Origin of the sequence: Delftia sp. Lp-1 (assembly GCF_020523835.1) — a bacterium.
GTDB classification, from domain to species: Bacteria; Pseudomonadota; Gammaproteobacteria; order Burkholderiales; family Burkholderiaceae_C; genus Comamonas; species Comamonas acidovorans.
Genome location: NZ_JAJALJ010000001.1, coordinates 394,346 through 450,214, shown reverse-complemented (window position 1 = coordinate 450,214; position 55,869 = coordinate 394,346). Strand labels below are relative to the sequence as shown.

Genomic DNA, 55,869 nt, shown 5'->3' with positions numbered 1-55,869 from the left:
TTCCTGCGTCAATGGGCCACCACGCCCGTCCATGCGCAGATGTGCGAGGAATGGCGCATGCTGGCCCGGTACCGCAAGGCCTGGGCTGCGGCGCCCTACCCACCCGTCTTCGTGACCGTGGATGCGCTGCTGCGCTGCCGCGTGCCGCACGAAGACGCGCAACAGGACCACATCCTGCTGATACGCCGCGGCCATGCCCCGGGCCTGGGCCTGTGGGCGCTGCCGGGCGGCTTCCTGGAGCCGCGCGACACGCTGTGGCAGTCCTGCCTGCGCGAGTTGCGCGAGGAGACCTGCTCCACGCTCAGCGAGGCCGACCTGCAGGCGGCCCTGCAGTCCGTGCAGGTCTTCGACCATCCCGACCGCAGCCTGCGCGGGCGCACCATCACCCATGTGCATTACCTGGACCTGGGCGTGCTGCCCTCGCTGCCGCCCGTGCAGGGCGGCGACGATGCGGCACTGGCGCGCTGGGTGGCCGTCTGCGACCTGCCCGCCATGGAAAGCGCGTTCTTCGAGGACCATTTCCAGATCCTGCGCCAGTTCCTGCCCCTTCCGGTGCAACAGCCCCTGGCGGACACGGGCGCGAAAATCGGCTAAAACCGGAGATTGCGGCGCCATCTTGCGCCGCAATACCGTTTTTCCGGGCTTCCCGTGTTCCCCCGCGATTGAATGACTACCACCCTACAAATCCGACCCGCCACCCCCGATGACGCCGAACTTATCGTCCGCTTCGTGCGCGAACTCGCCGTCTATGAAAAAGCCGAGCATGAAGTCCTGGCCACGCCAGAGCATGTGAAGCGCACCCTGTTTGCCGACAACCCCGCCGTCTTCGGCCTGATCTGCCTGCATGGCGACCAGCCCGTGGGCTTTGCGGTCTACTTCTTCAATTACTCGACCTGGCAGGGCCGCCACGGCCTGTACCTCGAAGACCTCTACGTCACGCCCGAGGCGCGCGGCCTGGGCGCGGGCACGGCGCTGCTGCGCCGCCTGGCGCAGATCGCCGTCGAGAAGGACTGCGGCCGCTTCGAGTGGAGCGTGCTCGACTGGAATCTGCCCTCCATCGAGTTCTACGACCGCCTGGGCGCCCTGCCCCAGACCGAGTGGATCCGCTACCGCGTGACCGGCGACACCCTGCTGGAGATGGCGCGCGAGCCGGCCTGAGGCCGGCCCCCTTTGTCTGCCTACTCGGGCTCCACGCCCTGGCGCACGGCCTGCTCGACCACCTCGCGCGTCAGCGTGGGCACGAAGGTCTCGATGAAGGCATAGGCATAGCCGCGCAGCCAGGCGCCCTTGCGCAGGCCCAGCCGCGTGGTGTTGACCTCGAACAGGTGGCCGGCGTCCAGGGTACGCAGGCCCTGGTCGCGCTCGGCATCCAGCGCCACCGAGGCGACGATGCCCACGCCCATGTCCAGCTCCACATAGGTCTTGATCACGTCGGCGTCCATGGCCGTGAGCACCACGTCGGGCTCCAGGCCCTCGCGCGCAAAGGCCTCGTCGATGTGGGCGCGGCCCGTATAGCCCTGCTCGTAGGTGATGATAGGAAAGCGCGAAAGCGCCTCCAGCGTCAGCGCCTGCTGCGACTGCAGCAGCGGGTGGCCGGGCGGCACGACCACGCCGTGCGTCCAGCGGTAGCAGGGCAGCGCGACCAGGCCTTCATAGCCGGCCAGCGCCTCGGTGGCCACGCCGATGTCGGCCTCGCCGCTGCGCAGCATCTGCGCCACCTGCTCGGGCGAGCCCTGGTGCAGGTGCAGGCGCACCTGCGGATAGCGCTGGCGGAAGTCACGCACCACATGGGGCAGCGCATAGCGGGCCTGGGAGTGGGTTGCGGCAATCGACAGCCGGCCCTGCTCGCTGGCGCTGAAGTCGGCGCCCACGCGGCGCAGGTTGTCGGCCTCCAGCATCAGGCGCTCGACGATGGGCAGCAGCGCCTCGCCGGGCGGCGTCAGCCCGGTCAGCCGCTTGCCTGCGCGGATGAAGATCTCCACGCCCAGTTCTTCCTCCAGTTCGCGGATCTGACGGCTCACGCCGGGCTGGGAGGTGTGCAGCGTGTGGGCCACCTCGGTCAGGCTGTAGCCGCGGCGCACGGTTTCGCGCACATAGCGCAGTTGCTGGAAGTTCATGGGCAAGGCTCCGCCCGGGGCCGGTGCGGCCCGGGCCTGTGGAAGGCAAAAGCAGGAAGGAAAGAGAGAGGGGACGGTGAGAGGCTTTCAGGCCGAACAGGCCACGGCCGGCTCGTCCGGGGCATCGGCCGCTGCCTCGCGGGGCAGCTCCAGCAGCTCGATCAGATTGCCTGCGGGGTCTCGCGCATAGCAGCGCCGGCCCTCGCTCACGGGCGCCACCTCCAGCGCCAGGCCGCCGTGCACCAGCAACTGCTGGCGCAGCGCATCCACGTCGCTGACCGTCAGCGCCAGGTGCACCAGGTTGCCCGCCGCGCGCTCGGTGCCGCCGGACTGCCCCTTGTAGGGCACCAGATCGATGCGCTGACCGCCGGCCAGAAAGCTCAGGCCCGGACGCCCGGCAACGGACAAGGCAGACAGGCCCAGCACTTCGCCATAAAAGCGCTCCATGGCCGCCTGGGCGCGCGCCGGGAAGGACAGCTGGACATGGTGGACGCCACAGACGATGGCCACGCCCGGCTTCATGGCAGTGCGGCCGGCAAGAGGGGAAGGCCAGGCGGGGCGTGTGGTGTGGGTCATCGAAGCGTCTCGGAAAAGAATCAGCAGCCCGAATGCTGCTGCAGGCCATTGTCGAGACAAGTCGAAAAAACCAAAAATAATAAAAATTCAGTCTGTTATTTCCAAATCATCTCAAGAGATCGAACGCCGGTGGTCGGCACGGCGCGCCAGCCATTCGCCGCCGAACTGCAGCACCGACACCAGGGCCACCAGGATGACGATGACCTCGAACATCACGCGCGTCTCATAGCGCTCGTAGCCGTAGCGGATGGCCAGGTCGCCCAGGCCGCCCGCCCCCACGGCGCCCGCCATGGCCGAGGCATTGACCATGGCGATCACGCTCACGGTCATGCCGCCGATCAGGCCCGGCAGCGCCTCGGGCAGCAGCACCTGGCGCACGATCTGCGGGCGGCGCAGGCCCATGGCGCGCGCCGCCTCCACCAGGCCGCCGTCCACTTCGCCCAGGCTGACCTGGGCGATGCGCGCAAAGAACGGAATCAGGTTGGCCGACAGCGGCACCACCGCCGCCCAGGTGCCCAGCGTGGTGCCCACGATGGCGCGCGTCACCGGCAGCAAGGCCACCAACAGGATGATGAAGGGAATGGCCCGGCCGATGTTCACCGCCGCCGACAGCCCCCGGTACAGGCGCGGCCTGGCGTAGAGCCCGCCCGGCGCCGTGGTGTGCAGCACGATGGCCAGCGCCAGCCCGGCAACGATGGCGATCAGCGAGGACGCACCCGCCATCAGCAGGGTTTCCAGAAAGGCCTGCAGGTATTTATCGAGCGGGGGCAGGGACATGGCCAAGCAGTTGCAGTGAATCGGCGCCCAGCGCCTGTTGAAGGGAAGACAGCGCGGCCGGCGAGAGCGGGGAGAGCGACGACGGCAGATCCTGCACCGGCACGCCCACCAGCAGGCGGCCCTGCGAACGCCCGCGCATGCAGTCCAGCCCGCCCTGCAGCAAGCGGGCACGCGGGCCCAGCACCTGGAGCTGCGCCAGCGGCAGGCCCTGCTGGCTGCCGCCGTCGGCCCATCCGATGGCCAGCACGGCGACGGCCTCCGGGCCATCGGCCGCTGCCACCAGTTCCAGGTCCGCCGCCAAGGCCTGCCGCAGCGGCCGCAACAGCGCACGCGCTGCCTCCGAGCGCGGTGCCGCAAACAGCTTCCAGACCTCGCCGATCTCCTGCAGCCGGCCCTGGTCCAGCACCAGCACGCGGTCGCAGACCTCGCGGATCACGGCCATGTCGTGCGTGATGAGCACGATGGTCAGCCGCAGCTTGCGGTTGATCTCGCGCAGCAGCTCCAGGATGGACTGCGTGGTCTCGGGGTCCAGGGCAGAGGTGGCCTCGTCGCACAGCAGGATTTCGGGCTCGTGCACCAGCGCGCGCGCAATGCCCACGCGCTGCTTTTGCCCGCCCGAGAGCTGGGCCGGATAGGCGCCGCTCTTGTCCGCCAGCCCCACCAGGGCCAGCAGCTCGTCCACCCGCGCGCGCACGAGCGCGGGCCGCCAGCCCGCGGCCTGCAGCGGCAGGGCCACGTTCTCGTACACCGTGCGCGAGGACAGGAGGTTGAAGTGCTGGAAGATCATGCCGATGCGCCGGCGCAGCGCCACCAGCGCGTCCTCGTCCAGCGTGGCGACATCGGTGCCGTCCACCAGCACGCGGCCGCTGCTGGGCCGCTCCAGCGCATTGATGGTGCGCAGCAGCGTGGATTTGCCGGCACCGCTGCGGCCGATGATGCCGAACACCTCGGCACGCGCCACCTCGAAGCTCAGCGCCTGCAGTGCGTGCACAGGCTCGCCCGCGCTCCTTCCCGTGCCCGTGCCCGGGTAGTGCTTGCGCACGCCCTCGAAGACGATGTGCGGCCGCTGCAGCGCATCAATTGCATGGGGCTCGCCGGCCGCCGCCTGTTCCACCTTCATTGCCTTACACGCCTCAGAAGGCCGGCAGCACCGAGCCCTGGTACCTGCTCACGATGAACTGGCGCACGGGCTCGGACTGGTAGGCGCGCAGCAGGGCCGCGACCCAGGGTGCAGCGCGGTCGCGCTCGTGCACGGCAATGATGTTCACGTAGGGATTGCGCGCGCGCCTTTCGACGGCAATGCCATCGCGCGTGGCGATGAGCCCCGCCTGGTAGGCAAAGCTGTTGACGATGGCCGAGGCATCGAGATCGTCCAGCGAGCGCGCCAGCACCACCGAAGCGGCCTCCACCAGCTGCACCTTCTTCTGGTAGCTGGCGATGTCGGCCAGGCCCGCCGTGCCCTTGAAGGGGTCGAAGCCCTCGCGCAGCTTCAGGATGCCCTGGTCCTGCAGCACCACCAGCGCGCGCGTCTGGTTGCTGGGATCGTTGGGAATGCCCAGGCGTGCGCCAGCGGGCAGGTCGGCCAGGCGTTTGTGCTTTTTCGAATAGAAGGCGATGGGCGAGATGTAGGTGTCGCCGGCCGCCACCAGCCTGTAGCCGCGCTGCTGGTTCTGGTCGCGCAGGAACGGCACATGCTGGAAGGAGTTGGCCTCGATGTCGCCGTTGTTCAGCGCCTCGTTGGGGCTGGCCGCGCCGCTGATGACCACGGGCTTGACCTGCAGCCCCTGCTCGCGTGCCACGCGGGTCACCACCTCCCAGATTTCCTCGTCCACGCCGCCGCGCACGCCCACGCGCAGCGGGCCGGCCTGCGCGGCCCGGATGGCGCCTGACATCGCCGCCACCGAGGCCCCCGCCGCCAGTCCCCGCAGAAATACTCGCTTGTCCATCGCACAGTCCTTTCAAGAATCAACAGGCACCGATCAACAGGAATCGATCAATAGGCACCGGGGTGCAACTCACGGCCGGCCGCGCGGGCCTGGGCCTGCAGGCGGGCGAAATGCTCGGGATAGAAGCGCTGGGCCACATCCAGGTGGGAGCGCACGCGGCCCTTGAGCGCGTTCTCGCCCACATGGCTGAACAGCGGGTTGTCCGGGTCGCTCTGCGGCCCCGTGGCCAGCACGGCCAGCTCGGGCGGCAGGGTCAGCAGCGGCACCTGGCCCAGGTCCAGGCGCGGCGCCAGGAAGTAGGCGATGGAGTAGCGCTGCACGCCCGCGCGCGGCACCAGCACGCGATGCACGTTGGCGCGCAGATAGCCGTTGGTGGCCAGCTCCAGCATCTCGCCGATGTTGATGACGAAGGCCCCGTCGCGCGGCGGCACATCGACCCAGCCGGCCGGCGTCTCCACCTGCAGCCCGCCCACCTCGTCCTGCAGCAGCAGGGTCAGCAGGCCGCCGTCCTTGTGCGCGCCCACGCCCTGGCCTGCTGCGCCCAGCTCGCTGCCCGGGTAGTGGATGATCTTGATGCGGTGCGCAGGCAGGCCGCTGACCAGGGCGTCCAGCGCGCCCTCGGGCAGCTGCAGCGCGGCCACGAAGTGGCGCAGCAGCTCCAGCGCCACGCCATGCGCTGCCGCCTGCCAGGCCAGCACCTCCTCGCGGAACCCGGGCAAGGCCTGCGGCCACTGGTTGGGGCCTTGCAGCCCCTTCCAGTCCGGCACGCCGGGGCCTGCGGGAATCGCGGGCGACTCCTCGCCCAGGTCGATCTGCTCGCGCTGGTCGGGCCGCTGGCGCGTGATCTCCATGCCCACGGCCGTATAGCCCCGGAAGTGCCGCGTGTTGGCAATGGCCAGCGCCTGCTTGTCCGCCAGCGGCTGCGCAAAGAATTCGCGCGCGCGCCGCTGTATGCCCTGCCATGCGTCCCGGCCTATGCCATGCCCTTCCAGGTAGAAGAAGCCGGTGTCGCGCGCCGTGCGCGCCAGCTGGCGCAGCGCCTGGGCCTGCGTGGCCGGGTCGCGCAGGGCCTGCAGGTCGATGACGGGCAGGGCCGGGGTTGCCGCTGTGGCGGCGGGCGCGTCGAGAGTGGATGCTGTCAAGGTGCTCATGCTGTGCTGCCAGGAAAGTGGGAAGGAAGGGGCGCTCAGGCCGCCAGGCGCTGATCGCGGTCTTGCTCGCGGTTTTGTTCGCGGTCTTGTTCGCGTTCTGCAGCCAACACCGCATGGTCCAGCGCCTGTTCCAGATCGGCCAGCAGGTCCTGCGGATGCTCTATGCCGATGGACAGGCGCACCAGCCCGGGCGCAATGCCCACGCGCGCCAGTTCCTCGTCGCTGAGCAGGCTGTGCGTGGTCTCGGCAGGAATGGCGGCCAGCGACTTGCTGTCGCCGATGTTGACCAGGCGCAGGAACAGGCGCAGCGCGTCATAGAAGGCGCGCGCCGCCGGCCGGCCGCCGCGCAGCTCGAAGCCCAGCAGCGCCGGCACATGCCCGCCGCGCAGCTGGCGCAGGGCCAGCGCGTGGTCGGCGTGGCCGCTCTGGCTGGCGTGGTGTATGCGCTCCACCAGCGGATGAGCCTGCAGGAAATCGATCACGGCCAGCGTGTTGCGGCTGGCGCGCTCCTGGCGCAGGCCCAGCGTCTCCAGGCCCTGCAGCAGCAGGAAGGCGCTGTGCGGCGCCAGCGCCGCGCCGCAGTTGCGCAGCAGCACGGCACGGGCCCGCGCGATGAAGGCGCGGTCGGGAAATTTCTCGGTGAAGACAAAGCCCTGGTAGGCCGGCTCGGGCGCGCTGAACTGCGGGTAGCGCCCCGCGTGCACCACCCAGTCGAAGCGGCCGCTGTCCACGATCAGCCCGCCCAGCACATTGCCGTGTCCGCCGATGGCCTTGGTGGCCGAATGCACGACGATGTCGGCGCCCCAGTCGAAGGGCCGTAGCAGCAGCGGCGAAGCCACGGTGTTGTCCACCACCAGGGCCACGCCCGCCGCATGGCTGATGTCGGCCAGCTGGCGCAGGTCGGCAATGCCGCCCGATGGATTGCCCACGGACTCCACGAACACGGCCTTGGTGCGCGGCCCTATCGCCCGGCGCAACGCCTGGAAATCATCCTTGGCCACGGCCGTGCTCTGCACGCCGCGCGAGGCCAGCACATGGGCGATGAAGTTGTGCGTGCCACCATACAGCTGCGAGGCCACGACCACATGGTCGCCCGCACTGGCCAGCGTGGCCAGCGCCACGTCGATGGCGGCCATGCCCGAGGCCAGGGCCAGCGCGGCCACGCCGCCTTCGAGAGCCGCAATGCGCTGCTCCAGCACCGCCAGCGTGGGGTTGGCCGTGCGCGAGTACACATCGCCCTCCTCCACCAGGCCGAACAGGTTGGCGCCGTGCTGGGCACTGTCGAACACGAAAGAGGTGCTCTGGTAGATGGGCACGGCCGCGCTGCGCTGCTGCTCGCGCCCCCGGTAGCCGGCGTGCAGGGCCTGGGTGTCCTGCTGCCACAGCGCATCGCTGGCTGCGTCGTGCGGGGCGGACTCGGTGCCGGTCGCTGAGGTCATGCATGGACTCCGTATGAGTGGTCGATGCAGCCCATTATTCGAAGCCCGCGCCCTGCGCACTACGAAGAAAAACGCGTTCGCTTATTCGGTTTGCGCATGTCGCCGGGCCGCGCCCTTCCTAGTTGCCACGCACATATGGATGCGCGTTTTGCGTCGTTGGAAACACGGCACTCAGCGGACAGCATCGGCAGTCCCGAAACTGCTTTGGAGGGAGTTCCATGACCCGCAAGACCCAGACCGAGATCGACAGGACCCAGGACAGCCGCTGCGCCCATGGCGCCGATTGCGGTGCTTTCGGGGCGCTCGATGCTCCCGAGGCGACCGAGCCCTCGCTCTCGCGCCGCACCCTGATCCGCGCCGGCGCCGCAGCCGGCGCGCTGGGATCGGCCGCCTGGTTCAGCGGCCGCGCCGGGGCGCAGCCGCGCCAGAAGATCACCTTTGCCTGGAGCCAGGCCAGCTTCTGCCATTCGCCCATTCCCGTGGCGCTGGAGCGCGGCTTTTTCGAGCGCAACGGCCTGGATGTGGAACTGCTGAACTGGGGCGGCTCGGCCGACCAGTTGCTGGAGGCGCTGGCCACGGGCAAGGCCGATGCGGGCGCGGGCCTGATCCACCGCTGGATCAAGCCGCTGGAGGCGGGGCTGGATGTCAAGCTCATCGGCAGCGTGCACGGCGGCTGCCTGCGCCTGGTGGGCCTGAAGTCGGCCGGCGTCACGCTGGACCCCAGCACGCTCAAGGGCAAGACCATCGGCGTGGCCGATCTCAACAGCCCGGCCAAGCAGTTCTATTCCATCCACCTGGCCAAGCGCGGCCTGGATGTGGACAAGGACATCGAATGGCGCGTCTACCCGGCCGACCTGCTGGATGTGGCCGCCAAGAAGGGCGAGATCCAGGCCATTGCCGACGGCGACCCCAATCTCTACCTGATCGAGAAACGCAACCCCGGCACCTTCCTCGAACTGGGCAACAGCGCCAAGAACGAGTACGCCGAAAGCATTTGCTGCGTGATCGGCGCAGGCGCAAAGTTCGCCCGGGCCAACAAGCCCGCAGCGGCCAGCGTGGTGCGCGCGCTGACCCAGGCCTCGGACTACATCGCCGAGAACCCCAACGAAACGGCGAAGATCTTTGCCAAGTACTCGCCCAAGGTGCCCGTCGAAGACCTGCAGCGCCTGCTGGCCGAGCTGACCTTCAAGCACCATCCGCACGGCAAGCCGCTGCGCGACGAGGTCCAGGCCTTTGCGGCCGACTTCCGCACGGCCGGCGTGCTCAAGAAGCAGACCGACCCTGGCCGCTTTGCCAGCCACATCACGCTGGACGTGCTGGCATGAGCACCGCAAGACCACGCTGGCGCCTGGGCGCCACGGATACCGCACCCGGCCTGGAACGGGAACAGGCGCAGGGCACGCGCAAGGCAGGCCCCTGGCGCACCGGCCTGCTGGCCGCCGCCGCCTGGGCCGGCCTGGGCATGCTGACCCTGCTGTGGCCCAACAAGGAGATCGGCTTCAGCGAATGGGCATTCACGCAGGAATTCGGCATTGCCGCCCTGATCGTGGCCCTTTTGCTGCTGGCATCGGCTGCGCTGCCTGTGCGACGAGTACGGCGCGTACGGCGCATCGACCGCTGGCTGCGCCCGGCCGGTGCCTGGCTGGTGGCCGCGCCGCTGCTGCTGGCGCTGTGGGAGACGCTGACGGCCAAGCTCGGCGCGCTGCCGCCGCCGTTCTTCGCACCGCCGCAAAGCCTGATCGACGTGGTCCATGAGGACTGGCAGCGCCTGGGCCTGTCCACGCTGTATTCGCTGCGGCTGCTGCTCAACGGCATCGTGTTCGGCGCGGTGATCGGGTTTCTCACGGGCGTGTGGATAGGCTGGTCGCGCATCGCGGGCTACTGGGTGCATCCGCTGCTGCGCTTCCTGGGGCCGGTGCCGGCCTCGGCCCTGCTGCCGCTGGCCTTTTTCTTCGCGCCGTCGAGCTACTCGGCAGCCGTGTTCCTGGTGGCGCTGGCCACGTTCTTTCCGGTGGCCGTGCTGACCTGGTCCGGTGTGGCATCGGTCAGCAAGAGCTACTACGACGTGGCGCGCACGCTGGGCGCATCGCCCTGGTTCCTGGTGCTGCGCGTGGCCATCCCGGCCGCCCTGCCCCAGGTCTTCGTGGGCCTGTTCATGGGGCTGGGCGCCTCGTTCTCGGTGCTGATCACGGCCGAGATGATGGGCGTGAAGGCCGGCCTGGGCTGGTATCTGCAGTGGGCCCAGGGCTGGGCAGCCTACGCCAACATGTACACGGCGCTGCTGGTCATGGCCGTGCTGTGCTCGGGCCTGATCACGCTGCTGTTCACCGTGCGCGACCGCACGCTGTCGTGGCAGAAGGGAACCGTCAAATGGTGATTGCCGCAGAACACGCCGCCAACGCCGCAGCCACGCCCGCCATCGCAGGGGCGGCCCTAGCCGGCGCGGCCATCGATGTGCAGGCCGTCAGCCACTGGTTCGGCCAGGGACAGGGCGCGCTGCAGGTGCTCGACGAGGTCAGCCTGCAGGTGCGGCCTGGCGAGTTCGTGGCCCTGCTGGGTCCCAGCGGCTGCGGCAAGTCCACGCTGCTGCGCCTGGTGGCCGGGCTGGACGCGCCCACGGCAGGCGCCGTGGCGCAGGACGGCACGGCCATCACCGAGCCCGATCCCTCGCGCATCGTCGTCTTCCAGGACCCCACGCTGTTTCCCTGGCGCACGGTGCGCGGCAACGTGGCCCTGGGCCTGCAGGCACGCGGCCTGCTGGACAGCCAGGCCCACCGCATCGACGAGGCCCTGCGCCTGGTGGGGCTGGAGGATTTCGCGGACAGCCATCCCCACCAGCTGTCGGGCGGCATGGCCCAGCGCGCGGCCCTGGCGCGCGCCCTGGTCAACGACCCGCGCCTGCTGATCCTGGACGAGCCGCTGGGCAAGCTCGACTCGCTGACGCGGCTGGCCATGCAAAGCGAAATCCTCAAGATCTGGCAGCGCGCAGGCTTTTCCGTGCTTCTGGTCACCCACGATGTGGAAGAGGCCCTCTTCCTGGCCCACCGCGTGCTGGTCTTCAGCCAGCGGCCTGCCCGCATCGTGGCCGAGATCGATGTGGACCTGCCCTACCCGCGCCAGCGCGGCCACGCCCGCCTGTCCGAGCTGCGCCACGAGGCCCTGCGCCACCTGGGCCTGGACCAGACCTGGTAGCGCCCGCCTCCGATGCAACGCAGCGACTCCCCCGACTGGCTCAACCCCTTGATCGGCGCCATGCAACAGGCCCAGGTCGGCCTGCTGCAGCTGCTGCACGGCCTGGGCCTGGCCGGCACGGTGGACGGCCAGCCTGCCTGGCCCTGGGCCCTGCGCCTGTCCGGCGAAAACCTGCTGATCGACCTGGGCCAGGCCCGGGGCCTGCTGTGGTCGCTGGCGGCCGTGGCCACCGCCATCGTTTTGCTGGTGCTGGCCCTGGCGCTGGCACTGGTTCTGCGCCGCATCCGCCTGCCGGCCCTGGTGCTGACCGCGCTGGCCGCGCTCGCCCTGCTGCTGGCCCCCTGGCCGCGTGCCGACCTGATCCTGGTGCCTGCGCATGCCACCAGCTTCCATGCCTCGCCCACGGGCTTCAGCGTGGAGAGCATTGCGCGCGGCAGCGCGGTCTATGCCCAGCACTGCACGGCCTGCCACGGTGCCGATGGCCGGGGCCACGGCCCGCTGGCCGCCAGCCAGCCGGTCTGGCCTCCCAATTTCACCAGCCCGCTGCTGTGGCGCCGCGCCGATGGGGAATTGCTCTGGGCCATTCTTCATGACCGCCGCCCCGTGGAGTCTGGCGACGGCGCACGGGCACACGGCCAGGCCGACCGGCTGTCCAGCGACGACGCCTGGGCCTTGATCGACTTCATGAAGGCCCGCGCCGCAGGCCAGATGCTGCAGATCGCCGGCAACTGGCCCTATCCCGTGGGCCTTCCCGACATGGCCGTGCAGTGCGCAGGCCAGCCCGCACGCCGCCTGAGCACTTGGCAAAGCCGCCAGCAGCGGCTGAGGGTGGTGGCTGGCAGCGGCCCGGTGCAGGAAGACCCGCGCCTGGTCAGCCTGCAGCTGTCGCCCGATGGCGGCAACCGCGCCGCCAGCGCCCTGGACTGCACCGTCAACGACCCGCGCGCCTGGCAGGCCATGGCCCTGCTCAGCGGCTCGGAGCAGCTGCAGGGCATGCAATGGCTGGGCGACCGCAGCGGCTGGCTGCGCGCGCTATCGCGTCCGGGCACCCAGGGCTGGTCGGAGGACGACCTGGTCTGCCGCACGGACACGCCCGCGAGGATGACGATCGAGGCGACGACGGCCGCTGCGGCAACCGCCGGCCCGTCCGATGGCTCATCCGACGGCTCATCCGACGGCCTCGGGGCCCTGATCGCTCGCATGGATGCCGAGCCCGTGCGGTTCATCAAGGGTGGGTTTGTGCACTGAGGGATCAGGCATCCGCCGCCATGAGGCTGGCATAGGCGCCCTGGCGCGCGAGCAACTCCCGGTGGGTGCCCTGCTCCACGATGCGGCCGTCCTCCAGCAGGGCCACGCGGTCGGCGCGGGCCAGCATGGCGGGCCGGTGGGCGATGAGCAGCACGGTACGGTGCTCGCGCAAGGCGTCCAGCGCACGCAGCAGGGCTTGCTCGCTTTCGCTGTCGAGATGGGAGGAAGCCTCGTCCAGCACCAGGACGGGAGCACCGGTCAGCAGCGCGCGCGCCAGGGCGATGCGCTGGCGCTGGCCACCCGACAGGCGCATGCCTTGTTCGCCACAGCGCGTGGCATGGCCTTGCGGCAGCCCGCTGATGAAGCCATGGGCCTGCGCCAGCATGGCGGCCTGCTGTACCTCGTCATCGCTGGCGTCAGGCCGGCCCAGGCGGATGTTGTCGGCGATGGAGATGTCGAACAAATGCACTTCCTGGCGGACCACGGCAAGTTGCTGCCGCAGCACGGCCAGCGGCAATTCACGGATGTCCATGCCGCCCATGCGCAGGCTGCCGGCGTCGGGCTCGCCCAGGCGTTGCAACAGCTGCACGCAGCTGCTTTTGCCGGCGCCGGACGCGCCGGCCAGGGCCACCATTTCGCCAGGCCGCAGGGACAGGTCCAGTCCGCGCAGCACGGGTACGCCGCCACGCTGCCAATGCACACCGCAGAAGTCCAGCGACGCCGTGGCCGGCGCCTCACGGGTTCCGCTGTCCGCAATGCGCCGGGGCTGGCGCAGCAGTTGCAGGATGCGGTCGGCACCAGCCTTCACATCGCCCAGCCTGCGCGCGGCCTGCGCCACTTCGGCCAGCGGCGCCAGCGCCATGCCGGCCAGTACCACCACGGCCGGCAGCCAAGCGGCATCGATGTGCCCCTGGTCCAACAGCCAGGCGGCCACGGCAGCCATGACCAGGGTCGACACGGCCGGCAACGGGTCCGCGGTGGCCAATTGGCCCGCAGCAAGCGACGCATGCCTGCGCACCTGCGGGGACAGCGCCGCAGCCTTGGCACGCATGCGTGCCAGCCAGCGCGGGCCGGCCTCCAGCAGCGCCAGTTCACGCAGCCCGCGCAGGCCTTCCACCACATCGGCATTGAGTTCGCCCTGGGCCGCTGCCAGCGCCCTGGCCTGCCGCTGCGCCTTGCCGGCCAGCCACCAGGACACCAGCACCGGCAAGGCAACAAAGGGCAGCCAGGCCAGGGCGAGCAGCGGATGCAGCCAGGCCAGCAGGCCCAGCGCGGCCAGCGGTACGCACAGGGCGCCGGACAGCTCGCCCAGCATGTGGGCGTAGAAATGCTCCATCAGCTCGGCATCGGCCGTGGCCGTGGCGGCGATGTCGCCGCTGCGCTGCGGGCCGGCCGCATTGCCTGCGCCCCGCTCCAGCCCGTCGTAGATGCCCAACTGCAGTGTTTCTATCAACGCAAACGCCAGCGCATGGGAGGCATGGGTCTGCCACCATTGGCTGAGCGCGGCCACCAGCGCCGTCAAGGCCAATGCGCCCAGTGCCGGTTGCAGCGCAGTCCACGGCGCGCCCATGGCGGCCTGTCCGGCAATCCAGGCAGCCAGCACCCAGGCGCCGACCACGGTAGCCTGCGCCAGTGCGGCGGCCAGCAACGCCGCTGCCAGCAGGCGCTTGTGCGACGCCACCGGCGCCAGCAGGCCGGCCCAGCTGCGGGGTTCATCGCGGATCATGCGGCCTCCTCCGTCGTCCTCTTGGCCTGCGACGCCGCCCAGAGCCGTGCATAGCGGCCGCCGCGGCGCAGCAGATCATCGTGCGTGCCCTGTTCGGCCACCCGGCCGTTTTCCAATACCACGATGCGGTCCGCCTCGCGCGCCGTCTCCAGGCGGTGCGCGGCCATGACGAGAGTGCGGCGGCCCCGCAATGGCCGCAACACCTGCAGCAAGGCCTGCTCCGTGCGTGGATCTGCGCTGGATGTGGGCTCGTCCAGCAGCAGCACGGGCGCACGCCTGAGCAAGGCACGCGCCAGGGCCAGCCGCTGGCGCTGCCCGCCCGACAGGTGCGCGCCGAATTCGCCCACCTCGGTCTGCAGGCCCTGGGGCAGGCTGTCCACCAGATCGGCCAGTTGCACATCACGCAGGACAGCCTCGATGTCGCGGAGGCAGGCCTGGGGGCTGGCCATGCGCAGGTTGTCCTCCAGGCTGCCGCTGAACAGCAGCGTGTCCTGGGCGACCAGGGCGACCCTGGAGCGCAACTGCGCCAGGCTCAGCTCCCGCAGGTCCCGGCCGCCCAGGCAGACCATGCCGCGCCGGGGATCGGCGGCGCGCCACAGCAGCGACAGCAGCGTGGACTTGCCGACGCCCGAAGGCCCCACCAGCGCCACCCATTCACCATCGGCGATATCCAGGTCCAGCCCGCGCAGCACCTCGGGCCGCCCCGGTTCCTGCCCCTGGTCATGGGCAAAGCACACCCCGCTCAGCGAGATGCGGCCGTCTGCAGGAGCAGGTCCTGGCCGCTGCGGCTCAGGCACGGGCAGGGGCGCATGCAGCAGCGCGTCGATGGCATGCAGGCCGTCGCGCGCGGCCCAGGCCGCATGAAAGGCTTTCTCCAGCCGCTCCAGCGGTCTGAAGGCCTCACGCGACAGCAGCAGCACGGCCAGCAGCGATGCCGCATCCAGCCGGCCCTGGCCCAGTTGCCAGCTGCCCCACCCCAGGACACTGGCCATGCCGGCCAGGCCAACGAAACGCGTCAGGCCGGTGCGCAGCAAGGTGGCGCGCAGCGTGTGCATGGACTCGGCACGCAGGCGGGCGGCCTGTTCGGCCAGACGCATGCGCCAGCGCGCCGAGGCGCCAAAGGCCCATAGCGTCTCCATGCCGCGCAGGCTGTCCAGCAGCTGCGCCCCAAAGGCAGCCAGGGCCGCCATGACGCCGCTGGCCCCTGGCATATGCCGGCGCAGCCACAGCCGGTCCAGCAGCGGCTGGCCCAGCACGAACACGGCCAGCAGCAGCGCGCAGCCCGCGTCCACCCAGGCCAGGGAGCCCAGCGCCAGCGCGCAGCCGAGCACGGCTCCCCGCAGGCTGGGAACGTGGCGGCTCGCATGGACCTGCACGGCATCGACAGCCGCAACCAGCGTGGCCTGCAGCTCACCCGTGGGGCGGGCCGCAGCCCAGGCCGGCCCCAGGCGCATCAACCGGGCCAGCAGGCGTTCGCGCAGCACGGCGCGCGTGCGCATGCCCACCTGCTGCGCCCACCACTCTTCCAGCCACACCAGGACACCGCGCAGCACCAGGGCCGCCAGACCGACCGCCAGCCAGGGATGCAGCGACGCCCCCTCCATGGCCTGGGCCAGCAGTCGAGCAAGGCACAGCGCGTGAACCACCAGCATGGCCTGGGCCAGCAGCCCGCAGGCCACCGTGGCCGCCAGCTGCGCGCGCGAGCGCGACACCATCCAACGTTCCAGCGAGGTGCTCATGACGGCTCCTGCCCACGGCCGCCCAGCGCGTGCCTCACGGCGACCAGACGCCGGCCGTTGACCGTTTCCACGACAGCCTGCACGCGGTAGACCTCGTGCAGCAGGGCACTGTCCACCACCTCGACAGGGCTGCCGGCACGCACCACGCGGCCCTGGTCCAGCACCATGATCCGGTCTGCCCAGCCCATGGCCAGGTTGATGTCGTGCAGCACGGCCAGCACCACCAGTTGCCGCTCGTGTGCGATCTCGGTCACCACGTCCAGCACGCGGTGCTGGTGGTAGAGGTCCAGGGCGCTGGTCGGCTCGTCGAGCAGCAGTAGGCGCGGACGGCGCACCAGGGCCTGGGCCAGACCCACCATCTGGCGCTGGCCACCCGACAGCGCAGCCAGCGGCCGGTCGGCCAGGGCCGTCAGCTCCAGGCGCTGCAGCACCTGCTCCACGGCGGTCTCGGCCTCATGCGTGCCGGCCAACGGCCAGCCACGGGCCGCCTGTGCGGGCTCGCCGGCCATGGCCGCGCTGAGCACGGACTCGAACACCGCCAGTCGCGAGCGCTCGGGCAGGCTTTGCGGTACATAGACCACCTGGCGCGCGCGTTGCCCCGGCGGCTGGGAAGACAGCAGCACCGTGCCCAGGCGCACCTCGCCGCGCATGCGCTGCAAGCCTGCAATGCCGCGCAGCAGCGTGGATTTGCCTGCGCCATTGGGCCCCACCAGCGCATTGACCGAACCCGCAGCCAAGGGCCCCAGAGTGGCGCCGCGCAGCACGGGTGCTGCGCCATAGCCCATGTGCACATCGCTGACATGCAGCGCGTCGCGGAATGGCATGCTCAGCGCTCCTGCCGGCCCGTGCGGGCAACGATGGCCATGAAAAAGGGAATGCCCACCAGCGAGGTCACGATGCCCACGGGCACCAACACGCCCTCGATCAGCGTCTTGCTGGCCACCGAGGCAATGGACAGGATCAGTGCCCCCGCCAGCGCCGAGGCCGGCAGCAGCACGCGGTGGTCGTCGCCCACCAGCATGCGCGCGATGTGCGGTGCGATCAGCCCCACGAATCCTATGGTGCCCACGAAGGAGACGGCCACGCCCGACAGCAGGCTGATGCGCAGCAGCGCCCAGCCTCTCAGCGCCGTGACCGGCACGCCCAGGCTGCGCGCGCGGTCCTCGCCCAGCGTGAGCGCGGTCAGCGACCAGCTCTGGCTCCAGGACCAGGGCAGGCACAGCGCCAGCACGGCGGCCATGACGGCAATCCGGTCCCAGGAGGCGCGTGCCAGGCTGCCCAGGGTCCAGAAGACCAGCTGCTGCAAGGTGTTCTGGTCGGCCACGAACTGCAGCAGTGCCACCAGGGCGTTGAAGCTGAACACCAGGGCGATGCCGAACAGCACCAGGCTTTGCACGCCAAATCCGCGCCACATGGCCAGCCCGTACAGCAGGCCCACCGACAGCAGCGCGAAGAGGAAGGCGTTGAGAGACACCACGTACTGCGCCGGCACGCCCGGCACGCCCAGTCCCAGCACGATGGCCAGGGCCGCGCCAAAGGCGGCGGCCGCCGACACGCCCAGCGTGAACGGGCTGGCCAGCGCATTGGCCAGCACGGTCTGCATCTCCGCGCCAGCCAGCGCCAGCGCCGCACCCACCAGCACGGCCATCAGTGCATAGGGCAGGCGCACGTTCCAGACGATGACGGCCTCCACGCGCGACACGCTGCCCGGATCGCCGAGCACCTGCCACAGCCGTGCCAGCCCCATGCCCGACGGGCCGGTGGCCACGTCCAGTGCCAGGCTGGCCAGCAGCGCCAGGGCCAGCAGCGCCAGCACCAGCCCGTGGCGGGCATGGCGGCGGCGGTAGCGCTGCGCGGCACCGGCCGCCGCAGCGCCCGTCTCTGCCGCCACGGCACTGGCCTCCATGGCCGCGCTCATCGGCCGGCCCCGGAAGGCAGGTCGGTCAGCAGCACGCCGGTCATCGGAATCGGCATGAAGCGCTCGTACAGCTCACGCCGCGTGCGCAGCGGGTCGATGTCGGCAAAGAGTTCGGGATGCAGCCACTTGGCCAGCGCCTCGACGGCAATCACATGCTCCGGCGAATCGTAGAAGATGTGCCACAGGCCGTGCACGCGCCCCTTTCGGACGGCGGACAGCTCGCGCGTTTGGGCACGCTGCGCCACCGTCGCCAGGCTGGCCTGCGCCTGGGCAGGCGTGGCCTGGTAGCCCAGCGTCACGCCGCCCTGGCCACTGGCGAAGACGCCCGTAGCCACATAGACGGCAGGATCGCGCGACAGCACATATTCGAGGTTCAGCGTACCGATGGGACCGGGAATGCGGCCGGCGCCGATGTTGTCGCCACCGGCCAGCTCCACCATTTCCCCGAAATTGCCCTTGCCCGGCGAGCCGCAGCAGTCGCGCAGACCGGCCAGCATGTCGATGAAGATGGCGGGCCGCTGGAATCCGTCCTTCTGGCGCGCCGCCGCGACTCGCTGGCGCACGCGCTCGATGCGCTGCTCGTAGAAGGCGATGAAGTCCTCGGCGCGCTGCTGGCGGCCCAGCACCTGGCCCATCAGGCGCAGGCTGGGCACGGTATGGGTCAGCGGATGCTGGCTGAAATCCACAAAGACCACGGGCACGCCCGCCGCCTGCAGCTGGCGCACGGCCTCGCTGTCGGGCGCGGGCCCGTGACCGCCCGAGACGGCCATGAAGGCCACGTCGGGACGCACGGCCAAGGCCTGTTCCACGTTGAAACTTTCGGGCGTGGCGCCGCCGACCAGCGGCAGTTTCTCAATGGCAGGAAAGGCCTTGGAGAAAGCCGCATAGCCCTGGGTATCGAGCAGGCGGAAATCCCCCTGCCAACCCGCCACGCGCTCCACCGCCTGCCGGCCTTCCAGCAGGGCCATGGTGTAGACCATGCGCCCCTCGCCCAACAGCACGCGCTGCACGCGGTCCGGCACCTGCACGCTGCGCCCCGCCATGTCCGTCACGGTCAAGGCCTGGGCCAGCCCACTCCAAAGCGCCAGCGCCGCCACCGCAGCGCGCAACCCGCGCCGCATTCCTGTCCGTATTTGCATCTGTTTTCTTCTCTCAGTCGTTGCCGGCATACCCAATGCAACCGGCGCGCCCCAAAGCCTGGGACAGCAAGCAAGGCCCTGAGTCGGCCGCAACGCCCCGCAGCGAGGCTGCCGTCCCCCTCAGGTGGACGCCGCAAAGCGGCTCAGGGGGTCAAAACCGGCCGCGCAAGCTCACCTGCACATTGCGCGGCTCGCCATAGACATTGCCGAAGTTGGCCGGCCCGAATCCGCCGCTGCCCAGGCGCGTGTAGTAGCTGCGGTCGAACAGGTTGCTGACGTTCAGCGCCGCACTCCACTGCGGGCTGATGCGGTAGCCCACGCGCAGGCTGGCCGTGGCGTAGCCACCCTGGGTGGCTCGAACAAGGGGCTTGCCGCCCTCGCTGTAGGTGACGCTTTGGACGTTGATGCCGCCGCCCACATCCCAGGCGTTGAGCGCGCCCGGCAGCCGGTATGTGGTCCACAGCCGCAGCAGATGCCGGGGACTGAAGGTCCTGAAGGACTGGCCCTGATAGCTGGGATCGCGCTTGTATTCGCTGGTGTTGTAGGTGTAGCCGGCCATGGCCTGCCAGCCCGGGGCGATCTGTCCCGCCAGCTCGGCGTCGAAGCCCTGGCTCTGCACCTTGCCCTGCGCGGCGTAGCAGCAGCTGTCCACGATGACGGGCGACACGGCCACGGCGCGGTTGCTCTCCACGATGCGGAAGGCCGCCAGCGCCACCTGCAGCCGGCCATCGTTGAGCGAGCCCTTGATGCCGGCCTCGTAGTTGGCGCCGACCACGGGCGGCAGTCCGCCGCCATCCTCGCCCCGGTAGTTGCTCTGCACGCGGAAGATGTCGGCATAGCTGGTGTAGAGCGACCAGCGGGAGTCCAGATCGAAGACCAGGCCCGCGTAGGGCGTGAAGCGGCCGTCCTGTCGGTAGTCCGCCGTCTGCGCGCCCGTGCGCTGGTTGACGGAGTCGGTGCGCCACCAGCTCCAGCGCCCCCCCAGCAGCAGGGTCAGCGGATCGGCCAGCTTCAGCCGCGCGGCGCCATAGATGCCGTACTGGCGCGTGCGCGATCGCGAGTCCGATGTCCACTGCACGGCGCCCGGATCGGCGTAGGCGGCCGGGTCGAAGTCGAACACATTGACGGGAATGCCGCCAAAGCCCGGGAGGCTGCCGCCTTGCGAGCGCGCGTCGCGGTCGTACCAGTTGGCGCCCAGCACCACCTCGTGGCGCCGGCCCCAGGCCTGCCAGGCCCCGCTGAGCATGGCGTCCAGCGACAGTTGTTCGTTGTCGTAGTCATTGGCGCCACCCATCAGGCGGGGACCCAGGCCCGTGGCGCGGTCCACCGCGCCCGAGACATAGGCGTACTTGAGCGCGCTGGACTCGCGGTCGGAGACCGCCGCCAGCTTGAACTGCCAGTCGGCATTGATGGAATGGCTGAGGTCTGCGAAGACCTGGGTGGCCTCGAAGTCCCAGTGCGTCCAGGGCGTGCTCAGGAAGGTGCTGCGTGCCAGCCCCAGGTCGCCGCCGTCGGCGTAGCGCGGCACGCCCATCATGGGCGGCACCCAGTCGCGCGTCTGGTGGCCGGCGCCCAAGGAGACGGTGGTGGCCGATCCCAGGTCGGCCTCGACGATGCCGTACAGCGAATCGCGCCGGCTGCTGGCATAGCGCACATGGGAATCGCGCTGGTCGTGCGCGGCCGCCAGGCGGGCACGCACCGACCCATCGGCGTTCAGCGGGGTGCTGTAGTCGATCTCGGCACGGGCCGCATTCCAGGAGCCCAGGCCCAGCGAGCCCGTGAAGCGCCGGTCGCCCGTGGGGCGCTTGCGCACCAGATTGATCACGCCGCCGGGCTGGCCCGCGCCATTGAACAGGCCCGCAGCGCCGCGCAGCGTCTCCACATGGTCGAACATCACCATGTCAGGCTGGCTCCAGGAAGCGCCGCCTGTCTGCACGGGAAGGCCGTCGTACTGGAAGTACTCGATGGGATAGCCGCGCGCATAGAAGGCCGGAATGACGCCCGTGCCCGACAGGTCCACAGTCACGCCGGGGGTCTGCGCCATGATCTCGTCCAGCGTGTGCAGGTTCTGGTCCTCGATCTGCCGTCGCGTGATGACGGAGACCGAATGCGGCGTCTCCCTGAGCGTGGCAGGCAGCTTGGTTCCCACCGAGACGCCCGGGGCCGCGTAGCCACCCGTCAGCTCGGTGGGCCGGTCCTTGACCGCCTGGCCCGTGACCTGCACCTCGGGCAGCCTTTCCTCGGCCGCCCGGGCCAGGGCGCACTGGCCCAGGACGCAGACGGCCAGCGCGATCGATGTGATGGAAAAACGGGGCGGGCCGGCATCCCGGTCCGCAGAATCTGGCAGCGACATTCAACCCTCTCGAAGCAAATGAAAATCAATTGCATTCGACTGTAGGCAAGAGGAAGGCTCGCCGCTTTCGCTGGCCGGAGTTTGGCTTTCGCCCGCCGGAGATGGCTCAGCGCAGCAACTCGCTGGGCGCGATGCCGAAGCGCTTGCGAAAGGCCGTCGAGAAATGCGCAATGCTGTAGCCCACCTCCAGCGCCACCTGCGTGACCGAGCAGCCGCCCGAAGTCAGCAGGCCGTAGGCCTGCTCCAGCCTGTGCTGCTGCAGGTGCTCGAACACGCTCATGCCGAACAGCTGGCGAAAGCCGGCCGTGAGCTTGCGCTCGTTGATGCCGGCCTCACGCGCCAGCTCGGCCAGCGACAGGGGACTGCGAGCGTGCGCCGTGGCCACCTCGCGCGCATGCCAAAGCCGCTCCACATCGGCGCGTGACAGCTCGGCGCCAGCCCCCTGCGCGCCCGCCGCCGGCAGACACTGCTGGAGCACGGCAGCCGACAGTTCCAGGCTCTTGGCATTGAGGAACAGATCACGCATGGGCCCCTGATAGGGGCAGACCAGAATCTGTGTGGCCAGCGCACGCGCCGTGGCCGACAGCCCCTGGCGCAATACCAGCAGATCGTTGTCGTTGAAGCAGTGGTGGCCGCTGCGCGCGATGAGATCGAGCCCGAAGCCCTGGCGCTCCGCCGCCTCGGCGTCAAAGCCTATGCGCACATAGCGCTGAAGGCTGTGGGATTCATAGCGGTCCAGTCCCTCATGCAGGCCCGTGGCCAGCACCAGGTAGACCCCGGCATCGGACACCTCCATCAGACGTCCGTTGACCCCGGCCTGCACCTTGCTGTTGAGGGCCACGATGATCTGCAGGCCCTGGAACACCGGCGCGCGGACCTCCACAGGCTCCTGCGTCATGCGGCAGCCGGCCGCCAGGCACAGCTGGTTGTCGAATCTGGAATTCCACTGGAACACGTTGCGAATCTATGAATGAGAATTATTCTCAAATCATACGTTCAACAGCCAAGACCTTGTACCGCCTCGTCAATCCTCCAACGGCGGCCACTGGCGCGCGGTGTGCACCAGGGCCAGCACCCAGACCGTCGTGCCATCGATCTCATAGACAAGGCGATAGCTTTCATGGGGGATCAGCTCGCGCGTGCCGGCAATCCTGCCCGTTTTGCCCATCTTGGGATACGCGGCCAACCGGGCCGCTGCGTCGCTGAAAAGCAGGTCCATGCGCAAGGCTGCGCGAGGATTGTCAGCTGCGATGTAGTCCCAGATATCGGCGCGATCCTGCTGCGCCTGCGGCGTCCAGATGACTTTCACGCACGGTCTGCCGCAACCTGACGGCGCCGGGCAGCGAACTCGGCCTCGACTTCCTCATTCGAGCGGCCAAGTCCAGCGCGCATGGAGGCGCGTCCCGCCTCGACCTTGCGCTGCAGATAGCCGTCATATTCACGGGCCTTGCGGCGCTGCTCAATGTAGTCGCGCATCAACTCCCGCATGACCTGGGATGCGGGCCGGTCCTCGCCTGCGGCTTCGGCCATGAAGTCTTCGCGCAGCTCGGCTTCCAGTTTCATGGTGAAAACGGCTTCCTTGGGCATGATTGACTCCTGTGAAGATACCAACAAAGTATATACATCGTCAGTACCAAACACTCCAGAGACTCAACCGCTCCGCCCCATTCGCAACTTGCACTTGCCAATGCATCAAGCAAATCAGGACTAGTTGCAAGCAAGGCCTCTTTCTATATTCGCGCCTCGACGGCGCCCGGCTTCCATGGGCCGCAGCTGCGCACGACACTACTGCGGGGACCCCACCCCTGCCTGACTGACCCACAACAAGGAGAGACTGCGATGACCGATCTCACCATCAACGGCAAGACCGTTTCCATGGACCTGGACCCCGAGACGCCCATTCTGTGGGCCCTGCGCGACACGCTGGAGATGACCGGCACCAAGTTCGGCTGCGGCGCGGCGCTGTGCGGCGCCTGCACGGTGCACATGAATGGCCAGGCCATACGTTCCTGCGTGACGCCGATCTCGGCGGCCGCGGGCCAGAAGATCACCACCATCGAGGCCATGACCTCGGGCTCCGACCGCGTGGGCACCGCCGTGCGCGATGCCTGGGTGCGCCATGACGTGGCCCAGTGCGGCTACTGCCAGAGCGGGCAGATCATGAGCGCCACGGCCTTCCTCAAGTCGCTGCCCAAGGGCAAGAAGCCCAGCGGCGAGGAGATAGACGCGGCCATGGCCGGCAACATCTGCCGCTGTGGAACCTATGCACGCATCCGCACGGCCGTGGCCGATGCCGCGCGCACCCTGGGCTGAACGGAGAACGCCGCATGCTGACCACCTTCAACCCCGCCGAACTGCCGCGCGCCCTGCAGCACATCCTGGACCGTGACGAGGCCGCTGCTGCCATCGCCGACGCGCCCACCCTTGCACAGATCCCCCGCCGCAGCTTCCTCAAGATCGCCGGTGCCGGTTCGCTGGCCCTGGGCGTGTTTCCCGCCATGGCGCAGGCGCCGGGCAAGAGCGAGGCCGCCGGCCTCAAGCCCACCGAGCAGCCCGCCTCCTTCGTGGAGATCTCGCCCAGCGGCGAAGTCACCGTGGCCATCAACCGCCTGGAATTCGGCCAGGGCGTGCACACCGCCCTGCCCCTGGTGCTGGCCGAGGAGCTGGACGCCGACTGGAACAAGGTCCGCGCCCGCCTGGGCGGCAACGATGCGGCCTATGCCGATCCGCGCTACGGCATCCAGATGACGGGCGGCTCCACCGCCCTCAAGCACAGCTACACCCAGTACCGCGAGCTGGGCGCCCGTGCGCGCGCCATGCTGGTGGCCGCCGCCGCCGCGCAGTGGAAGGTGGACGCCGCCACGCTGCGCACGCGCGAGGGCTTCGTGCTCGGCCCCAGCGGCAAGAAGCTGTCGTATGGCGAGCTGGCCCAGGCCGCCATGGCCCAGCCCGTGCCGGCCACCGTCGTGCTGAAGAATCCCAAGGACTTCCGCCTGATCGGCAAGCCCACGGGCCGCATCGACGCCCGGGCCAAGAGCAGCGGCCAGCAGAGCTTCGGCATCGACATGCACCTGCCGGGCCAGCTGACGGCGGTGATTGCACACCCGCCCGTGTTCAAGGCACAGCTGGCCTCGCTGGACGACGCTGCGGCGCGTGCCGTGCCCGGCGTCAAGGCCGTGCTGCGCGTGCCCGTGGACGGTGGCGGCGAAGGCGTGGCCGTGATCGCCACCGGCTACTGGCCAGCGCGCAAGGGCCGCGAGGCGCTCAAGGCGCAATGGAACACCGACGCCGTGGAGAAGGTGGACAGCGAACGCCAGCTGGCCCAGTACCGCGAACTGGCCGCGCAGCCCGGCGCGCGCCACTTCGACGCCGACATCTCGGCGCTGGACAAGGCGCCGCGCCATATCGAGGCCGAGTTCAGCTTCCCCTACCTGGCCCATGCGCCCATGGAGCCGCTCAACTGCACGGTGCAGATGGGCGAGACCGGCGAGGCGGGTGCCGATCTCTACCTGGGCACGCAGTTCGCGGGCGTGGACGGCATGGCCGCCGCGCGTGTGCTGGGCCTCAAGCCCGAGCAGGTGCGCGTGCACGTGCAGATGGCCGGCGGCGGCTTTGGCCGCCGGGGCGTGGGCACCAGCGACTATGTGGTCGAGGCCTGCCAGGTGGCGCTGGCCGCGCGCCGCGCCGGCCTGAACGCCCCCGTGCGCATGGTCTGGAGCCGCGAGGACGACATCAAGGGCGGCTACTACCGCCCCATGCACCTGCACCGCGCGAAGATCGGCTTCGATGAACGCGGCAAGGTGCTGGGCTGGGACCATGCCATCGTGGGCCAGTCCATCACGGCGGGCACCATGTTCGAGGGCGGCATGATCAAGAACGGCATCGACGCCACGGCCGTGGAGGGCATGCGCGAGCCCTATCCGCTGCCCATGCGCCTGACCGTGCACCACCCCAAGGTCAACGTGCCCGTGCTGTGGTGGCGCAGCGTGGGATCGACCCACACGGCCTTCGTCATGGAAACGCTGATCGACGAGATCGCGCGCAGCAGCCGCCAGGACCCCGTGGCCTACCGCATGCAGATGTTCGGCGACAAGCACCCGCGCCATCGCCTGGCCCTGCAGCTGGCCGTGGACAAGAGCGGCTACGGCAAGCGCCAGCTGCGCGCGGGCCGCGCCTGGGGCGTGGCCGTGCACGAGTCCTTCGACACTGTGGTGGCCTATGTGGTGGAGGCCTCGGTCAAGGACGGCCGCCCGGTGCTGCACAAGGCCACGGCCGGCGTGCACTGCAACCTGGCCGTGAACCCGCGCACCATCGAGGCGCAGGTGCAGGGCGCGGCGCTGATGGGCCTGTCCATGTGCCTGCCCGGCGCGGCGATCACGCTCAAGGACGGTGTGGTGGAGCAAAGCAACTTCGGCGACTTCGCCGTGCCGCGCATCACCGACATGCCCGAGATCGCCGTCCACGTCGTGCCCAGCGCCGAGCCGCCCACGGGCATGGGCGAGCCCGGCCTGCCGCCGCTGGCACCGGCCTTCGCCAACGCCGTGGCGCAGCTCACGGGCAAGCCCGTGCGCAAGCTGCCGTTCGATCTGGCGTGATCGATCTGGCCTGAACGGCCGGACCTGATCCCGGTCAGCCGCCGGAAAGGGCGGCGGCACCTGCGGCCGCCGCCCTTTCCAGTTCTTCCATGGTCAGCAGATAGTCCGGGCAGTCCTGCAGCCGCTGCACGGCCAGGTCGATGAAGGCACGCACGCGCCGGGGCAGCGCGTCGCGGCTGCCGTAGTAGACATGCAGGCCGATGTGCTCGCTGACATGCGCCAGCAGCACGGGCACCAGGCGCCCCGCGCGGATGTGCGCCGCCGCGCAGATGTTGGACAGCTGGCCCAGCACCTGGCCGGCCAGCACGGCATGCAGCTCCAGCTCGGCATCGTTGGTGGACAGGGCCGGCTGCAGGTAGCGGTGCGTGAGCTCGCCATCGACCGGCAGGCACCAGGGCATCACCGTGTCCGTGGCCGCATGGCGGAACATGCTGCAGCGGTGCGCGGCCAGCTCGTCCAGCGACCGGGGCACGCCATGGCGCTGCAGGTACTGCGGCGCCGCGCAGACGATGAGCTGCACGGGAAACAACCGCCGCCCGATCACGCTTTCATCGGGCGAGGCGCCGATGCGAAACCCCGCATCGACCCGGTCCAGCACCCAGTTGCCTATGCCGTCGTCCAGCCGCACATCGGGGACGATGCCCGGGTGCAGGCGGCAGAACTCATCGAGCAGCGGCATCAGCACGGGCGCAAAGCAGGACTTGGGGCCCACGATGCGCAACGGCCCCGCAATGCCCTCGCGGCTGTCGCGTGCCAGGTTCAGTGCGCGGTCCAGCGCGGCCAGCGCCGGCTGGGTGTCCTGCAGGAAACGCTGGCCCTCCTCGGTCAGGGCCAGGCTGCGCGTGGTCCGGTGCAGCAGGCGCACGCCCAGGTGCTGCTCCAGATGGGCCACCGCCTGGCTGGCGGCCTGGGGGCTCACGCCCTGGGACAGCGCCGCCTGGCGCAGGCTGCCCAGCTCGACCGCCTTGGCAAAGGTGGCGATGGCACGCAGTTCATTGATGGGCATGGTGCGGAAATCCGGTATTCGTGGGCTGACAGTGCCGCAGTATCCCGCCTTTGCGCATGCCCTGCCCGCGGCTTGCGGGGCAAGCTAGCGCCCCTGGCGCGCCAGCCACACGCCGGCTGCCGTCAAGGCCATGCCCGCCAGCGCCAGGCCGCCCAGCGTCTCGCCGAACATGGCCCAGGCGATCAGGGCCGTGGCCGGCGGCGTCAGGTAGAACAGGCTGGCCACGTGCACGGCGCCGCCGCGGCGTATCAGCAGGTTGAGCAGGCTGACCGCGCCCACGGACAGCACCAGCACCAGCCAGCCCAGCGCGAACAGGAACTCGCCGCTCCAGCGCACCTGCATGGTTTCGGTGGCCAGGGCCAGCGCCCCCGTCGCCACCAGGCAGGGCAGGTACTGGATGACCGAGCCCGTGCGCAGATCAAACGATGGGCAAAACCGCTTCTGGTACAGCGTGCCGGCCGTGATGCCGGCCAGCGCCACCACGGCCGGCACCAGCATGGCCAGCAGGGCATGGACCGGCACCGAGGCGATCTTGCCCGCCACCACCAGGGCCACGCCCGTGAAGCCCAGCGCCAGCCCGGCCCACTGCCGGGGCCGCACGGACTCGCCCAGCAAGGTGCCGGCCACCAGCGCCGTGATCAGCGGCTGCAGCCCCACCACCAGGGCCGTCACGCCCGAAGGCAGGCCGTGGGCGATGGCCGTGAACACGCCGGCCAGGTACACGCCATGCACGAACAGCCCTGACACGCCAATGTGCAGCCACTGGCGTGCCGACCGCGGCCAGGGCGCGCGCAGCACCAGGGCCACCGCCGCCATCAGCACCAGGACGATGGCATAGCGCAGCGTCAGAAAGGTCAGCGGCTCCACATAGGGCAGGCCGAACTTGGCGCCGATGAAGCCCGTGCTCCACAGCAGCACGAACAGCCAGGGAAGCAAGGCGGCCGCCATGGCGGGCGGCGAGGTTTCTTGGGTCATGGAGCGGATGCGCAAGACGATAGGGGCCGCGCCAGTGTGTCATGCCCCGTGCGCCAGGGGCTGCGCGTGGCAAACCACCGCACCAGGCAGTCGCGCAGCGCCGTCATGGCCGCGCTGCTGAACGCCGCCGAGGGCCGCACGAAGTAGATGCCCGAGGCGCCATCCAGGCGCCATTGCGGCAGCACCCGCACCAGCCGGCCTGCGGCCATGTGCTCGCTCATCAGCCAGTCGCCACCGGCCAGAATGCCCACGCCCATGACGGCGGCCGTGAGCAGGGCCTCGCTGTCATTGCTGACCATGGGGCCGCGCACCAGCACGGTGTGCCGGGCCTGGCCCTGAGGTACATCGCCCGATGCGCCACCGTGCACCAGCTCCCATTGCGGAAACGACTGCAGCCCCGTGAAGCCCAGGCAGCGGTGCGCCGCCAGGTCCTCGGGGTGCACCGGCGTGCCGTGGGCCTGCAGATAGGCGGGCGCGGCGCCCAGAATGCGCTGGTGCCCGCCCAGCCGCAGCGCCACGAGACGGCTGTCCGCCAGCCGGCCTATGCGCACTGCCGCGTCGAAGCGCTCGCCCACGATGTCCACGAAGCGGTCCGCATACTCCACCTCCAGCACGATCTGCGGATGGGCCAGCGCAAACTCCGCCAGCAGCGGGCTGAGCCAGCGCCGCCCCATGGCGGCCGGCAGCGATAGCCGCAGCCGGCCCCGCGCCTGCGAGGCGCCCTGGGCGGCCTCCTTCTGGGCATCGGCGATCAGGCCGGCCGCCTGGCGCACCTTGTCCACCAGGCGCAGGCCCTCGTCGGTCAGGTGCAGATGGCGTGTGCTGCGCTCCACCAGCCGCACGCCCAGCCGGGTCTCCAGCGCGTTCAGGCGTTTGGACAGCACGGACGGATGGCGCAGCAAGGCCCGCCCCGCCGCAGCGAAGGAGCCTTGTTCATGCAGCGCCACCAGGGCCGCCAGTTCATCGGCGTGCTGGCTGTCCAGAAGGTTCATGGGGTCAGGATGATCGCACCTTGGGAGCGTCCCTGCTCCAGATCGCCATGCGCCTGCGCCACCTCCTCCAGCGCATACCGGCGCCAGACGCCGGGCACGATGATGCCGGCCGCCACGGCGGCCAGCACGTCCCGTGCGCGCTCCTGGTACTCGGCCGCCGTGGCCGTGTGCGCGGCCAGGGAGGGGCGCGTGAGGAACAGCGAGCCCTTGGCATTGAGCGTGGCCACCGAGATGGGATCGGGCAGGCCGGAGGTCGCGCCGAAGGACACCAGCAGGCCGCGCGGGCGCAGGCAGTCCAGCGAGGCGCCCAGCGTCGTGCGGCCGATGGGGTCGTAGACCACATCGGCCTTCAGGCCCCGGGTGGCCTGCAGCACCTGGCCCGGCAGCGTGGCCGCATCGAACACGAAGACCTCGTCGCAGCCGGCCGCCCGCGCGCGCTCCACGCTGGCTGCCTTGGACACCACGCCGATCACCAGGGCGCCCAGGTGCCTGGCCCAGGCGCACATCAACTGGCCCAGCGCACCGGCGGCGCCATAGATCACGATGCGGCTGCCGGGGCCCACGGCATGGGTGGTCTTGAGCAGGTACTGCGCCGTGATGCCCTTGAACAACACGGCCGCCGCCGCGTCGTAAGGCAGCGCATCGGGCAGCTTCACCAGGCGCTCGGCCGGATACAGGCGGGCGCTGGCATAGGCGCCCAACGGCCCCGTGGCGTAGCCCACGCGCTCGCCCACGGCCACATTCGTCACGCCCTCGCCCACGGCGGCCACCCGCCCCGCGCCCTCCAGCCCCAGGCCCGAGGGAAAGGCGATGGCGACAGCGCCCTTGCGCTGGCTCACATCCAGCGGGTTCACGCCGATGGCCGTCTGCTCCAGCCAGACCTGGCCGGGGCCGGGCGCCTGCACCTCGACCGGCTCCAGGCGCATGGCGTCGGGGGTGCCTGCGGCGTCCATGCGGACCTTGATCAATGGGTTCATCTCGCTGCTCCGTGAAATGGGTGCAGCGTAGAAGAAGCGATTGGAGGCAGCAATAGGCCGGCGTGCAGTTCACTGCTGCATGGGGTGCAGCAATGACCACGAACCAGCGCGTACGCAGCCCACGCTCCCCGTCAGAAGTCGTGCCGGATGCCCAGCTCGAAGGCCGTGGAGGCGCGCCCGCCAAAGTAATTGGCCGCTGCCGGATTGCCGCTGACAGCCGCACCCCCGGCAATGGCGAAGGCCGCCCCATTGCGGTTGGACATGCGGGCCGCATGCGCGTACAGCGCCGTGCGCCGCGACAGCGAGTGCACATAGCCCAGCGCCCACAGGTCGGCATCGCTGGCGCTTTGCGCCGCCGTCGCGCCCTTCTGGTCGGCCTTGACATAGCTGAGCTTGACCACGCCGCTGCCCACGGGAACGCTCATGCCCACCAGGGTGTTGACCGTGCGGTCCTCGCCATGGACCCAGCGGCGCTGGGCCAGGCTGGCCTTGAGCCAGCCGAAGTCGTAGGAGACACCGTAGCTCTGGTCCTTGAAATGGATGCCGCTCAGGGTGTTGCGCGTGGTGAACTGCGCGCCCGCCACGTTCCAGCCCGCGCCCGCCCAGCCCAGCCGAAAGCCGTTGCCGCGCGTCTGGCCTGCCGCCGTGGCGCCCTTCTCGCCCAAGGTGGCGATCAGGCTGCCGGACACGCCCTGCAGCCCGCCCAGGCCGGCCGGCAGGAAATACTCCACCGCATTGCTCACGCGCAGCGTGGGATTGGCAGCCTGCGACTCCGGCGCCGTGCCGAAGGCCTGGCCCAGCGCGCGGGAAGCCGTGAACGAGCGAAAGCCATTGGCGCTGCCGATGCCCAGCGTGGCAAACGGATCGAAGCCGCTCCACACCAGGTGCGTGGGCACCCAGTCCCGCCCCAGCCGCAGCTCGCCCCATTGCCGCGAGGCCAGGCTGACCGTGGAGCGCCGGTCCCAGAACGGGCCGCTGGCGCCCATGGCGCCGGTGTCGGCCAGCAGGCTGCCGTCCAGGTAGAAGCCCGCGCTCAGGCCGTCGCCCAGGTCCTCCTGCCCCCGCAATACCAGTTTGCTGGTGGAGTTGGCGCCGCTGGCCTGCGAGGTGACCGTTCCCAGGCCCTGGTTGCGCACCTGCCTGACGCTCACATCGACGGTGCCCGAGATCGATACCGAGGACTGCGCGCCCGCATGCGCGGCGGCCAGCCCCAGCGAGGCAGCCAGGGCCTGGCGTATGAAAACCTGCATGTTGTCTCCTTGTGGTTTTTTGCTTTGCTTTGCTCTTTGCTCTTTGTTTTTCTCGGGCGTGTGCCGGGGTCTGCCCGGCTACTCGGGCTTGAAGCCCGCGCCTTTGAGCAGCGCGGCGCTCTGCGCCACATCGGCGGCGATGAAGCGCTTGAACTGCTCGGTGCTTTCCGAAACCGTGTCGATGCCCAGGCTCGCGAAGGCGCCGGACCTGGCCAGCTCGGCCACCGCCGCGTTGGAGGCCTGGTTCAGCCGCTGCACCCGGTCGGCAGGCGTGTCCCTGGGCGCCCACAGTCCGTACCAGGACGTATAGGCGAACCGCGGCAGGCCGCTTTCCTGCATGGTGGGTACCTCGGGCGCCAGCGGGCTGCGCTTGCCGGAGGTGATGGCAATCGGCCGCACCTTGCCGGCCTTGGCCAGGGGCAGCACGGAGACCATGGAGTCGAGCAGCAGGTCCACATGGCCGCCGCCCACATCCACCAGCGCGGGCTGCGTGCCCTTGTAGGGCACGTACTCGAGGCGCATGCGGCCCTGCTGGGCCAGCAGCAGCGTGGCCAGGTGGCTGGGTGCGCCCACGGCGGGAATGGCCGCCGTCCACGTGCTCTTGGCGCCTGCGGCCAGCACCTCGCCCAGCTTGCTGTGGGGCAGCTGCGGCGAGATCACCAGCATCAGCGGCGCCTCGCCCACGCGCGCCACGGGGACAAAGTCTGTCTGCGGGTCATAGGGCGGATGGGCCAGCACCTGCTTGGCCAGCACATGCGTGGCGGCCGAGAACAGCAGGGTGTAGCCATCGGGGGCGGCCGCCAGCACCGCACGGCCCCCCACCACGCCGCTGCCGCCCACGCGGTTCTCGACGATGACCGTCGTGCCCAACTGCTTGCGCAACTGCTCGGCGAACAGGCGCGCCGCGCTGTCCACGCCACCGCCCGCCACGAAGGGGACGATGACCTTGACCATCTTGCCCGGCTCGGGAAAGGCGGCGGGCGCACTGGACGAGGCCATGCTGGCGATGGGCAAGGCAGCCAGCGCACCCAGTAAGGCGCCCAGCACCGGCCCCTTCAGCCGTGTCAGAGTTTTCATGCTTTGTCTCCTGTTTCTTTTGAAAATGGGCCGGCCGTTGCGTGGCTCAGCCCGGGTCATGATTCGGCGCATGCCGCCTGTGCCTGCGCACCAGCACGCTCAGCGTGTCGTCCAGGGCCTGGGCATCCAGCCCCCGCGTGATGAAGACGATGCGCGTGCGCCGGTCGGCACCCGGCCAGCGGGGCAGCGTCTGCGGCGGGGCGAACAGGTGCTGCACGCCATGGATGACCAGGGGCTGGTCCGGGTGCTCCTGCAGGTGCACGATGCCTTTGACGCGCAGCAGGTCATCGCCGCGCATGGCCGTGACCCAGTCCATCCATTCGCCGAACGCCTGCGCGGGCAGGGGCTCGTCGCGCTGCAGCACAAAGGACGAGATGCCGTCGCGGTGCGCGCCTGCCGGCGCTGTCACCGGCGCTGTCACCGGAGCCATCAAAGGCTGGGCCATGGCCCGGTAGCCGGGTGCCTGGAGCATGCCCGCAGCGGCGTCCTCCTGCCCCGTCGCGCCTTCCGACATCAGCCGCTGCAGCAGCGCCACATGGTGGGCGGGGTCCATGCCTTGCGGCGCCTCGCCGTTGATGGCCTGCACCTGGGCCAGCAGTTGCGCAGCGGGCTGTGCGCCGCCCAGCAAATCTGTCTTGGTCAGCAGCAACAGGTCAGCCACAGCCAGCTGCCGCACGGCTTCGGGATAGCCTGCCAGCGTGGCGCTGCCCAGCACGGCATCGACCGTGCAGGCCACGCCGGCCAGCGCATAGCGCGCCCGCACGGCGGGCTCGCCCAGGAAGGAGCGCAGTATCGGCCCCGGGTCCGCGAGGCCGCTGGTTTCGATCAGCACGCGGCGCGGCGCGCCCTGTTCGCGCAGGGCCAGGCGCTCCAGCGCCTCCACCAGATCGCCGCGCACGCTGCAGCACAGGCAGCCATTGGCCAGCAGCACCGTGTCCTCGCAGGCCAGGCTGGTCAGGTCCTGGTCGATGCCGACCGCACCGAACTCGTTGACGATGACGGCCGTCCCGTGCAGGTCCGGCAGCGCCAGCAGCCGGTTGAGCAGCGTGGTCTTGCCGCTGCCCAGAAAGCCCGTGAGCACGGTGACCGGAATGCGCTGGCCCGCCGCTTCGGGCAGGGCCAGCAGGCTGGAGAAATGCCCGCTCATGACGCCACCCCACCATGCACCTCGGCGAACGAGCGCAGCGTGCGCTCCAGCCGCGCCAGCGCCCACTGCGCCACGGCCTGCGGCACCTCGTCCGAGCCCAGCGCATCGAGCAGGCCGCGCAGCGGCTGCGCGCCCTGCCCGGCTGCGGGCCGGGCACGGAACCAGGCCGCCACCTCGGGCTGCTCGCAGCGCTCGCCCCCGTCCTGCAGGTAGTCCACGATGTCCAGCTCGAAGTCCTCCAGCCGCAGGCTGATGCCGCCCGCCCCGCAGGCGCAGGCGCCGCCCAGCGCGACATGGCGCAGCGCCAGGGCGCACCACAGGTCCCAGAGCCGGCCGGCCTGCAGGGCGTGGTCGGACGCCATGGCCGTGCTCACTGCCCGTCCCAGGCCACGGCTGAGGTTGCCGTTGCGGCCGACGGAGACCGGCCGCTGCGCAGCGCCTGCGTGCCCTCGTGGTCCACCTGTCCCTGGCCATCCAGCGCCACGCGGTAGACCTCGCGGGCCACCTGGGCGCTCACATAGCCTTCGCGCACGTCCTCGGCCACCTTGTCCAGTTCGCGCGCCAGCGGGTCGCCAAAGCCCCCGCCGCCGCCCGACAGCATGCGGTAGGCATCGCCGCGTTCCAGGCGCACGTTGAAGATCTTGGCGTTGGCATGGTCGGTCTTCCAATCGCCCTTGTGGCGCACGGCCAGGCCGTTGCCCATGGCGTCGCCGCCGCCCTCCAGGCCCCAGGGCTTGCAGTGCACGCGGTCGATGCGCGTGGTGACGGTGAAGGGCGACAGCGCCTGCACCACCATCTCCGCGCCCAGGCCGCCCCGGTACTGGCCCGCACCGGCCGAGTCCTGGCGGATCTCGTACTTCTCCACCAGCACCGGGTACTTGGCCTCGAGCTGCTCGGTGGGGCTGTTGTGGGTGTCGCCGTCATTGATGCAGACGGTGACGGACACGCCGTCCTCACGGCTCTTGGCGCCCCAGCCGCCGCCCAGCGGGCCGATGCCGACGATGAACAACCGCCCGTCCTCGGGCGAGATGCCATGGATGTTGGGAAACACCAGGTCCGCATGGTGGCCCGCGATGGAGCGGTCGGGAATCGCCGGCGCCAGGGCCTTGAAGATGGTGTCGATCACCGTCATGGGGAAGGTCATCCACACGCGCATGGGATAGGGCCTCTCGGCGCTGATCACCGTGCCCATGGGCATGATCACCTTGAGCGGCCGAAAGCTCCCGTCGTTGACCGGGTAGTCGGTCGGCGTGGTGAGGCATTTGTAGGCCACCTGCGCGCAGGCGATGCCCGTGGTGAAGCCCGAGTTGTAGAAGCCGCGCACCTGCTTGGAGACGTCCGACAGGTCCACCGTCATCTCGTCGCCCTGCACCGTGACCTTGACGCGGATGGGAATGCGCTTGCCGATGTCCAGCCCGTCGTCGTCCATGAAGGACTCGGCCTCGTACACGCCATCGGGAATCGACAGCGTGTTCTTGCGCGCCACGGCCTCGCTGGAATCCATGATCTGCGCGATGGCGCCGTTGACCGCATCCACGCCATAGCGCTGCAGCAGTTCCACATAGCGGCGCTCGCCCGTGGTGATGGCCGTGATCTGCGCGCGCAGATCGCCCAGGGCCCGCTCGGCCAGGCGCACGTTCATCGCGATGATGTCGATCAGGTCCTGGTTGACCTCGCCCTGGCGCTGGTACTTCATGATGGGGATCTGTATCCCCTCGCTGAAGATGTCCGTGGTGACGTTGCCCAGCGTGCCGCCCACGTCCAGCCAGTGGGCCATGCAGCAGGTGAAGCCTTCGAGCCGGCCCTCATGGAACACCGGCATGGTGAACGTGAAGTGGTTCAGGTGGCTGCCGGTGGTGTAGGCATCGTTGGTGACCAGGATGTCGCCCGGCAGGATGTTCTCGTAGCCGAAGTGGCGGATCTTGGCCTTGACCGTCTCCGACATGCCGCGGATGAACATGGGCAGGCCCAGGCCGATGGACACCGTGTCGCCCTCGCGCGTGAACAGGCCGACCGTGAAGTCCAGCGCCTCGTAGATGATGAGGTTGTAGGCCGTGCGCGTCAGGTTGGTCTTCATCTCCTCCGTGACGGCGTACAGGCCGTTGCGGATGATCTCGACGGTGACCGGATCGACGGGCCTGGAGTCAGTGGGGTGGTTCATGTGCGGTCGCTCCCGATGTCGATTTGCAGATTGCCCAGTTCGTCCACGCGCAGCCGGTCGCCGGGCTGCACGACGGTGGTGGATGCGTGTTCCTCGATCAGCGCGGGCCCCGCGATCTCGTTGCCCGCCAGCAGGCGCTCGCGCAGATGCACCGGCGTGTCCACCCAGCCGCTGGAGCGGAAATAGACGGGCTTGACCGTGCGCACGGAGGCACGGCTGGGCTCGGCGCTGCCGCGTTCCACGCTGTGCCTGGGCGGTTTCTTCATCGTGCCCAGCACCGTGACGCGCAGGCTCACGAGGTCGGCCGGCTCCTGCGGGGCCGAGGTGCCGTAGCGCACCTTGTGCAGCTCGTCGAACTGGCGCTTGATGGCCGAGCGGTCCCTGCCCTCGAAGAAGGCCATGGGCAGGTCCACGGTCACCGCATGCTCCTGGCCCACGTAGCGCATGTCGGCGGCGCGCTCGATCACGATGCCGTCCGGCGCGATGCCGGACTGCGCCAGCGCGGCGCGGCCTTCGTCCTCCATGCTCTGGTAGGCGGCCTCGATCTCCTCGAAGGACACCTCGCCCAGCTTGCGGAACACCGAGCGCACGTAGTCGTAGCGCAGGTCGGAGAACAGCATTCCGTAGGCCGAGAAATAGCCGGGCGCATAGGGGATCAGCACCTTGCGGATGCCGATCTCACGCGCAATGGCCGAGGCGTGCAGCGGACCCGCGCCGCCGTAGACGACCATGGTGAAGCTGCCCGCATCCAGGCCGCGCTCGGTGGTCACGGCCTTGACGGCATGCGACATCTGCGTCACGGCGATGCGCAGGATGCCGTCGGCCGCCTCGGTGGGCTCCAGGCCCAGCGGGGTCGCCACGCGCTCGGCCATCTGGCGCTGGCAGGCGTCCATGTCCAGCTGCAGCTCGCCGCCCAGGAAATGCTCCGCGTCCAGCCGGCCCAGCACCAGGTTGGCGTCGGTCACCGTGGGCTCCAGCCCGCCACGGCCATAGGCCACGGGGCCGGGGATGGAGCCGGCGCTCTGCGGGCCCACGCGCAGCGCGTTGCCCGTCTCCACGCGGGCGATGGAGCCGCCGCCCGTGCCCACTTCGTGGATGTCCATCATCGGGATCTGTATCGGCAGGGCCTGCTCGTAGCCGCCGATCAGCGCCGAGCCCGTGGTCAGCGGCCGGCCCTCGCTGATCACGCCGGCCTTGGCCGTGGTGCCGCCCATGTCGAAGGCGATGGCATCACCCATGCCCAATTGCGCACAGATGGCCTGGGCGCCGATCACGCCGGCCGCCGGACCCGATTCGAGCATGCGCACGCAGCCCACCTTGGCGTGCTCGACCGGGAACAGGCCGCCCGTGGACTGCACGATGTAGAAATCGCCCTCGAAGCCCTTGCCGCCCAGGTGGCTCTCCAGCTGGCCCAGGTACTGCGACACGCGCGGCCCCACATAGGCATTGGCCACGGCGGTGGACACGCGCTCGAACTCGCGGTACTCCTGCGACAGCTCGTGCGAGGCGCAGACGAAGGCGCCCGGCATCTCTTCCTGCAGGATCTGCTTGACGCGCTGCTCGTGCGCCGGGTTGCGGTAGGAGTGCAGCAGCAGCACGGCCACGGCCTCCACGCCCTGCCCTGCCAGCTCGCGGGCCAGCTCGCGCACGGCTGCCTCGTCCAGCGGCTTGTGCAGGCTGCCGTCGGCGCGCAGGCGCTCGGACACCTCATGGCGCAGCGAGCGCCGCACCAGCGGCTGGTGCTTGTTGAAGAACAGGTTGTAGGCATCGGGCCGGTTCACGCGGCCGATCTCGTAGATGTCGCGAAAGCCCTCGGTGATCAGCAGCGCGGTGTGGGCGCCATTGCGCTCCAGCAGCGTGTTGATGGCAATGGTGGAGCCATGCAGGAACAGATGGCCGTCGCGCCAGTCGATGCCCGCGCTGTCTATCGTGGCCTGGATGCCGTTGACCAGCTCGCCATGCGTGGACAGGGCCTTGCCGAACAGCAGCTGGCCGCTGGCCTCGTCGAACGCCGCCATGTCGGTGAAGGTGCCGCCGATATCGACGGCAATGCGCAGCCGGGGCCGCTGCGAAATCGCTTGTTGGTTATCCATGAAATTCTCCGGAGTCAGACGGCAGCGGTATCCGTGCCGATGCGGTTGCGCAGCACGCCCAGGCCCGTGATCTCGACCTCGACCACATCGCCGTGCTTCATGTACAGAGGCGGCTCGCGGCGGTCGCCCACGCCGCCCGGCGTGCCCGTGGCGATCACATCGCCGGGCGACAGCGGCGTGAAGCGCGACACATAGGCCACGATGGTGGGGATGTCGAAGATCAGGTCGCCCAGGCTGGCCTGCTGCACCACGCTGCCGTTCAGGCGCGTCTGCAGCGCCAGGCTGCGCACGTCGGCCACCTCGTCGCGCGTGACCAGCCAGGGGCCGAAGGGCGCCGTGCCGGGAAAGTTCTTGCCGGGCGTGAACTGGTGCGTATGGCGCTGCCAGTCGCGCACGCTCACATCGTTGAAGCAGGCATAGCCGGCGATGTGGTCGAAGGCATCTTCCTTTGCAATGTGGCGCCCGCCCCGGCCGATGACGAAGGCCAGCTCGCCCTCCCAGTCGAAACGCTCCGAAAAGGCCGGGCGCAGCAGCTCGTCGCCATCGGCGGCCAGGCTGTCGTTGAAGCGCAGGAACAGCGACGGGTGCTCGCTGTCGGCGCGCCGCGTCTCGGCCACATGGGACTTGTAGTTCAGGCCCACGCAGATGAGCTTGCCGGGGTTGGGGATGACGGGCAGCGCCTGGGTCTGCGCCGCATCGACGGACACGGCGCCGGCCTGCAAGGCCTGCTCCAGCTCGCCCAGCGCCTGTGCGCGCAGCACGGACAGCAGGTCGGGATGGCGGGCGAGAAAGTCGGCGGGCGGCAGCAGGAAGCGCTCGGCCAGAACCTGCCCGTAGCGGGGCTGTCCGGCATGGATGAAGCTGGCGAGTTTCAACGGATTTTCCTTAGGTTCGGTGTCTGGAAAACCTGCCACGGCAAGGCCGCTGGCAAGGCATGACTGCACTGTAGAAATCCCGTTGATATCTGGATAGATAGAATTTCAGGCTTTCAGAATTGCCTCATCAGGCATACCTCAACCGGGTAACCACCATGCACCTGCCCAGCGTCAAGCTCTTCCTCGAGGTCTCCGAAGCCGGCAGCATCAGCAAGGTCGCGGCACGGCGGCACACCGTGCAGTCGCACATCAGCCGGCAGATCAGCGAGTTCGAAGCGTCTCTGGGCGGCCCCTTGCTGCGGCGCACGGGCCGGGGCGTCACGCTGACACCGCTGGGCGCGCGGGCCGCGCTGCGGCTGCGCAGCTGGCTGCAGGAAACCGAGCAATTGCAGGAAACGCTGCGTGCGGACGCAGGCCAGCTATGGGGAGAGGTGCGGCTGGGCATCGTGCCCTCGGCCGCGCACCCGCTGATGACGCATGTGTTCGACTGGCTGCAGCGCGAGCACCCGGGCATACGCCTGAACATCACCGAGGCCCAGGGCACGGAGCTCGACGCGCTGCTGGACAGCGGTGCCGTGGACCTGGCCATCCTCTTTCGCTTCGCGCGCCCGGCCGGCGGCGACGAGCGGCTGCTAAGCACCGCGCACAGCTATCTGGTGTCGCGCCCTGGCGATCCCTTGACCCTGGCGCCCACCACGGAGTTCGCCGCGCTCGACGGCCTGCAACTGGTGCTGCCGCGACGCCCCAGCCATTGGCGCGACGCGCTCGATGAGGCCGCGCACAGCCACGGCTTTCGGCTCGCGGCTGCCGCCGAGGCCGACTCGCTGACCGTGCAAAAGGAGCTCGTGGCCCACGCGCCCGGCCTCTACTCGGTGATCGGCCCGTATTCCATCGATGCCGAACTGCGCCAGGGCCGGCTGCAGGCCAGCCGCCTGGTCAACCCCGGCCTGGTGCGCCATGTGACGCTTGCCCTGCCCCGGCACGGCAAGCTCACCCAGGCCTGCCGCGTGGTGGGCGATGCCATCGAGGCATTGACGCAGGCCTGGGGGCAGCAGCTGTCGCCGGGGCCGCTGAGCACCTCGGGACTGCTCGGCGGTTGAAGGGATCAGATATCGGCCCCATCGGCTCCAGTCGCAGGCCATGCACGCCGTGGCCAGGCCATCGGACCAGAACGGCCGCAACCATGTCAGCGCGCCTGGCCATCACGCACGGCTGCAATGGCTTCGATCTCGATCATGGCCGCCGGGTCGTACAGCGCCTGGATCTGGGCAATCGTGTCGGCCGGATAAGGGGCGCCGAAGAACTCGCGGCGCAAGGCGACCACCTCGTCGAAGTGGCCCATGTCGGTGACGAAGATGGTGACCTTGATCACGTCCTTCAGGCTGGAGCCGCCCGCCTCCAGCGCGCGGCGCAGATTGGCAAACGCCTGCCGGCCCTGGGCCAGGAAGCCGCCCGGCACGATGCGGCCATCGTCTCCGGCGCCGGCCTGGCCGGAGATGAACAGCAGCTCGCCAAAGCGAATGCCTTGTGACAGCAAAAACGGCTCGTAGGGGTCGGGTTGCGTGGTGACACGGTGCAGCATGGTTTCATTTCCTTCATCCATCCCCGGCAGGATCGCGCTTGGGGCATGGGTGGACGATAGGGAAGCCGGATGATTGCGACAAAGGTTCATTTGTCAGGCATAAGATGAGTTTTCCTCACCCCATTCCTCACCCGCCCCTTGCGTCCTCCAGCCCTCATGCAACGCAATCAGCTACCGCTTTCCGCACTGCGCGCCTTCGAGGCCGCCGCCCGCCTGGGCAGCTTCAAGCAGGCCGCCGACGACTTGGCAGTGACACCCACGGCCATCAGCCACCAGATCCGCGCGCTGGAGGAACAGCTGGGCCTGGCGCTGTTCGATCGCCAGGTACGCAAGGTGGTGCTGACCGAGGCCGGCGCCCAGCTCTATCCGGTGCTGCGCGACGGTTTCGACGCCTTTGCCGCCACGCTGGAGCGCCTGCAGCAAAAGCGCCTGCGCGCCCAGGTCAGCATCTCGGCCACCAATGCGTTCACCGTGAAATGGCTGGTGCCGCGCATGGCCAGCTTCCGGGCGATGCACCCGGAGGTGGACCTGCAACTGCAGGCCTCGGACGATGTGGTGGACCTGCGCTCCCATGCCGTCGATATCGCCGTGCGCTACGGGCGCGGCCCCTATCCTGGCCTGGTGGCCGAGCCCCTGTTCAGCGACCGCTTTGCGCCCGTGGCCAATCCCCGGCTGGGCGTGCTGGGTCCGGCCGACCTGGCCCGCCTGCCGCTGATCCGCTTTGACTGGAAGACGGCGCACGCCAGCAATCCCACCTGGGAGCGCTGGTTTGACGAGGCAGGCCTGGCCTGGAATTCACCGGCGGGGCAACTGCGCTTTTCCGACGAGGGCCATGCCATCCAGGCGGCCATTGCCGGTCATGGCATTGCCCTGGTGAGCCTGGCCCTGGTGGCCGAGGACATTGCGGCCGGTCACCTGTTGCAGCCCTTCGGCCCCTCGATCACCGGCCATACCTACCATCTGGCCGTGGGCGAGCAACGGAAGCCGGGTCCCCATGTGCGCGCCGTCATGGACTGGCTCAGAAGCCAGTCCATGGCCGTGCCGTAGCCGAACCGTAGCCGCCCTCAATAGCCCCGCGCCGCGTCCACCGCCTGCGGCAGCTCGCCGCTGGCGCGCCAGCGCCGGATGTTGCCCGCCACGATGGCCGATGCCGTCGCGCGGTCCGTGGGTGCCGAGATGTGGGGCAGCACGGTCACGGCGGGGTGCGCCCATTGCCATGACGCTTCGGGCAGGGGCTCCTGCTCGAACACGTCCAGCACGGCATGGGCCAGGCGGCCGCTGTCCAGGGCGGCGCGCAGCGCGGCATCGTCCACGATGGGGCCGCGCGCAAAGTTGATCAGCGAGGCATGGGCAGGCAGCGCGGCCAGCGCCTGCGCGCCGACGATGCCGCGCGTCTGCGGCGTGAGCGGCAGCAGGCACACGAGGATGTCGGTGCCTGCCAGCATGGTTGGCAGTTCGGCATCGCCTGCATGGCATTGCACGCCCTCGATGTGCCTGGGCGTGCGGCTCCAGCCGCGCACCTGAAAGCCTGCCGACAGCAGCCGCTGAGCTGCGGCCTTGCCCAGTGCGCCCAGGCCCAGCAGCGATACCGTCCTGTCCTGCGCGCGCACGCCGTCATGCGCCAGCCATTGGCGCGCGGCCTGCTGGCGGGCATAGCGCGGCATGTCGCGGTGCAGGTACAGGGTCCAGGCCAGCACGGCCTCGGCCATGGTGTCGGCCAGTTGCGGGTCCACCAGGCGGACGATGTGCAGGTCGGTATCGCCCAGGTCGGCCACCAGGCGCTCCACGCCGGCCCAGACGCTGTGCACCCATTGCAGGCGCGGCAGCGTGCGCAGGTCGGCAGGCTGGGGATTGGCGACGATGGCGACCTCGCAGGCCGCGCGCTGGTCGGCATCCAGCGCGTCGAGCGCCACCACGCGCTCCTCGGGCAGGGCGGCCTGCAGGGCCTGCAGCCAGGCCTGGGCTGCCGGGTAGCCGGGTGCGCAGACGAAGGGGAGCGGTGGCAGCGAGGGCAGCGAACCGCTCATTTGGCGAAGACCTTGTCCAGGTCGGCGAAGCCCTTGACCTCGATGGGATTGCCGCTGGGGTCGCGGAAGAACATGGTGGCCTGCTCGCCGGGCTCGCCCTCGAAGCGGATGCCGGGTTGCAGCACGAAGTCCACCACGCCGCCCGACAGCCGCGCGGCCAGGGCCTTCCAGTCGTCCATGGCCATCACCAGGCCCAGGTGGGGCATGGGCACCATGTGGTCGCCCACGCGGCCGGTGTTCGTGACCGGGAAGGGCTCGCCCAGGTGCAGCGAGATCTGGTGGCCGAAGAAGTCGAAGTCCACCCAGGTCTCGGTGCTGCGGCCTTCCTGGCAGCCGAGCAGCGTGCCGTAGAAGGCGCGCGCTTCGTCCAGATCGCGGACATGGTAGGCAAGGTGGAAACTGGTGCGCATGGCTGATCCTTTGGTTGTGCTTGTGGTGCAGGCAGGTTCGCAGGCCGTGGCCTGCCGTGGGTGGCGCGAGCCTAGCAGAGGCTTTTCAAAAGTGATAGCGTTGATTTCTTTGCAATCCCCAAGGAAATCTTTTGGAGACCCGCTATCTCAAGAGCCTGATCGCCGTGGTGGACAGCGGCTCCATCGCCGATGCGGCGCGCGCCGAGCACCTGACCGCCGCCGCCGTGGGCCAGCGCGTGCAGGCGCTGGAGCGCGAGCTTGGCTTTGCCCTGCTCTCGCGCAGCGGCCATGCGGCCCGCCCCACCCAGGCCTGCCTGGCCCTGCTGCCGCGCGCGCGGCGCCTGGTGCGCGAGGCCGCGCTGCTGGGCAGCGATGCCAGTGCCGATGGGCTGGCCGGCACGCTGCGCATCGGCGCCATCTCGACCGCGCTCACCGGCATGCTGCCGGCCGCGCTGCGCAAGCTCACGCAGGCGGCGCCACAGTGCCGGCCCGTCATCGTGCCGGGCACCTCGCGCGCGCTGTTCCAGATGCTGCAGGCCGGCGAGCTCGATGCCGCCGTCATCGTGGCGCCCCCTTTTGAACTGCCCAAAGCGCTGCGCAGCGTGCAGTTGCGCCGCGAGCCATTGGTGCTGCTGGCCCCGCCCCAGGCACGCGGCCGGCCTGCCACGCTGCTGCGCAGCCTGCCCTACATACGCTACGACCCCGATGCCTGGGGTGGCCGCCATGCGGCCGACTGGCTGGCCGACCAGGGGCTGGAGCCTGCGGTGCTGTGCGATCTCGATGCGCTGGAGGCCATCGCCATGCTGGCCGCCGACGGCATGGGCGTGGGCCTGGTGCCGCACTGGACAGGCCTGGAACGCTTCATGGGCGACTGCCGCATGCTGCCCATTGCGGGCGCCGCCTATGAGCGCGCCATCTTGCTGGTGACCAGCGCCGAGCCCGACCTGCCGCGCATGGCCGAGCTGCTGGAGGGCGCACTCGCGTAGGTTGCGGCCTTCGCTCTCAATCCGCCTGCACGTAGCCCGTGACGCGGATCATCTCGCGGTACTTGGCGATCTCGCGCGCATAGGCGGCCGCCGCATCGTCCAGGCCCATGGGCTTGGCGACATCACGGCCGTCGGCCTCCAGCCTGGCGATGACCTGCGGGTCCAGCAGGGCCTGGCCGATGGCCTGGTTCAGGCGCTGCTTGACATCCTGCGGCGTGCCCCGCTTGACGAAGTAGCCCGCCAGGCTGGCGTACTCGAAATCGCGCAGCGCCGGCACTTCGGTGATGCTGGGCACGGCCGACAGCACGGCAGGCCGGTTGCGCGACAGCACGGCCAGCGCCCGGAAGCGGCCGGTGCGGATCATCTCCAGCATGGACGCCTGGAACGGCATGATGCTGAAGTCGATCTGGCCGCCGGCCAGGTCCTGGATCACGGGTGCCGTGCCCGCATAGGGCGCGTGCGTGAACGGCACCTTCACCACCTTGCCCATGTACTCGGTGATCAGGTGGTAGAGCGAGCCCACGCCCACCGAGCCGTAGGTCAGCGAATTGCTTTCGTTGCGCGAGCGGGCCAGCGCCAGGAACTCTTGCATGTTCCGGGCCGGCAGGCCCGAGCGCACCAGCAGCACCAGGTGGGTGACGGTGATGTACTGCAGGTTCTCGAACGCATCGGGCTGGTAGCGCACGGCCTTGTTGGTGAGCGGCGGCAGGATGAGTTCGTTCTGCGTGCCCTGGAAGAACATGCTGCCGTCGGCCCTGGCGCCCAGCACTTTGGATGCGGCAATCGTGCCCGTGGCGCCGCCCAGGTTTTCCACGATCACCTTGGCCGCCAGTCCCTCGCCTATGGGCTTGCTCAGAATGCGGGCGCTGACGTCGCTGGGCCCGCCTGCCGGGTAGGGCACCATCAGGCTGACCGGGCCGGGCGCCGAGGCCGCGGCAGGCTGCAGCATCAGGGGCGCCAGCGGCAGGCCGGCGGCGATTTTCAGGAGCGAGCGGCGTGTGGGCAAGGCAAGTGGATTCATGAAAGTGCACCAGGCAGTGGCTTGAGGGGGAAGGCGGGAATCAGGCGCGCCCTACCACCGGGCGTGGGGCAGGCGCGCAATGGTGTGGAGCACCGCCAGGCCGCGCGGGACGATGGTGTCCACCTCGCAGTACTCGTCGGTGGTGTGGAACTTGCCGCCCACGGGGCCGGTGCCGCACAGCGTGATGGCGCCCAGGCTGGAGGTCACGCCCGAGTCCGCGCAGCCGCCGCTGAACTCGCCCTCGGCCTTGTGGCCCAGCGCGCCCAGCTCGGCCTGGTACAGCTCGAACAATTGCTGCGACTGCGGCGTGGGAACGAAGGGGCGGAACTCGCCGGTGATGTTCAGCGTGGAGCGCGTGCCCTGGATGAAGGACTTGTCGCAGATGCAGCGGATGCGGCCCACCAGGGACTCGCGCTGGTCCAGGTCGAAGATGCGCAGGTCGATGGCCGCCTTGGCCGACGGCGCCGACGTGTTCACCGACAGCCCGCCCGACACCAGGCCCACGTTGACGGTGACGCCCTTGTCCAGGTCGGTGAGCGCGTCCAGCGCCACCACCTTGTGCGCCAGCTCCGAGATGGCGCTGATGCCCTCGGCGAAGTTGGCGCCCGAGTGCGCCGCCTTGCCCTCGATCTCCACGCCGAAGAACACGCCGCCCTTGCGGCCCGTGACCACGTTGCCCGAAGGCCGGCCCGGCTCCGCATTGAAGACAAAGCCCGCCTTGCGCGCGAAGGGCTCGATGACGGACTTGCTCAGGGGCGAGCCGATTTCCTCGTCGCAGGTGAACAGGCCCGTGACCTCGGGCGCAGGCTCCGCGCTGTGGGCCAGTGCAGCCAGCAGGAAGGCGTTCATGACGATGCCCGACTTCATGTCGGCCACGCCCGGGCCGTAGGCCCTGCCGCCTTCGATGCGAAACGGCCTGCGCGCGGCCTCGCCTTCAGGGAAGACCGTGTCGCAGTGCCCCATCAGCAGCACGGGCCTGCCCACGGTGCTGCCCGCGTTCACCGTCACCGAGATCGCCGCCTCCACGCCATCGACGAAATGCGGGCTGACCTGCAGCCCCTGACCCAGGAAGAAGGCCTCCAGGCGCCGGAACACGCGCGCCACGCCGGGCTTGTCGAAGCTGCCCGAGTCGATGTTGACGATGTCCGCCAGCAGCGAAAGCATGTTCTCCCGCTGGCCCTTGATCCACTCCGACGCGCCGACCGCCCGGTCCGCACTGACAATGGCTTGCTGTGGCATCCGCTGCCTCCGTATTTTTCAATACTTGGTATTGTTATTTAATACCTCAGATTCACAATCAGGTAAAACGATGATCGAAAACGCGTTGTATGTGGGTTCCGTGGGCAAGGCATTCCGCGTGCTGGACTGCTTCAAGGGCGCGGCGGGCGACCTGAGCCTCACGGAAATCATGGAGCGCAGCGGCCTGGACAAGAGCGCCGCCCAGCGCTACGCCTACACCCTCAGCGCCGAGGGCTACCTGCAGCAAAACAGCCAGACCCGCCGCTACCGGCTGGGCCCGGGCGTGCTGGACCTGACCTTCCATTTCCTGCGCACGCATGCGCTGGCCGAGGCGCTCAACCCCCTGCTGCTGCAGCTGTCCAAGGACACGGAGCAGAAGATCAGCCTGTCGCTGCGCGACGGCGACTGGCTGGTGCACGTGCTGCGCCACCAGACCAGCACCGAGCACTACCACGCCTCCCTGGTCGGGCGGCGCGTGCCCCTGCAATGCACGGCAGGCGGGCGCGCCGTGATGGCACGGCTGGACGAGGCGCAGGTGGAGCAGCTGCTGGCCCCCGGCCGCCTGGTGGCCAGCACGCCCCGGACGCTGACCACGGCCAAGGCCGTCCAGGCGGAACTGAAGAAGGTGCGCGAGCGCGGCTACGCCATGGTGGTGGATGAATTCATCATGGGCGAGGTCGCGCTGGCCGCCGCCGTGGTCGATGCCGACGGCGTGCCGCTGGGCGCCCTGCACCTGAGCGGATCGTCAAGCCAGTGGAGCGGCGCCGACTACGCGAAGAAGTTCTCTCCCCTGCTGCTCAACGCCATCGCCCAGTACGAGCGGCGCAACGCGTAGCGCCTGCCGTCCAGCGCGGATCCCGCTATACTGCGCCCCTTCTTTCTTGAACGAGCTGCTGCAGGAAAGACGTTTTCCGGGCCTTTGCCGCCCGGGTGTCTTTCATCGTCCGTACACCCACCGGACGCGGCGAGCGCCAACCAGGCCTCGCGGATCTGCAGCCATGAGCACTCCTCAACGACTCCAGCGTGCCTTTGCACGCACGGGCATCTCTCTCGACTATCGCGACGGCATCTACCACGTGCGCGATGGCCAGGCCGAGGCCCACATTCTTCTTCCCGACAGCCTTCCCCTGGAGGACAAGGCCGTGCGCCAGTTGCTGGCCTTTGCGGCCGTGCGCCGGCATGACGGCCAGGGCAGCCATGGCGCCGTCTGCCGCGCCTGCGCCACGCCCGACTTCCATCCGGGCACGGTGGCGCCCGTGGGCAGCGTGGTGGCCACGCCATCGGACTTCGTCATTCCGGCCGCCATCGGCACGGACATCAACTGCAGCGTGCGCCTGCTGACCACGGGCGCCCGGCTGGACCAGCTGGCGCCGCACAAGGGCCGGCTGGTGGAACTGCTGACCGCCAGCCTGCTGGGCAGCGGGCGCGACGTGCCCGTGACCACGGCCGCCTTCCGCGCGCTGTTCGACCACGGGCCGGCCGCCTTTGTGGACCGGCTGAGCGGCCAGGGCCTGTGGGGCCATGTCGACAGGGATCGCCTGCACCGCGAGCTGGCCGCCTGCATCGGCCTGGACAGCTTCGCTGGCAGCGCCCGCCACGCGCCCCATGCCTATCTGCAGGAGCGCCATGCCGTGTTCCGCGACCCGTGCCTGGGCACGGTGGGATCGGGCAACCATTTCGTGGAACTGCAGGTGGTCGATGAGGTGCTGGACCGCCACGCGGCCTACCGGGCCGGCCTGCGCGCGGGCGACGTGGTGGTGATGATCCACAGCGGCTCGCGCGACCTGGGCTTTTACGTGGGCCAGGCCTGGATGGACCGCGCCCGGGCCGAGTGGCCGCAAGGCGTGAAGCACCCGGCCAGCGGCCTGTACGGCCTGTCGGGTCCGCTGGCCGGCGAGTACCTGCAGGCCATGGGCGTGGCGGCGCGCTATGCCTGGGCCAACCGCGTGGTGCTGGCCGAGCTGGTGCGCAAGGACCTGGAGCAGATCGTGGGCGCAGCGGATTCGCGCCTGGTCGTCGATGTGCCGCACAACGTGGTCCTGCAGCAAGGCGGCATGAACATCCACCGCAAGGGCGCCACACCGGCCAACGAGGGCGACTTCGCGCTCATCCCGGGGTCCATGGGCGATGCCTCGTACCTGGTCACGGGCCTGGGCGCGGCCGACTGGCTCTGGTCCTGCAGCCATGGCGCGGGGCGGCGCATGCGCCGCCAGGCCGTGCGCGCACTGCGGCCCGAAGCCCGTGCAGGTCATGCGGGCGAACAGGGCTGGCAATGCGTGACGCTGCGCGAGGAGCGCCGCATCGAGGAGGCGCCCGAAGCCTACAAGCCCATCGGCCCGGTCATCGAGTCGCAGGAGGCCGCCGGCCTGATCCATGCCGCCGTGAAGCTCAGGCCCTGGATCACCTTCAAGGCCTGAGCACCGGCAGGCGCCTCACTGCAGCCGCAAGCCCTCCGCCGCACGGTCCTGGGCCAGCTTGCGGTACAGCGTCTGGCGGCTGATGCCCAGCATGCGCGCGGCCTGGGTGACATTGCCCCGGCAGTTCTCCAGCGCCTGCCGCACGGCCGAGCGCGAGAGTTCATCCAGGCTTTGCGGCGCAGCGTCGAGCCGGGGGCCGCTGCGGGCGGTCTGCGCCAGCTCGGCCTGGAAGTCGTCGGGCAGGTGCTGCCACTGCAGGCAGTCCTCATGGGGATCGAGCATGGCGCAGGCCGTTCTCAGCACGCTGGCGCACTGGCGCAGATTGCCGGGCCAGCCATGGCCGGCCAGCTGCGCCAGCAGGGCCGGTGCCATGCGCAGCGGGCGCGCGGGTTCGATGTCGGCCAGCATGCGCGCGGCCAGCGCCTCGAAGTCGCCGCGCTCGCGCAGCGGCGGCAGCTCCACGGCCAGGCCGTTGATGCGGTAGTACAGGTCGGCACGAAAACGCCCCTGGTCGGCATCCTCGCGCAGCCTGCGGTTGGAGGCGCTGACCAGCGCGAAATCGACCGCAACGGGCGTGCCACCGCCCAGCGGCACCACCTGCCGCTCCTGCAGCACGCGCAGCAGCCGGGTCTGCAGCGACAGCGGCATGTCGCCGATCTCGTCCAGGAACAGGGTGCCGCCGTGCGCCTGGCGCAGCAGGCCCGCCTGTCCTTCGCGCCGCCCGCCCGTGAAGGCACCCTGGCGGTAGCCGAACAGCTCGGCCTCGATCAGCGACTCGGGCATGGCCGCGCAGTTGATGGCCACGAAGGGGCCGTCGCGGCGTGGCCCGCTGTCGTGGGCCGCGCGCGCAAACCATTCCTTGCCCACGCCGGACTCGCCCTGGATGAGCAGCGCAATCGGCTTGCCCAGCACGCGCCGGGCCTTGTCGGCCGCCGCACGCCAGCGCGCATCGCCCGTGTCCAGCCGCGCCAGCGCATCGCGCGCCGGCTGCTGCGGCGCCTGTTGCTGTTGCTGTTGCTCTGCAACCCGCTCCACGACCGAGGACCGGACCGTGCGCCGGTCCGGCACCAGCTGGCCGAACAGCGCTGTGCCGTCATGGCGCCGCAGCGGCTGGGCCGCATCGGGCTGGCGGTGCTGGCGTGACAGCAGCTCCTCCAGGCCCGCGTCCAGCACCTGCTCCAGCGACACGCTGCCCAGTTGCGCCCGCGACAGGCGCAGCAGGGCCAGCGCGGCGCGGTTGGCGCCCACCAGCCATCCGTCGGCGGAGATCAGCGCAATGCCTTCGGCCACCGTGCCAATGCCTTCGGGCCGCGCGTGCAGGTGCAGGCGGATGTGGCGCTGGCCGTCGCAGGCCATGAGGCGGTTTTCGATCATGCGGGCCGCCGTGCCGACCAGGCCCAGCGTGTGCGGGCTGCCCCGGCCATATTCGCTGGAGATGTCCAGAATGCCCAGCAGCTGGCCCGTGCCCGACAGGATGGGCGCGGCCGCGCAGGTGAGAAAGCCGTTGCGTTCCAGGAAATGCTCGCCGCCCTGGATTTCGATGGAGTCCATCTCGGCCAGTGCCGTGCCGATGGCATTGGTGCCGCGCTGCGCCTCATGCCAGGACGCACCGCTGGCCAGGGCCACGCGCTCGGCCTTGCCCAGAAAGAAGGGGTCGCCGCAGGTATCCACCAGGGTGCCGCAGGGGCCGGCCAGCACCACCACGCTCTGGCTGCCGCGCACCTGCTCGGACAGGTATTCCATGACGGGCCGTGAATGCGCCAGCAGCGCATGGTGGCGGCTGCGCAGCACGCCCAGCGCGTGCTGCTCCAGGTTGTCGGCGGCGCCCAGCCGTCCTGTGGGACGCAGTCCCTGCTCGATGCAGCGCTGCCACGAGCGCGCCAGGCGCTCGTCCACCAGGCCGCTGGGGCACAGGCCTGACTCCATCAGGCTGTGACGGGCCTGGCGCAAGGCCACAAGGGAGGCTCTCGATTGCATGCTGTCTCCTGCTCGGGCGTCATTGCGCCGCGTTGCAGACCAGTATGCGGGGCCGGAGGGCACCGGGCAAGCCAAGTGGCAGGCCAGGCGCCCGACTGTTCCATTTCTGGACAGTTGTCCTGTTGCGCAACGTCACGGCACAGGGCGAACGCGCACGGGAATACCCGCAGCAGCCACGTCCCGCGTGCCTTTGCGGGCACCTGCCCTGCGGCCTGCAGGCTGGCACGGCTTTTGAATCATGTCTGCCGTCCGGCCATGGCCGGATATGCCGATCCACACCCGATCACAACAGACCCATAAGCATCCTCAGGAGACAAGCAGCATGACCGTCTACGCAGCACCCGGCGCCGCTGGCGCCAAGATCGCCTACAAGGCCCGCTACGACAACTTCATCGGCGGCAGGTTCGTACCTCCGGTCAAGGAGCAGTACTTCGACGTGGTCACCCCCATCAGCGGCAAGGTCTACACCCGCGCCGCGCGCTCCACGGCCGAGGACATCGAACTGGCGCTGGACGCCGCCCATGCCGCCAGCGACGCCTGGGGCCGCACCAGCGCGGCCGAGCGTGCGAATGTCCTGCTGAAGATCGCCGACCGCATCGAGGCCAACCTGGAGCTGCTCGCCTATGCCGAGACCGTGGACAACGGCAAGGCCATCCGCGAGACGCTGAATGCCGACATCCCGCTGACCGTGGACCATTTCCGCTATTTCGCGGGCTGCGTGCGCGCCCAGGAAGGCGCGCTCAGCCATATCGACGAGACCACGGTGGCCTATCACATCCAGGAGCCGCTGGGCGTGGTGGGCCAGATCATCCCCTGGAACTTCCCCATCCTCATGGCGGCCTGGAAGCTGGCACCCGCGCTGGGCGCGGGCAACTGCGTGGTGCTCAAGCCGGCCGAGTCCACGCCCATCAGCATCCTGATCCTGGCCGAGCTCATTGCCGACCTGCTGCCGCCCGGCGTGCTCAACATCGTCAACGGCTTCGGCCGCGAGGCCGGCATGCCGCTGGCCACCAGCAAGCGCATCGCCAAGATCGCCTTCACGGGCTCCACCTCCACGGGCCGCGTGATCGCCCAGGCCGCGGCCAACAACCTGATCCCGGCCACGCTGGAGCTGGGCGGCAAGTCGCCCAACATCTTCTTCGCCGACGTGATGGACAAGGACGATGCCTTCCTCGACAAGGCCGTCGAAGGGCTGGTGCTGTTCGCCTTCAACCAGGGCGAGGTCTGCACCTGCCCCAGCCGCGCGCTGATCCACGAAAGCATCTACGACCGCTTCATGGAGCGCGTGCTCCAGCGCGTGGCCGCCATCCGGCATGCCAACCCGCTGGACACCGACAGCATGATGGGCGCGCAGGCGTCCAAGGAGCAGCTCACCAAGATCCTGTCGTACCTGGACCTGGGCAAGCAGGAGGGCGCCGAGGTGCTGGCCGGCGGCGGCCAGGCCCATCTGGGCGGCGACCTGGAAGGCGGCTACTACGTGCAGCCCACGCTGTTCAAGGGCCACAACAAGATGCGCATCTTCCAGGAGGAAATCTTCGGCCCCGTGCTGGCCGTGACCACCTTCAAGGACGAAGCCGAGGCCCTGGCCATTGCCAACGACACGCTCTACGGCCTGGGCGCGGGCGTGTGGAGCCGCAACGGCAACGTGGCCTACCGCATGGGCCGCGCCATCAAGGCCGGGCGCGTGTGGACCAACTGCTACCACGCCTACCCGGCGCATGCGGCCTTTGGCGGCTACAAGGAATCGGGCATCGGTCGGGAGACCCACAAGATGATGCTGGACCACTACCAACAGACCAAGAACCTGCTGGTCAGCTACAGCGAGAACAAGCTGGGCTTCTTCTGAAGTTCTTCCCAGGTGAATGCGGCCGGCGGCGCACAGCGCGGCCGGCCGCCCAGGAAAGGACCAACCCATGGTTGACAAAGTGATTGCCACCGATGCCGCCCTGGCGCTGATCGCCGACCTGCAGGCGCAGCACGGGCCGGTGTTCTTCCACCAGTCCGGGGGCTGCTGCGACAACAGCGCCGCCAACTGCTACCTGCCCGGCGAGCTGACGATAGGCGCCCAGGACGTGCTGCTGGGCCAGGTGGGCGGCGCGCCCTTCTACATCGGCAAATCCCAGTACGAGTACTGGAAGCACACCCAGCTCATCCTCGACGTGATCGAGGGCCAGGGCGGCACCTTCTCGCTGGAGGGCAGCACGGGCAAGGCCTTCCACACACGCTCCAGGCTGTTCACGGACGAGGAATACGCCGAGATCCTGGCCAGCGAGGGCAACGGCCCCTGACAGGGGCCGCGCGGTGGGCTACTTTCCGGTCAGTCGCTTGACCGCGGCCTCGGTCTGGCGCACATGCTCGTCCGGGTCCGAGCCGATGTGCACGAAGCGGACCTTGCCGTCCTGGCCGATCACGTAGGAGATGCGGTCGGCGCGCTGGGGGTCGGCGGCGGCCGAGGCGTCGTAGGCGCGGATGGTCTGCGCCTGCGGGTCCGATGCCACGGCGAACTGGTCGCGGCAGGCCTCGGTGGAAAAGCGCTTGAGCGTATCGATGTCGTCATGCGACATGCCCACCACCGTGGCGCCCATGGCCGCGAAACGCGGCGTGGCCTCGGCAAAGGCGTGGGCTTCCATGGTGCAGCCCTGGGTGAAGGCCTTGGGGAAGAAATACAGCACCACCGGCCCCTTCCTGAGCGTGGCGGCCATGTCGAAATCGAAGGCCTTGCCCGCCACCGCGGCCGGCGTGGTGAAGCGCGGCGCGCTGTCGCCCACCTTGAGCGCGGCCTGGGCCAGCGGCGACAGCAGCAGCGCCGCCAGCAGGGGAGCGGCGGCACGCGCGCAGCGGCGGCCCAGGGATGCGCGTGGGTGGGTGGAATCGCCGCAGCGGATATCGGACATGCATGGCCTCCTGAGCCTGGAACGGGATGCCCCATTGTGGCCAATCGGCCAAAGCCCTGGGCGCGTGTGCCGTGCATCAGCGCCGTGCTTCGCCGGGCCTGATCCTGAACCAGATCGAGTACATGGCAGGCAGGAAGACCAGCGTCAGCACCGTGCCGGCCAGCGTGCCGCCGATCAGCGTATAGGCCAGCGTTCCCCAGAACACCGATTGGGTCAGCGGGATGAATGCCAGGATCGCCGCCAGCGCGGTCAGGATCACGGGCCGGGCGCGCTGGACAGTGGCCTCCACCACCGCCTGGAACGGCGCAAGCCCCTCCTGTTCGTTGTGCTGGATCTGCCCGATCAGGATCAGCGTGTTGCGCATCAGGATGCCCGACAGCGCGATCAGCCCCACCAGTGCATTGATGCCGAAGGGCTGCTGAAAGACGATCAGCGTCGGCACCACGCCGATCAATCCCAGGGGGCTGGTCAGGAACACCATGACCATGGCCGATATCGACCGCACCTGCAAGATGATGATGATCAGCGTGATGGCGATCATGATCGGGAACAGGGGCAGCATGGCCGTCATGGCCTTGCCGGATTCCTCGATGGAGCCGGCCTCGTCGATGCGGTAGCCCGCAGGCAACGCCTTCCTGATGGGCTCCAGCTGCCGGGTGATGGCCGCCGACACATCGGGCGGCTGCAGGCTGTCATCAATGTCTCCGCGGACCGTGATGGTGGGCATGCGGTCGCGGCGGCGCATGACGGGCTCCTCCATCTGCACGGTGACCTCGCCCAGCTGCGACAGCGGTATGCGCTGGCCAGTGGCGTTGATGAGCGTGAAGTCGCCGACCCTGGCCACATCGTGGCGGGTGCCGCCCGCAGAACGCGCCATCACCTGCACGGTGCGGATGTCCTCGCGCACGGTGGTCACGGGCACGCCGCTGAGCAGGAACTGCAGCTGCTGCGCGACCGCCGCGGAGGTCAGGCCCATGGCCTGCAGCCGGTCCTGGTCCAGGGTGAAGCGCATGACGGGGGTGCGCACGCCCCAGTCGGAGTTCACGGTCCGCATCATCGGGCTGTCGTGCAGCACCTGGTGCACCTGGCCGGCAATGTCGCGCAGCCGCTGCGGGTCGGGGCCGGAGACGCGATACGCCACGGGGAACGGGGAGTACGGCCCGAACACGATCTGCGATGCGCGCACCTGCGCCTGCGGAGCCAGTCCCTGGGCGATGGCCTCGCGCAGCCTGAGCTTGAGCGTGTCGCGCTGCGCCTGGTTGGCGGTGCGCACGACGATCTTGGCGAACGAAGGGTCGGGCAGCTCAGGCGAGATGGCCAGAAAAAAGCGCGGTGCGCCCTGGCCGATATAGGCGGTCACGATCTCCGATTCGGGCTGCTGCAGCAGCCAGGCTTCCACCTTGCGGGTGGTCTCGCTCGTCTGGCCGATGGAGGTGCCGTAGGGCATCTGCACCTCGACCATCACCTCGGGCCGGTCGGAGATGGGGAAGAACTGCTTCTTCACGATGGACATGCCCAGCACGGAAGCCACCATGAGCCCGCCCACGACTGCAGCCACCATGCCCTTGCGGGCGATCACCTTGCCCAGCACGCGCCGCAGGCGCTCGTAGCGGGGCGTGCCATACATCGCCGCATGTCCGCCTTCGACCTTCTTGAGAGGGGGCAGCATCTTCACGCCGAGATAGGGCGTGAACACCACGGCCACCACCCAGGACGCAATGAGCGCGATGCCGACGATCCAGAACATGTTGCTGGTGTACTCGCCTGCAGCGGAGCGGGCGAACCCGTTGGGCATGAAGCCCACCGCCGTCACCAGCGTTCCGGACAGCATGGGCGCCGCGGTATGGCTCCAGGCGTAGGCGGACGCGGCCACGCGGTCGTAGCCCTCTTCCATCTTCACCACCATCATCTCGATGGCGATGATGGCGTCGTCCACCAGCAGGCCCAGCGCAAGGATCAGCGAGCCGAGCGTGATGCGGTCGAAATTCTTTCCCGTCGCGGCCATGATGATGAACACGGCCGCCAGCGTCAGCGGCACGGCCGCAGCCACCACCACGCCAACGCGCCAGCCCATGCTGGCGAAGCACACCACCAGCACGACCAGCAGCGCGGCCAGGAACTTGAGCATGAACTCATCGACGGCGGCGCTGATGTTCACGGCCTGGTCCGTCACCTTGGTCAGGCCCATGCCCAGCGGCATGTCTGCATTGATGGCGCCCACCTCCCGGTCCAGCGCCTTGCCCAGATCCAGCCCGTTCCAGCCGTCGCGCATGACGACGCCCAGCAGCAAGGCCGGCTCCGCACCGTTGCGGATGATGAAGGTCGAGGGATCTTCGTAGCCGCGCTGGACGGTGGCGATGTCGGACAGCTTGACCGTGCGGCCCTGGGCCACGATGGGCGTGTCGCGGATCTTCTGCAGCGCGTCGAACGCCCCGTCGATGCGGATGAACACCTGGGGTCCCTGGGTCTCCACCGACCCGGCAGGCGTGAGTGCGTTCTGGTTGTTCAATGCCGCGAAGACGTCCTGCGGACTGATGCCCAGCGTGGCCAGGCGCTCGTGCGAGAACTCCACGTAGATCCGCTCGGATTGCTCGCCGACGATGTTGACCTTCTTGACGCCCGGCACATGCAAAAGACGCTGGCGCAAGGCTTCGGCATCGCGCACCAGCGCCCGGGGCTCCTCGCCGCGCGCCTTGAGGGCGTAGATCGCAAAGGTCACGTCGGCGTACTCGTCGTTCACCATCGGGCCGATCACGCCCGCCGGCAGGTTGCGGGCCTCGTCACCGAGCTTCTTGCGGGCCTGGTAGAACTCCTCCTGCACCTCGCCGGGGGGCGTGGAGTCGAGCA

The 55,869-nt window shown here is 69.5% G+C and carries 50 protein-coding genes (2 of these 50 only partly in view); 15 read left to right on the top strand and 35 right to left on the bottom strand.

The window, feature by feature from the left end; translation table 11 throughout:
* Positions 1–594, top strand: partial view of a bifunctional nicotinamide-nucleotide adenylyltransferase/Nudix hydroxylase gene (locus LGR64_RS01965; protein WP_034397031.1) — the 3' portion only. The gene continues 525 nt to the left of window position 1, outside the view; only the last 594 of its 1,119 coding nucleotides appear in the window; its start codon lies beyond the left edge, outside the window; the stop codon is at positions 592–594.
* 72 nt (positions 595–666) lie between these two features.
* Positions 667–1,158 (top strand): GNAT family N-acetyltransferase, encoded by a 492-nt coding sequence (locus LGR64_RS01960; RefSeq protein ID WP_034397032.1) that lies wholly within the window; start codon positions 667–669, stop codon positions 1,156–1,158.
* 20 nt (positions 1,159–1,178) lie between these two features.
* On the opposite strand, the gene LGR64_RS01955 is transcribed toward LGR64_RS01960, so the two are convergent.
* The 7 genes from LGR64_RS01955 to LGR64_RS01925 all read right to left on the bottom strand — a co-directional run bounded on the left by LGR64_RS01955 (position 1,179) and on the right by LGR64_RS01925 (position 8,006).
* Positions 1,179–2,117, bottom strand: a complete 939-nt coding sequence (locus tag LGR64_RS01955) for a CysB family HTH-type transcriptional regulator (protein WP_013800726.1) — start codon at positions 2,115–2,117, stop codon at positions 1,179–1,181.
* An 87-nt stretch (positions 2,118–2,204) separates the two neighbouring features.
* A complete protein-coding gene (locus tag LGR64_RS01950; protein ID WP_185751011.1) occupies positions 2,205–2,693 on the bottom strand; it encodes a VOC family protein in 489 nt (162 codons plus the stop codon).
* Between the two features lie 111 nt (positions 2,694–2,804).
* Positions 2,805–3,470: a methionine ABC transporter permease gene (locus LGR64_RS01945; RefSeq protein ID WP_013800725.1), complete on the bottom strand. Its 666-nt coding sequence runs from the start codon at positions 3,468–3,470 to the stop codon at positions 2,805–2,807.
* On the bottom strand, positions 3,448–4,590 hold the full coding sequence (locus LGR64_RS01940; protein WP_099732835.1) for a methionine ABC transporter ATP-binding protein: 1,143 nt from the start codon (positions 4,588–4,590) through the stop codon (positions 3,448–3,450). Before LGR64_RS01940 ends, LGR64_RS01945 begins: the two co-directional genes overlap by 23 nt.
* A gap of 13 nt (positions 4,591–4,603) precedes the next feature.
* Positions 4,604–5,416: a MetQ/NlpA family ABC transporter substrate-binding protein gene (locus LGR64_RS01935; protein WP_141835286.1), complete on the bottom strand. Its 813-nt coding sequence runs from the start codon at positions 5,414–5,416 to the stop codon at positions 4,604–4,606.
* 47 nt (positions 5,417–5,463) lie between these two features.
* Entirely contained in the window at positions 5,464–6,567 is a 1,104-nt protein-coding gene (locus tag LGR64_RS01930) for an isopenicillin N synthase family dioxygenase (RefSeq protein ID WP_141835289.1), read from the bottom strand.
* A 35-nt stretch (positions 6,568–6,602) separates the two neighbouring features.
* A complete protein-coding gene (locus tag LGR64_RS01925) occupies positions 6,603–8,006 on the bottom strand; it encodes an O-acetylhomoserine aminocarboxypropyltransferase/cysteine synthase family protein (RefSeq protein ID WP_141835292.1) in 1,404 nt (467 codons plus the stop codon).
* Positions 8,007–8,224: 218 nt separating this feature from the next.
* Here LGR64_RS01925 and LGR64_RS01920 point away from each other — a divergent pair, with 218 nt between their 5' ends.
* From LGR64_RS01920 to LGR64_RS01905, 4 genes are read left to right on the top strand one after another with little or no spacing between them, the layout of a single operon-like run.
* Positions 8,225–9,331, top strand: a complete 1,107-nt coding sequence (locus LGR64_RS01920; RefSeq protein ID WP_013800720.1) for an ABC transporter substrate-binding protein — start codon at positions 8,225–8,227, stop codon at positions 9,329–9,331.
* Positions 9,328–10,383, top strand: a complete 1,056-nt coding sequence (locus LGR64_RS01915) for an ABC transporter permease (RefSeq protein WP_141835294.1) — start codon at positions 9,328–9,330, stop codon at positions 10,381–10,383. Before LGR64_RS01920 ends, LGR64_RS01915 begins: the two co-directional genes overlap by 4 nt.
* Entirely contained in the window at positions 10,377–11,198 is an 822-nt protein-coding gene (locus LGR64_RS01910; protein WP_016450923.1) for an ABC transporter ATP-binding protein, read from the top strand. The genes LGR64_RS01915 and LGR64_RS01910 overlap by 7 nt, the downstream gene beginning before the upstream one ends.
* Before the next feature lie 12 nt (positions 11,199–11,210).
* Positions 11,211–12,446, top strand: a complete 1,236-nt coding sequence (locus LGR64_RS01905; RefSeq protein ID WP_230354925.1) for a c-type cytochrome — start codon at positions 11,211–11,213, stop codon at positions 12,444–12,446.
* A gap of 4 nt (positions 12,447–12,450) precedes the next feature.
* On the opposite strand, the gene LGR64_RS01900 is transcribed toward LGR64_RS01905, so the two are convergent.
* The 9 genes from LGR64_RS01900 to LGR64_RS01860 form a co-directional block, all read right to left on the bottom strand.
* Positions 12,451–14,172: an ABC transporter ATP-binding protein gene (locus LGR64_RS01900; protein ID WP_141835300.1), complete on the bottom strand. Its 1,722-nt coding sequence runs from the start codon at positions 14,170–14,172 to the stop codon at positions 12,451–12,453.
* Complete coding sequence (locus LGR64_RS01895) at positions 14,169–15,911, bottom strand: ABC transporter ATP-binding protein (protein ID WP_141835303.1); 1,743 nt, start codon at positions 15,909–15,911, stop codon at positions 14,169–14,171. The genes LGR64_RS01900 and LGR64_RS01895 overlap by 4 nt, the downstream gene beginning before the upstream one ends.
* Complete coding sequence (locus tag LGR64_RS01890; protein WP_230354924.1) at positions 15,908–16,735, bottom strand: ABC transporter ATP-binding protein; 828 nt, start codon at positions 16,733–16,735, stop codon at positions 15,908–15,910. Before LGR64_RS01890 ends, LGR64_RS01895 begins: the two co-directional genes overlap by 4 nt.
* 2 nt (positions 16,736–16,737) lie before the next feature.
* Positions 16,738–17,829 carry a FecCD family ABC transporter permease gene (locus LGR64_RS01885; protein ID WP_141835309.1) on the bottom strand — a complete coding sequence of 364 codons (1,092 nt, stop codon included), beginning with the start codon at positions 17,827–17,829 and terminating at the stop codon, positions 16,738–16,740.
* On the bottom strand, positions 17,826–18,968 hold the full coding sequence (locus LGR64_RS01880; protein ID WP_141835312.1) for an ABC transporter substrate-binding protein: 1,143 nt from the start codon (positions 18,966–18,968) through the stop codon (positions 17,826–17,828). The genes LGR64_RS01885 and LGR64_RS01880 overlap by 4 nt, the downstream gene beginning before the upstream one ends.
* 151 nt (positions 18,969–19,119) lie before the next feature.
* Positions 19,120–21,321, bottom strand: a complete 2,202-nt coding sequence (locus LGR64_RS01875; protein ID WP_230354923.1) for a TonB-dependent siderophore receptor — start codon at positions 21,319–21,321, stop codon at positions 19,120–19,122.
* Positions 21,322–21,427: 106 nt separating this feature from the next.
* Positions 21,428–22,276, bottom strand: coding sequence for a helix-turn-helix transcriptional regulator (locus tag LGR64_RS28600; RefSeq protein WP_071956799.1), 849 nt, complete (start codon positions 22,274–22,276; stop codon positions 21,428–21,430).
* Between the two features lie 69 nt (positions 22,277–22,345).
* Positions 22,346–22,630, bottom strand: a complete 285-nt coding sequence (locus tag LGR64_RS01865; protein ID WP_013800709.1) for a type II toxin-antitoxin system RelE/ParE family toxin — start codon at positions 22,628–22,630, stop codon at positions 22,346–22,348.
* Positions 22,627–22,908 carry a CopG family ribbon-helix-helix protein gene (locus LGR64_RS01860; RefSeq protein ID WP_016450920.1) on the bottom strand — a complete coding sequence of 94 codons (282 nt, stop codon included), beginning with the start codon at positions 22,906–22,908 and terminating at the stop codon, positions 22,627–22,629. The genes LGR64_RS01865 and LGR64_RS01860 overlap by 4 nt, the downstream gene beginning before the upstream one ends.
* 252 nt (positions 22,909–23,160) lie before the next feature.
* On the opposite strand from LGR64_RS01860, the gene LGR64_RS01855 reads away from it, so the two are divergent.
* Together LGR64_RS01855 and LGR64_RS01850 are read left to right on the top strand one after the other, a co-directional pair.
* Entirely contained in the window at positions 23,161–23,634 is a 474-nt protein-coding gene (locus tag LGR64_RS01855) for a (2Fe-2S)-binding protein (protein WP_012207419.1), read from the top strand.
* Positions 23,635–23,648: 14 nt separating this feature from the next.
* Entirely contained in the window at positions 23,649–25,916 is a 2,268-nt protein-coding gene (locus tag LGR64_RS01850) for a xanthine dehydrogenase family protein molybdopterin-binding subunit (protein ID WP_141835318.1), read from the top strand.
* 34 nt (positions 25,917–25,950) lie between these two features.
* On the opposite strand, the gene LGR64_RS01845 is transcribed toward LGR64_RS01850, so the two are convergent.
* From LGR64_RS01845 to LGR64_RS01795, 11 genes are all read right to left on the bottom strand, one after another.
* Positions 25,951–26,922 (bottom strand): LysR family transcriptional regulator, encoded by a 972-nt coding sequence (locus tag LGR64_RS01845; RefSeq protein ID WP_230354922.1) that lies wholly within the window; start codon positions 26,920–26,922, stop codon positions 25,951–25,953.
* Between the two features lie 84 nt (positions 26,923–27,006).
* Positions 27,007–27,897, bottom strand: a complete 891-nt coding sequence (locus LGR64_RS01840; RefSeq protein WP_230354921.1) for a DMT family transporter — start codon at positions 27,895–27,897, stop codon at positions 27,007–27,009.
* Entirely contained in the window at positions 27,894–28,889 is a 996-nt protein-coding gene (locus LGR64_RS01835; protein ID WP_230354920.1) for a LysR family transcriptional regulator, read from the bottom strand. The genes LGR64_RS01840 and LGR64_RS01835 overlap by 4 nt, the downstream gene beginning before the upstream one ends.
* Positions 28,886–29,866, bottom strand: a complete 981-nt coding sequence (locus LGR64_RS01830) for a quinone oxidoreductase family protein (RefSeq protein WP_230354919.1) — start codon at positions 29,864–29,866, stop codon at positions 28,886–28,888. Before LGR64_RS01830 ends, LGR64_RS01835 begins: the two co-directional genes overlap by 4 nt.
* A 131-nt stretch (positions 29,867–29,997) precedes the next feature.
* A complete protein-coding gene (locus tag LGR64_RS01825) occupies positions 29,998–31,116 on the bottom strand; it encodes a porin (RefSeq protein WP_230354918.1) in 1,119 nt (372 codons plus the stop codon).
* Between the two features lie 78 nt (positions 31,117–31,194).
* The gene (locus LGR64_RS01820; RefSeq protein ID WP_088163726.1) at positions 31,195–32,193 is read right to left on the bottom strand and encodes a tripartite tricarboxylate transporter substrate binding protein; all 999 of its coding nucleotides are present in this window, start codon (positions 32,191–32,193) and stop codon (positions 31,195–31,197) included.
* Between the two features lie 46 nt (positions 32,194–32,239).
* Complete coding sequence (locus LGR64_RS01815; RefSeq protein WP_230354917.1) at positions 32,240–33,340, bottom strand: CobW family GTP-binding protein; 1,101 nt, start codon at positions 33,338–33,340, stop codon at positions 32,240–32,242.
* Complete coding sequence (locus LGR64_RS01810; protein WP_034398970.1) at positions 33,337–33,702, bottom strand: hypothetical protein; 366 nt, start codon at positions 33,700–33,702, stop codon at positions 33,337–33,339. The genes LGR64_RS01815 and LGR64_RS01810 overlap by 4 nt, the downstream gene beginning before the upstream one ends.
* 8 nt (positions 33,703–33,710) lie before the next feature.
* Complete coding sequence (locus LGR64_RS01805; RefSeq protein WP_230354916.1) at positions 33,711–35,501, bottom strand: hydantoinase B/oxoprolinase family protein; 1,791 nt, start codon at positions 35,499–35,501, stop codon at positions 33,711–33,713.
* A complete protein-coding gene (locus LGR64_RS01800) occupies positions 35,498–37,594 on the bottom strand; it encodes a hydantoinase/oxoprolinase family protein (RefSeq protein WP_047217157.1) in 2,097 nt (698 codons plus the stop codon). Before LGR64_RS01800 ends, LGR64_RS01805 begins: the two co-directional genes overlap by 4 nt.
* Positions 37,595–37,608: 14 nt before the next feature.
* Positions 37,609–38,469 (bottom strand): fumarylacetoacetate hydrolase family protein, encoded by an 861-nt coding sequence (locus tag LGR64_RS01795; RefSeq protein WP_230354915.1) that lies wholly within the window; start codon positions 38,467–38,469, stop codon positions 37,609–37,611.
* A 155-nt stretch (positions 38,470–38,624) separates the two neighbouring features.
* Between LGR64_RS01795 and LGR64_RS01790 the strand changes: the two genes are divergently transcribed.
* Positions 38,625–39,569 (top strand): LysR family transcriptional regulator, encoded by a 945-nt coding sequence (locus LGR64_RS01790; protein ID WP_013800697.1) that lies wholly within the window; start codon positions 38,625–38,627, stop codon positions 39,567–39,569.
* 86 nt (positions 39,570–39,655) lie between these two features.
* On the opposite strand, the gene LGR64_RS01785 is transcribed toward LGR64_RS01790, so the two are convergent.
* Positions 39,656–40,051 (bottom strand): RidA family protein, encoded by a 396-nt coding sequence (locus tag LGR64_RS01785; RefSeq protein WP_016445482.1) that lies wholly within the window; start codon positions 40,049–40,051, stop codon positions 39,656–39,658.
* A 156-nt stretch (positions 40,052–40,207) separates the two neighbouring features.
* Between LGR64_RS01785 and LGR64_RS01780 the strand changes: the two genes are divergently transcribed.
* Positions 40,208–41,098 (top strand): LysR substrate-binding domain-containing protein, encoded by an 891-nt coding sequence (locus tag LGR64_RS01780; protein ID WP_230354914.1) that lies wholly within the window; start codon positions 40,208–40,210, stop codon positions 41,096–41,098.
* A gap of 17 nt (positions 41,099–41,115) precedes the next feature.
* On the opposite strand, the gene LGR64_RS01775 is transcribed toward LGR64_RS01780, so the two are convergent.
* On the bottom strand, positions 41,116–42,078 hold the full coding sequence (locus tag LGR64_RS01775) for a 2-hydroxyacid dehydrogenase (RefSeq protein WP_230354913.1): 963 nt from the start codon (positions 42,076–42,078) through the stop codon (positions 41,116–41,118).
* Entirely contained in the window at positions 42,075–42,488 is a 414-nt protein-coding gene (locus LGR64_RS01770) for a VOC family protein (RefSeq protein ID WP_012207434.1), read from the bottom strand. Before LGR64_RS01770 ends, LGR64_RS01775 begins: the two co-directional genes overlap by 4 nt.
* 131 nt (positions 42,489–42,619) lie before the next feature.
* Here LGR64_RS01770 and LGR64_RS01765 point away from each other — a divergent pair, with 131 nt between their 5' ends.
* On the top strand, positions 42,620–43,474 hold the full coding sequence (locus LGR64_RS01765) for a LysR substrate-binding domain-containing protein (RefSeq protein WP_063328323.1): 855 nt from the start codon (positions 42,620–42,622) through the stop codon (positions 43,472–43,474).
* 16 nt (positions 43,475–43,490) lie between these two features.
* Here LGR64_RS01765 and LGR64_RS01760 read toward each other — a convergent pair whose 3' ends face one another.
* Together LGR64_RS01760 and LGR64_RS01755 are read right to left on the bottom strand one after the other, a co-directional pair.
* Positions 43,491–44,495: a Bug family tripartite tricarboxylate transporter substrate binding protein gene (locus tag LGR64_RS01760; RefSeq protein ID WP_230354912.1), complete on the bottom strand. Its 1,005-nt coding sequence runs from the start codon at positions 44,493–44,495 to the stop codon at positions 43,491–43,493.
* Between the two features lie 51 nt (positions 44,496–44,546).
* Positions 44,547–45,734, bottom strand: a complete 1,188-nt coding sequence (locus LGR64_RS01755) for a M20 family metallopeptidase (RefSeq protein WP_016450904.1) — start codon at positions 45,732–45,734, stop codon at positions 44,547–44,549.
* Positions 45,735–45,804: 70 nt separating this feature from the next.
* Between LGR64_RS01755 and LGR64_RS01750 the strand changes: the two genes are divergently transcribed.
* Positions 45,805–46,569: an IclR family transcriptional regulator gene (locus tag LGR64_RS01750; protein ID WP_013800690.1), complete on the top strand. Its 765-nt coding sequence runs from the start codon at positions 45,805–45,807 to the stop codon at positions 46,567–46,569.
* 163 nt (positions 46,570–46,732) lie between these two features.
* Positions 46,733–48,151, top strand: coding sequence for an RtcB family protein (locus LGR64_RS01745; protein WP_034397062.1), 1,419 nt, complete (start codon positions 46,733–46,735; stop codon positions 48,149–48,151).
* Between the two features lie 15 nt (positions 48,152–48,166).
* Here LGR64_RS01745 and LGR64_RS01740 read toward each other — a convergent pair whose 3' ends face one another.
* Positions 48,167–50,128: a sigma-54-dependent Fis family transcriptional regulator gene (locus tag LGR64_RS01740; RefSeq protein ID WP_230354911.1), complete on the bottom strand. Its 1,962-nt coding sequence runs from the start codon at positions 50,126–50,128 to the stop codon at positions 48,167–48,169.
* Positions 50,129–50,450: 322 nt separating this feature from the next.
* Here LGR64_RS01740 and exaC point away from each other — a divergent pair, with 322 nt between their 5' ends.
* Both exaC and LGR64_RS01730 read left to right on the top strand, forming a co-directional pair.
* Positions 50,451–51,974 carry an acetaldehyde dehydrogenase ExaC gene (gene exaC / locus LGR64_RS01735; RefSeq protein ID WP_012207447.1) on the top strand — a complete coding sequence of 508 codons (1,524 nt, stop codon included), beginning with the start codon at positions 50,451–50,453 and terminating at the stop codon, positions 51,972–51,974.
* 67 nt (positions 51,975–52,041) lie between these two features.
* Positions 52,042–52,416, top strand: a complete 375-nt coding sequence (locus LGR64_RS01730; RefSeq protein WP_012207448.1) for a DUF779 domain-containing protein — start codon at positions 52,042–52,044, stop codon at positions 52,414–52,416.
* A gap of 18 nt (positions 52,417–52,434) precedes the next feature.
* On the opposite strand, the gene LGR64_RS01725 is transcribed toward LGR64_RS01730, so the two are convergent.
* Both LGR64_RS01725 and LGR64_RS01720 read right to left on the bottom strand, forming a co-directional pair.
* Positions 52,435–53,022: a peroxiredoxin gene (locus LGR64_RS01725; protein ID WP_198819539.1), complete on the bottom strand. Its 588-nt coding sequence runs from the start codon at positions 53,020–53,022 to the stop codon at positions 52,435–52,437.
* 76 nt (positions 53,023–53,098) lie between these two features.
* A protein-coding gene (locus LGR64_RS01720; protein WP_230354910.1) for an efflux RND transporter permease subunit crosses the window boundary here: on the bottom strand, positions 53,099–55,869 show its 3' portion. It continues 298 nt past the right edge of the window; 2,771 of the gene's 3,069 nt are visible here — the last part of the coding sequence; its start codon lies off the right edge, out of view; it ends in the stop codon at positions 53,099–53,101.

What these genes read in the sequence shown, in the direction of transcription:
- LGR64_RS01730 (WP_012207448.1), top strand. Translation starts at nt 52,042, where the DNA reads ATGGTTGACAAAGTGATTGCCACCGATGCCGCCCTGGCGCTGATCGCC.
- LGR64_RS01790 (WP_013800697.1), top strand. Translation starts at nt 38,625, where the DNA reads ATGCACCTGCCCAGCGTCAAGCTCTTCCTCGAGGTCTCCGAAGCCGGC.
- LGR64_RS01760 (WP_230354912.1), bottom strand. Translation starts at nt 44,495, where the DNA reads ATGAATCCACTTGCCTTGCCCACACGCCGCTCGCTCCTGAAAATCGCC.
- LGR64_RS01955 (WP_013800726.1), bottom strand. Translation starts at nt 2,117, where the DNA reads ATGAACTTCCAGCAACTGCGCTATGTGCGCGAAACCGTGCGCCGCGGC.
- LGR64_RS01785 (WP_016445482.1), bottom strand. Translation starts at nt 40,051, where the DNA reads ATGCTGCACCGTGTCACCACGCAACCCGACCCCTACGAGCCGTTTTTG.
- LGR64_RS01810 (WP_034398970.1), bottom strand. Translation starts at nt 33,702, where the DNA reads ATGGCGTCCGACCACGCCCTGCAGGCCGGCCGGCTCTGGGACCTGTGG.
- LGR64_RS01920 (WP_013800720.1), top strand. Translation starts at nt 8,225, where the DNA reads ATGACCCGCAAGACCCAGACCGAGATCGACAGGACCCAGGACAGCCGC.
- LGR64_RS01815 (WP_230354917.1), bottom strand. Translation starts at nt 33,340, where the DNA reads ATGAGCGGGCATTTCTCCAGCCTGCTGGCCCTGCCCGAAGCGGCGGGC.
- LGR64_RS01740 (WP_230354911.1), bottom strand. Translation starts at nt 50,128, where the DNA reads ATGCAATCGAGAGCCTCCCTTGTGGCCTTGCGCCAGGCCCGTCACAGC.
- LGR64_RS01925 (WP_141835292.1), bottom strand. Translation starts at nt 8,006, where the DNA reads ATGACCTCAGCGACCGGCACCGAGTCCGCCCCGCACGACGCAGCCAGC.
- LGR64_RS01770 (WP_012207434.1), bottom strand. Translation starts at nt 42,488, where the DNA reads ATGCGCACCAGTTTCCACCTTGCCTACCATGTCCGCGATCTGGACGAA.
- LGR64_RS01945 (WP_013800725.1), bottom strand. Translation starts at nt 3,470, where the DNA reads ATGTCCCTGCCCCCGCTCGATAAATACCTGCAGGCCTTTCTGGAAACC.
- LGR64_RS01930 (WP_141835289.1), bottom strand. Translation starts at nt 6,567, where the DNA reads ATGAGCACCTTGACAGCATCCACTCTCGACGCGCCCGCCGCCACAGCG.
- LGR64_RS01830 (WP_230354919.1), bottom strand. Translation starts at nt 29,866, where the DNA reads ATGAACCCATTGATCAAGGTCCGCATGGACGCCGCAGGCACCCCCGAC.
- LGR64_RS01855 (WP_012207419.1), top strand. Translation starts at nt 23,161, where the DNA reads ATGACCGATCTCACCATCAACGGCAAGACCGTTTCCATGGACCTGGAC.
- LGR64_RS01835 (WP_230354920.1), bottom strand. Translation starts at nt 28,889, where the DNA reads ATGAACCTTCTGGACAGCCAGCACGCCGATGAACTGGCGGCCCTGGTG.
- LGR64_RS01775 (WP_230354913.1), bottom strand. Translation starts at nt 42,078, where the DNA reads ATGAGCGGTTCGCTGCCCTCGCTGCCACCGCTCCCCTTCGTCTGCGCA.
- LGR64_RS01860 (WP_016450920.1), bottom strand. Translation starts at nt 22,908, where the DNA reads ATGCCCAAGGAAGCCGTTTTCACCATGAAACTGGAAGCCGAGCTGCGC.
- LGR64_RS01905 (WP_230354925.1), top strand. Translation starts at nt 11,211, where the DNA reads ATGCAACGCAGCGACTCCCCCGACTGGCTCAACCCCTTGATCGGCGCC.
- LGR64_RS01885 (WP_141835309.1), bottom strand. Translation starts at nt 17,829, where the DNA reads ATGAGCGCGGCCATGGAGGCCAGTGCCGTGGCGGCAGAGACGGGCGCT.
- LGR64_RS01850 (WP_141835318.1), top strand. Translation starts at nt 23,649, where the DNA reads ATGCTGACCACCTTCAACCCCGCCGAACTGCCGCGCGCCCTGCAGCAC.
- LGR64_RS01725 (WP_198819539.1), bottom strand. Translation starts at nt 53,022, where the DNA reads ATGTCCGATATCCGCTGCGGCGATTCCACCCACCCACGCGCATCCCTG.
- exaC (WP_012207447.1), top strand. Translation starts at nt 50,451, where the DNA reads ATGACCGTCTACGCAGCACCCGGCGCCGCTGGCGCCAAGATCGCCTAC.
- LGR64_RS01840 (WP_230354921.1), bottom strand. Translation starts at nt 27,897, where the DNA reads ATGACCCAAGAAACCTCGCCGCCCGCCATGGCGGCCGCCTTGCTTCCC.
- LGR64_RS01950 (WP_185751011.1), bottom strand. Translation starts at nt 2,693, where the DNA reads ATGACCCACACCACACGCCCCGCCTGGCCTTCCCCTCTTGCCGGCCGC.
- LGR64_RS01755 (WP_016450904.1), bottom strand. Translation starts at nt 45,734, where the DNA reads ATGCCACAGCAAGCCATTGTCAGTGCGGACCGGGCGGTCGGCGCGTCG.
- LGR64_RS01845 (WP_230354922.1), bottom strand. Translation starts at nt 26,922, where the DNA reads ATGCCCATCAATGAACTGCGTGCCATCGCCACCTTTGCCAAGGCGGTC.
- LGR64_RS01890 (WP_230354924.1), bottom strand. Translation starts at nt 16,735, where the DNA reads ATGCCATTCCGCGACGCGCTGCATGTCAGCGATGTGCACATGGGCTAT.
- LGR64_RS01825 (WP_230354918.1), bottom strand. Translation starts at nt 31,116, where the DNA reads ATGCAGGTTTTCATACGCCAGGCCCTGGCTGCCTCGCTGGGGCTGGCC.
- LGR64_RS01915 (WP_141835294.1), top strand. Translation starts at nt 9,328, where the DNA reads ATGAGCACCGCAAGACCACGCTGGCGCCTGGGCGCCACGGATACCGCA.
- LGR64_RS01935 (WP_141835286.1), bottom strand. Translation starts at nt 5,416, where the DNA reads ATGGACAAGCGAGTATTTCTGCGGGGACTGGCGGCGGGGGCCTCGGTG.
- LGR64_RS01900 (WP_141835300.1), bottom strand. Translation starts at nt 14,172, where the DNA reads ATGATCCGCGATGAACCCCGCAGCTGGGCCGGCCTGCTGGCGCCGGTG.
- LGR64_RS01780 (WP_230354914.1), top strand. Translation starts at nt 40,208, where the DNA reads ATGCAACGCAATCAGCTACCGCTTTCCGCACTGCGCGCCTTCGAGGCC.
- LGR64_RS01750 (WP_013800690.1), top strand. Translation starts at nt 45,805, where the DNA reads ATGATCGAAAACGCGTTGTATGTGGGTTCCGTGGGCAAGGCATTCCGC.
- LGR64_RS01805 (WP_230354916.1), bottom strand. Translation starts at nt 35,501, where the DNA reads ATGAACCACCCCACTGACTCCAGGCCCGTCGATCCGGTCACCGTCGAG.
- LGR64_RS01940 (WP_099732835.1), bottom strand. Translation starts at nt 4,590, where the DNA reads ATGAAGGTGGAACAGGCGGCGGCCGGCGAGCCCCATGCAATTGATGCG.
- LGR64_RS01875 (WP_230354923.1), bottom strand. Translation starts at nt 21,321, where the DNA reads ATGTCGCTGCCAGATTCTGCGGACCGGGATGCCGGCCCGCCCCGTTTT.
- LGR64_RS01910 (WP_016450923.1), top strand. Translation starts at nt 10,377, where the DNA reads ATGGTGATTGCCGCAGAACACGCCGCCAACGCCGCAGCCACGCCCGCC.
- LGR64_RS01800 (WP_047217157.1), bottom strand. Translation starts at nt 37,594, where the DNA reads ATGGATAACCAACAAGCGATTTCGCAGCGGCCCCGGCTGCGCATTGCC.
- LGR64_RS01960 (WP_034397032.1), top strand. Translation starts at nt 667, where the DNA reads ATGACTACCACCCTACAAATCCGACCCGCCACCCCCGATGACGCCGAA.
- LGR64_RS01820 (WP_088163726.1), bottom strand. Translation starts at nt 32,193, where the DNA reads ATGAAAACTCTGACACGGCTGAAGGGGCCGGTGCTGGGCGCCTTACTG.
- LGR64_RS01745 (WP_034397062.1), top strand. Translation starts at nt 46,733, where the DNA reads ATGAGCACTCCTCAACGACTCCAGCGTGCCTTTGCACGCACGGGCATC.
- LGR64_RS01895 (WP_141835303.1), bottom strand. Translation starts at nt 15,911, where the DNA reads ATGAGCACCTCGCTGGAACGTTGGATGGTGTCGCGCTCGCGCGCGCAG.
- LGR64_RS01880 (WP_141835312.1), bottom strand. Translation starts at nt 18,968, where the DNA reads ATGCAAATACGGACAGGAATGCGGCGCGGGTTGCGCGCTGCGGTGGCG.